Source organism: Brevibacterium sp. LAARM3_SD1, assembly GCF_057364765.1.
Genome location: NZ_JBNFOL010000004.1, coordinates 57,672 through 113,310, shown reverse-complemented (window position 1 = coordinate 113,310; position 55,639 = coordinate 57,672). Strand labels below are relative to the sequence as shown.

The following is a 55,639-nucleotide window of genomic DNA, read 5'->3' as shown; positions in this document are numbered from 1 at the left end:
CCGCGACGGATGACTTCACCGTCGACGGCCAGGGCGATGCCCAGACGTCCGCCGTCGGCCGGTGTCCCGTCAGTCTGCAGCTCCCGTCCGGTGACGTCGGCGATGAGGTCGAGCGCCGAGGTGGCACCGGGGAGCTCATGATGCTCGCCGTTGAGGACGATGCTCGGTGGGTGTTCGCGGTCGGTCATGACATGCTCCTCGTCGAGTAGGCAGTTGCGTGGTTCGGGTCGGCAGTGGTTTCGGTGGTGAAGCGATGTGGGGACACGGACTCGAGTGCTCCCTCAGGGAGCCAATCGGCAACGTCTCCCAGGGCGAGTTCGGCCCCGAGCCTGCCACCGAACGGGGCCAAGAGGATGCCGTGCCGGAAGTACCCGGTGCTCACGATGCAGCCGGGATCGATGCGCCCGATCATCGGCAGGTCATCGGGGGACCCGGGGCGGGCTCGGGTGGTGATATCGGTGATCTCCGCGTCGAGAATGCCTGGGACCAGTCGCTGCCCGTCGGCGAGCAGTCGGTGGATCGCCCCGGCGGGGGTGCCGGAGAGTCCGTCTTCACGGGAACTGGCACCGAGGACGATCTCGCCGTCGGGGCGAGGAACCAGGTAGACGGAGCGGCCGTTGACCAGCCCGCGGATGGTGCGGGTCAGCAGGGGAGTCGCCTCGGCGGGGGCGCGCAGCCGCAGCACATCGCCCCAAACCTCCCGGAGCGGCAGCTGCGGGGCACCATGGATCGTGTTGTTGGTGCTGCCGGCGCAGAGGATCACCTGATCGGCTTCCAATCGACGACCATCGCTCAGTGCGACGCCCACGGTCGCATCACCGTCCCTCAGCAGCTCGACTGCCCGTTGCCGAATGAGGTGCGACACTGAGTCAGCGGTCAGGGCAGACATCAGAGCCGCGGAGACCCGACGCGGGTCGATCGACCGATCGCCGGGAATGTGCACGGCTCCGGCCACTGCGGGCGACAAAGAGGGCTCGACCCGGCGGGCAGCGCTGCCGGTGATGAGCTCGGTGGCGAAACCGGACCGCGACTGAGCTTCGCGCAGCTCTCGCAGTGCCTGCAGATCGGCACTGTCTCCGGCGCACACGAGAGTTCCGGCATCCGTGAAGCCGAGGTCGACCGCGGCAGCGCTCGCCACCTCGGCAGCGAACTCCGGGTACATCTGCGCCGAGGCCTGCATCAACGGGTACAGGGGAGTCTGCCCCCACACCACCTCGGCGGCGGGAGCGATCATCCCCGCGGCGGCATGGCTCGCCCCCAACGCGGGGACAGGATCGATGATGGTGACTTCGGCACCGAGGCGGCGCAGGTACCAGGCCGTGGACAGGCCGATGATTCCGGCGCCGACGACAATGACTCTCACAGCTTCTCCCTCCGGCGGCATGATCCGCATCAGGTCTGACGGTCGGCTCCTACGCCCTCTCAGCCTCGTTGGGAGGCTCCCGCGAACTCCTCTACTCTATGACCATGACCACACAGATGCCACCGCGCACCGCAGCACGGCCGACGAAGAGAGCCTGGAGGCAGGCCCGATTGGCCGAAGCGTCGCTCTACCTGTGCACCGAAGCCAGGACCTCTCAGGGCGACCTCGCCGAGTTCCTCGACGCCGCCTACCGCGGGGGCGTCGACATCATCCAACTGAGGGACAAGAGCCTCGAGGCCCGCGCGGAGATCGCAGCCTTGGAAGTCCTCCGGGATGCCGCCGTCCGTCACGGCAAGCTCTTCTCCGTCAACGACCGCGCCGACGTCGCACTGCTCACCGACGCCGATGTCTTCCACGTCGGTCAAGGCGACCTCACCAGCTCTCAGGCCAGGGCCGTACTCGGCCCCGATGTCATCCTCGGCCGCTCCACCCATTCCCTCGAACAGGCGCTCGCCGCCGAAGCGGACCCGGAGACCGACTATTTCTGTGTCGGACCCGTCTGGGAGACCCCGACGAAGCCCGGTCGCGCAGCCGTGGGAACGGCGCTGCTCACCGCCACCGCCGCCGAGGCGGACAAACCGTGGTTCGCCATCGGCGGGATCGCGGCGGGGGAGAGGCTGGACGCGGTCCGACAGGCGGGTGCGAACCGTGCCGTAGTCGTCCGTGCGATAACCTCGGCTGAGGATCCCGCGGCGGCCGCTCGGGAGCTCAAGGAGGAGTTGGAATGACCCAAGCAGCTGAGAGCGCAGCCCAGGGAACCGGTGCAGGCGCGGATCTGTCGATTCTCATCGCCGGGGCAGGTGCCACCGGCGGAGCCTTCGGCACCTATCTGCAGGAGGCCGGACGCGATGTCACATTCCTGCTCCGGCAGGCTCGAGCGGCGACGGTCCGCGCAGAAGGAATGCGCTTCACCGCTCCCGATGCCGATCGGACGAATCAGGTCGATGTCATCACCGCTGAGGAGCTCGAAGCCGCACCACGGATCTTCAACCTCGTCATCATCGCGGTCAAAGCCGGCGGCCTCGACTCGGTCATCGATGACATCGGACCGGCTGTCGGAGAGCAGACTACGATCATCCCGATCCTCAACGGCATGGCTCAGATCGAGAAGCTGCAGAACAGATACCCCGGACAGGTGCTCGGCGGATTCGTCAAGATCGTCGGCACCATCAGAGACGGAGCCGTCGTTCAGCTCACCGACCTGGCCGTGATGACCATCGGCGACCTCCACGGTGCCCAGGTGCCCGCGCGGATCTCCGACGCTCTCGACGTGCCGGGGTTCAAGCTCCAGACCGTCGCTGGAATCATCGACGGGCTGTGGGAGAAGTGGACCTTCATCGCCGCGGCCGGTGTCGTCACCTGCCTGTTCCGTGCTCCGGTCGGGGCGATCATGGAAGCCGGCGGCCGGTCGCATGTGCATGCCATCGTCGACGAGCTCGAAGCCGTGGCGGCAACGGCCGGACACCCGGTCTCGGAGGCCTCACACGCCATGACGCTGACGATGCTCACCGAGGACGGTTCGGCCTTCACCTCATCCCTCTACCGGGATGTGACGGCTGGGCTGCCGAGCGAAACGGAGCACATCCTCGGCGACATGGCGCTCAAGGCTGCGGAGCTGGGAGTGCCGACTCCTCTGCTCGACCTCACACTTGTGCAGCTGCGGGCAGGGGAAGCCCAGAAGCGGTCCTGACTTCAGCCGTGCCCGTGCGCAGCATCGTCAGATATGACTCCTGCGGCTGAGTGTGTTCGGTGTCGGTCGAACCGTGGGCTGCGGTGAATGTGACCATGGGGACTCCGTCGACATCATCGAGGACGAGCAGCGTCTCGTAACCGCCGGGGCCCACAGAATGTGAGCTGCCTGAGGGCAGGTCGAAGACGAGCCGCTCCAGCGGACTGTCGGGTTCGGGCGGCCGATTCATCTCCTGCGCCGCGACATCGGCGAACTGCTCGGCAGTGATGAGGTAGGCCTTGGCCGGTGTCGGTCCGGGGACGGAATGGTCGTAGAAGGCCATGCCACCGCCCCAGACTTTCGACTCTCCGGCAAAGTAGATCGTCCCGGGCAGCTCGATCCCGGCCTCTGCCTGGGGGAGGGTGCTGTCTCTGGCGCCCGGATAGGTCACCTTCGCACCGGGCGGTCGCCCGCCCTGCAGATAGCAGGCGAGCCGATCGCGGGCCATGTTCGATCCGTAGCTGACGTACCACACATGTGTTTGAGACATCCTCTCCATCATGACATCTCGGCCTCGGAGATTGTCGAATCGACTCCTGCTGCGGGTGCGGCGCCTGCTGCGTGTGCGGCGGCGCCGGCGCATGCTCTGCAGGCGTCGGGCGAGTTCGACGCTGCTGGTGATGGCCAGGGCGATTCCGATGCCGACGGCGACCCCGAGCAGCGGCCGGTCCTCGAAGAGCGTGCCCCCGATGAGTCCGATTCCCGTCGAATAGAGCGCCCAGGCCAGACTTCCGACTCCGTCCCAGAGCAGGAAGCTTCGGATCGGGAACCCGAGCAGGCCGGAGCCGATGGTCGCCAGACTGCGGCCTCCGGGAACGAACCGACCGGCGATGAGCACAGTCCCGCCTCGGCGAGAGAATGCCGTGTGGGCGGAGCCGAGGAGCTTCTCAATTCGGGACCACCGTCGCCACCGTCCGACCCCGGTCGCAGCGAAACGGCCGACAAGATGAGCCGCCAGATCGCCGAGGAGAGCTCCGGACGCAGCGGCGAGGACGAGCCCTGCTGGGTGCGGCTGCCCCGTCGCGGCGAAGGTCGCAGCGGTGATGAGCAGAGTCTCCGAGGGCACAATCGGCACGAGCGAGTCCAGAGCCGCGGCCAGGGCGATGAGCAGGTACACCCACGGAGAGGTGAGAGAGGCAGTGAGCAGCTCGAGTGCGAGATCCATACTTATCCACGCTAGGTACCGGGCGGGAAGGTCGGTACGCGGTCGGGCACACAGTCGGTGCGGTCGACCGGCAGGTGCCGTTGCGGAAAACCGGAATCCGAGACTGCGGTCGAACCCCCTGTGAGTCGGCGATCGGCGTTGCTACGATCGATTCATGCCCTGGCCGAGCGCGCTGTCCACCCGCCTTCCTCCCGAAGTACGGATGTTCGCCGCGCGGTGGACGCGGTCCGTCCTCGCTGTCGTGTGGGGTGGTCTGCTGTGCCTGCCGCTTGTCATCACCTCCGTTCTCCCGCCCACCTCACGTGTGGCCACGAGAGTCCGGGGCTGGGAACTCGCCCGGCACTCCCGCGGATTCGGACTCGTCCTCGCATCTGCACCGATGAAACGGCGATTCCTGCTCGGCAACGGCCTCGTCGCAGGTCTCGCCATCATCCCCACGGCGAACCTCCTCGGCGGATTCTTCGTCGTCACTCTCGGTTCGCTCTTCCAGGGATTCTTCATCGGGGGAGCCGTCAACATCGGGTTCGACATGTGGTCGATCTCCCAGCCGACGCTGTTCGTCGGTGTCCTCTACGGGGCGGCGAACCTCATCGGAACCGTCGCTCTGGCCGAGGCGGCCAGCTGGGCGCACAGCCGCATCGACGCGCATTTCGTCGAGGTGGAGCGCCCCTTCGCCGTCTACACCCGCATCAGCGAACTGCTGACGACCCGCCGTGGAGTCGTGCTCGCCATCGACGAGGAACGACGCCGGATCGAACGCGACCTGCACGACGGCGTGCAGCAGAACGTCGTGTCCCTGTCTGTGCTCATCGCGCGTGCCAGGCGGGCCTCCGACCCGGTGAAGACCGAATCCCTGCTCGACGATGCGCTGATCCAGTCCCAGGACCTCATCGACGAGATGCGGGAAGTCGCTTGGCGGGTCTATCCCACAGCGCTGGATGAGCATGGGCTTCGCCCCGTGCTCGAGCGGATCGCCGGGCGCAGCCCCGTACCGCTGACCCTCCAGACCGTGCCGGAGGGCAGATTTCCGGCAGCAGTGGAATCTGCGACCTACTTCTTCGTTCGTGAGGCCGTGACGAACGTCGTCAAACACGCCGAGGCGACCGCGATCACGGTGAGCATCGTCGCCGAGGCGCAGACGGCGCTGACCGTGACCATCTCCGATGACGGCCGCGGCGGAGCCGATCCGCGCGGGGGAGGACTCCAAGGGCTTGCGCGACGGGTCGGTGCCCTCGACGGGAGTCTCAATGTCGACTCCGCAGAGGGCACGGGCACGACGGTGAGCGCTTGGATCCCGCTCGGTGCCGAAGCACAGATGGGCAGCACGAAGAGTGAGAAGAGCTAGAGGTGACCATGACAGAGATACAGACGGAGAATCAGATGCGCGTCGTTCTCGCCGATGATGCGGTGCTGCTGCGTGAAGGCGTCCGCAGTCTGCTCGAAGACGAAGGGATCAGCGTCGTCGCGTCCGTCGGAGACGGAGGCGAGCTGCTGCGGGCGGTCGCCGAGCTGCGACCGACCTTGGCGATCGTCGACGTGCGGATGCCGCCGACCCACACCACCGAAGGGCTGGAGGCGGCATTGGCGATCAAACGGCGCTTTCCGGACATCGGCGTGCTCGTGCTCAGCCAATACGTGCTGCGTGAATATGCGACAGAACTGCTGAGCACCGAGTCGGTGGGCGTCGGCTACCTGCTGAAGAACCGGGTGACCGACATCGACCGGTTCCTCGAATCGGTCCATCGGATTGCCGAGGGCGGAACGGTCATCGACCCCGACGTCGTCCGTCAGCTGCTCACCACCTCGGAGAGGCAGAACACGCTGTCGACCCTGACCCGCGGGAAAGCGAAGTGCTCGAAGCGATGGCCGAGGGACTGTCGAACCGGGGCATCGGCGAGCGACTCTTCGTCTCGGTCAGCTCCGTCGAGAAGGCCATCAGCGCGATCTTCGACAAACTCGGCCTCCAAGCGGGGGAGACGACGAGCCGCCGCGTCGAGGCAGTGCTCGCCTACCTCAACCGGGAGTGAAAGAATCGGACCGAGAAGCGCCACCTGGGCCGAGAATGAGGAGAGAAATGAAACGCCGACTGCCTGATCTCAAAGAGCTCGCTCCATTGCTCCAGTTCGACCTGCCCCGCCTCGACCGAGTCGCCGCGAGGTTGGAGTCGGCCGCAGACATCTGGGACCTCCGCCGCATCGCCAAGCGCGTGACGCCGACGGCTCCGTTCGACTATGTCGACGGTGCCGCTCTGGATGAGCGGACATTGGCGAAGAACCGTGACGCGCTGGGCAACGTCGAGCTGCTTCCCCGAATCCTCCATGGAGTCGACGCCCCGGACACGTCGACGACGATCGCCGGCACCCGAACCGCACTGCCCTTCGGCATCGCCCCGACCGGATACACACGCATGATGCACTCCGAAGGCGAAGTCGCCGGAGTGCGTGCGGCGTCGAAGGCCGGAATCCCGTTCTCACTGTCGACGATGGGCACGACCTCTGTCGAAGACGTCGCGCAGGCGGCACCGGATTCCACCCGGTGGTTCCAGCTCTACCTGTGGAAGGACCGGCAACGCAGCCTTGACCTGATCCAGCGGGCCGCCGCCAGCGGATATGAGACCCTTTTGGTCACCGTCGACACCCCGATCACCGGTCAGCGTCTGCGTGATCACCGCAACGGTCTGACGATCCCACCCCGACTGACGCTGGGGACCATCCTCGACGCCTCCTATCGCCCCGGCTGGTGGTTCAACTTCCTCACCACCGAACCGCCGAAGTACGCATCACTGTCGAACACCTCCCAGTCCCTGGCGGAGATGACAGCGACGATGTTCGATCCGACTCTCGACCTCGATGACCTGCGTTGGATCCGCGAACAGTGGACCGGGCGACTGTTCGTCAAGGGCATTCTCACTGCCGAGGATGCCCAGCGCGCGCAATCCGTCGGAGCCGATGGACTCGTCGTCTCCAACCACGGCGGCCGTCAGCTGGATCGGGCTCCGGACCCGCTGACGTCACTGGCCGAAGTCCGAGCGGAGGTCGGACCGGAGATGGAGCTGATCTTCGACTCCGGGATCATGTCCGGCACCGATGTCGTCGCCGCACTGTGCGCCGGGGCGGACTTCGTGCTCATCGGCCGGGCGTATCTGTACGGCCTCATGGCCGGCGGTCAGCGAGGCGTCGAGAGGGCGATCGCCCTCATCCAGCAGGAGATCCTCACCGCCATGGGTCTCATGGGCGTCCGCAACATCTCCGACCTCGGTCCCGAACTCGTCCGGGGCCTGCCTCATGCACCGGCCTCGGACCGGAAGCTGTCGGCCGACTCCCTGTGAGTCTCCGTCAGGCCTGCAGCAGACGTGTGAGCAGTCGGAACTGATGGACCGAGATCTCCGCCGGATCGACGGCCGCGCTGTCGTCCTCCGTCAGTGACAGAGCCCTTTCATCGAAAGTGCGCAGCAGTGAGAACACCGTCAGTGTCTGGAGTTCGAGCGGACAATCAACATCGATCGCCTCGGCCTTACGCCCGACGATGAGTACGGCGCGCACCCACTCTTCGACATGGCCGGCGAGCTCCCGGACCGCGGGACTGTCCGCATTCGCATAGACGATGTGCCACAGACGCGTGAGCTCGGGGCTCTCCGGCCATGTTCGCGCGATGTTGCCCCAGACCGAGCGTGCTCGGTCCCAGAACCCGTCTGAGAAAGTCTCCGGAGCAGGCGGTGTCCAGAACCGGCGGGCGGATGCAGCGAGATCGGCGACGACGAGGGCGAAGAGGTCGTCCTTCGAATCGACGACATGGTAGAAGGAGCTCTTGCTCATCCCGCAGGTGGAGATGATGCGATTGAGCGACGCCTCCTCGAACGTTCGCGAAGCGAATTCTCGCGCGGCGGCGTCAATGAGCGCGGCGCGCTTCTCGGGGCGCATACGCGCCAACGCAGTCTCGGACACGTCGTCAGTGTAGCAATCGCCATCCAGTTTATGGACCATCCGGTCCAGTCGGTGATATCGTGTGTGGACCACCCGGTCCACATTGAGGGTGGCACATTGAACTGGATCGACGAAGGAGCTCATACATGATCACCAGCGTCACGGTCGACGACCAGCTGAAAGACGTGAGTCCAGAAGAGCCGCGCATCCTCATCGTCGGAGCCGGAATCGCCGGAATCACCCTGGCTCAGCTGCTCAGGGGCCGCGGGATGCACCCGGTCCTCATCGACCGCTCGGCCGATTCCGGCCGCATGATCGGCGACAACCGCGCCGGATACATGCTCGCCCTCATGCCGATGGTCGATCCCATCATCGACGAACTCGACTGCCGGGAGGCTTACCTCGAATCCAGCGTCGGCATCGACCGCTATATCGCCCATGCGCATACCGGCAGAGTCCTCAGGCAGGACCGCCTCGGTGACCTGCTGGCCGACTACGGCGACTACCGCGGAATCTCCCGCGCAGCACTGCTCGACGTGCTCACCGCCAGCGACTGCTCGATCGCGTTCGGCACCACAGTGACAGAACTGTCCGAAGCCGGAGCCACTGTGACTCTGGCCCAAGGAGGCCATGGGGGCCAAGATGCAGAGCACGATTTCGATGTCGTCGTCATCGCTGACGGAATGAACTCCCGCACCCGCGGACTCGTAAACGGCAAGACTGCGTTGACCGACCCCGGAAAGAACGCCAAGCCCGCCGCGACAGGCGCCGACGGGCCGTCGCCCGTGTCGGCAGTGGATACGACCTGGGGCGGATGGGTCTGCTGGGCCGAAGCCGATGATGATCAGAGTGCCGTCGACGAGGTCTGGGGCGACGGATTCTTCCTCGGAATGTATCCGGTCAAGGACGGAATCGGCGTCTTCCTCGGCTGTCCCGACTCTCGGCAGCCGCTCGGCCCGCGACGATTCGCCGCCGAGGTCCGCAACCGTCTCACGGTGCTGACGCCGCGGATCGACGCCTGTCTCACCGCGGTCGAGGAGGCGGAATCACCCTTCTTCTGGCCGTTGCGGGATTCACGGGCACACCGGTGGTGCCACGGACGGACCGTTCTGCTCGGTGATGCGGCGGCCGGGTTCCTCCCCACGGCCGGAATCGGTGCTGGCATGGCGATGGAATCGGCCGGAGTGCTCGCCGGCGAACTCTCCGCCCTGGCCGCTCGGCCCAGCACGGCCTCAAGCGCGGGCAGTTCAGTTGCCGCCGAACCGGTGGCCGCGCTCGAACGTTTCGAAGCCCGCCAGCGACCGCGTGTCGAGGCTGCTCACGATAATTCGCGGTCTCTGGCCCGACTGATGTTCGGCCGTTCCCGCCTCTTCGCATTCGCCCGCGACCAGGCGTTCCGCGTCATCAGCATCCGCTCCGCGCTCAAGCCGATACTGCAGCTGCTCGAATCCCCACCCGAGCGGCTGTGACCCTCCTCCCAGACTGCGTCCCCATCGGCCTCGAACGGGCCCGTGTGTGGTAGGAATGGCCAGGGTCCTCGTGCGCGGACCTGCCGAACCACGAACGAGGATGACCATGGGAATGACAGCCGCCTCGGCGAGCGAAGAACGCCGACTCCGACGGGGACTGAAGTCTCGCCACCTGCAGATGATCGCCATCGGCGGTGCCATCGGCACCGGACTCTTCCTCGGCTCAGGCGGCACGATCTCACAGGCCGGGCCCGGCGGTGCCCTCCTGGCCTACGCCGCGATCGGCATCATGGTCCTCTTCGTCATGCAGTCTCTCGGTGAGATGTCGACCCACCTGCCGGTGGCCGGATCGTTCCACACCTACGGCACTAAATACGTCAGCCCCTCATTCGGCTTCGCCATGGGCTGGAACTACTGGTTCAACTGGGCGATCACCTTGGCCGCCGAGCTCGTCGCAGCCGGTGTCATCATGTCCTTCTGGCTCCCCGATGTGCCGTCATGGATCTGGGCGGCGGTCTTCCTCATCCTCCTCGCCGGGCTGAACTTCCTGTCCGCGAAGGCCTTCGGCGAAGGCGAATTCTGGTTCGCCGCCATCAAGGTCACAGCCGTCCTGGCGTTCCTCGTCCTCGGCGTTCTCATGATCTTCGGCATCCTCGGCGGAACCTCACCCGGAATGAGCAACTGGACGACGGGCGAGGCTCCGTTCGTCGGCGGATGGATGTCTGTCATCAGCGTGTTCATGATCGCCGGGTTCTCGTTCCAGGGCACCGAACTCGTCGGCGTCACCGCAGGGGAGTCGGAGAACCCTCGCAAGGACATGCCGCGAGCCATCCGCACCGTGTTCTGGCGCATCATGCTCTTCTACATCGGCGCCATCGCCGTCATCGGGTTCCTCCTGCCCTACACGGACCCCTCTCTGCTGGCCTCGGCGAACAACGAGGACATCACCGCCTCGCCGTTCACGCTCGTCTTCGAGCGCGCCGGCATCGCCGTGGCCGCCGGGATGATGAACGCCGTCATCCTCACCGCGATCCTCTCGGCCGGCAACTCCGGCCTCTACGCCTCCACCCGCATGCTCTACGCCATGGCCAAAGAGGGAACCGCGCCGAGGCTGTTCGCCCGTCTCAACGAACGCGGAGTCCCCGTCATGGCGCTGCTGGCCACCGCCATGATCGGCCTGTTCGGATTCCTCACCGAGATCATGGGCGACGGTGGGGCCTATACCTGGCTGATGAACGTCTCCGGACTCTCCGGCTTCATCGTCTGGGTCGGCATCGCATGGTGTCACTTCCGGTTCCGCCGCGCCTATGTGCGGCAGGGGCACAATGTTGCGGACCTGCCCTACCGGGCGCCGCTGTTCCCGATCGGGCCGGTCATCGCGCTCATCATGCTCATCGTCGTCATCATCGGCCAGAACGTGCAGGCCATTGTCAACGGCCAGCTGCTCCAGGTCGCCAGCGCCTATGCCGGGCTTCCCGCGTTCCTGCTCCTGTGGGTCATCCACCGCATCGTCACCGGCCGGCGCTCACTAATGGTCGCCCTCGATGACATGGACGTCGAGGGACTTGAGATCAAGGCGTCCTGACCCGAGGGTCGCTTCCTCGCCGAGACGGCCTCGCGGTGGGAATCACGCCACCGGAAAAATGAGTTAAGCTAGGCTCGCCTAACTACTCAAGAAGGATTCCATGCGCCGTATTCTCGCCCCAGTGATTGCCTCTGTCCTCGTCCTCGCCGGCTGCGGCGGAGGAGGGGGCACAGCCGAGGAAGCCTCGGGTCCCACCGTCGAAACGAAATTCGGCGCCGTCGAGGTGCCTGCCGATCCGCAGAGGGTCGTGTCTCTGGGGTGGGGTGATGCCGAGACCGCGCTGGCGCTCGGCGTCCAGCCCGTCGGTGCCTCCGACTGGGTCGAATTCGGCGGCACGGGCGTCGGCCCCTGGGCCGAGGATCTCTACGACGAAGCCCCGGAGATCATCGAGACGATGGAACCCGACTACGAGGCCATCGCCGCCCTGGAGCCCGACGTCATCCTCGATACGAACAGCTCCGGAGAGAAGAAGCGCTACGACCGCCTCTCCGAGATCGCTCCGACGGTCGGAGTTCCCGAAGGCGGCGACAACTACCTGACGACGATGGACCAGCAGGTCGAGCTCGTCTCCCAGGCACTCGGCAAGGCCGACGACGGGAAGAAGCTGCTCGACGACCTCGACAAGACCTACGCCGATGCGCGCGAAGCTCATCCGGAGTTCAAGGACAAGTCCGTGACCGTGGCATCGAAGACCTCCGAGGGCTGGGGTGCCTATGTCGAGGAGTCAGGTCGTGTGCAGGTCATGGAGCAGCTCGGCTTCAAGCAGTCCGAGACGATTGCCGGAATGAAAGCCGAAGGCTTCTCCGTTCCGATCTCCGAGGAGAACCTCGATCAACTCGACGCAGACCTGCTTCTGACGTTCCCGATCTACATCGAGGACAAGGAAGTCACCGAGGATGCTGCCTACAAGCGCATCCCGGCCGTCGAAGACGGACACGACTTCGTTCTGACCAAGGACAACGACGACATCCGCAAGGCGTTCTCACTCAACTCGATCCTCTCGGCCGAGTACACCGCGGAGCAGCTCCCGGGACTCATCGCCGACAAGGTGAAGTAACCGACTGACGAGCGCTGCTGCGCGCCCCTGCGCAGAACTTAAGCAGAACTCACACGGCGGCACGCCACGCATCGAGGCCGAGGTCGATGATGCGGGCGTGCCGCACACTTTGCAGCGAATCGATCGGCAGCCATTCCGCCCGATCCGTCGTCCCATCGACTTCGAGAGTGCCCAGGGTGCCCCCGATGATCCGAGCCTCATAGACGACGCGGGCTCCTTTGAAGGGACGAGCCGTCGAGTCGCCGAAAGCCGGATTGCGACGTGACTCCGTGAATGAATGTGTGGTCAGGGGGCCGACCAGTTCGGCGTCGAAGCCGGTCTCCTCCTTGATCTCCCGGATCGTGCCCGCTTCGATGCTCTCGTCGAACTCGATTCCGCCGCCGGGCAGCGTCCAGATCGCGTGCAGGCGGTCCTTCCCGCCGTTGAACCAGCTGAGGAGGATTTCGTCGTCGTCATTGACGATGACCGCGTAACCGGCAAGTCGAGTGTCATATTCGGAGAAGTGCATGACCTCACCCTACCCGCGTCAGCAGTGACCGCCGGGGGGTGAAACTCAACAGGGCTGCTGATATGCAGAACGGCACGGGATAGGCTGAAGACGTGACCACCATCAACAGCACTCGCATCGGCGAATCCGGGCGCCTGGTCGTCTTCCTCCACGGCCTGTTCGGCCGGGGCAAGAACTTCACCCGCATCGCCAAAGACATCGAGCCCGAATTCTCCAGCCTTCTGATCGACCTGCCCAATCACGGCGAGTCCGATTGGACCGAGAACTTCGACTACGTCGATCTCGCCGATGCCGTGGCCGCCCATATCGCCGAGGCGGTCGACCCCGACGACCAGCCCGTGCACCTGGTCGGGCATTCCCTGGGTGGAAAGGTCGCCATGGTGCTCGCCCTGCGTCACTCGGAACTCATCGACCGTCTCGTCGTCGTCGACATCGGACCTAACGCCGGCGGGTCCACCGGAGTCTTCGACCATCTGCTCTCCAGCCTCGCCGCCCTCGACCTCGACCGGATCGAATCGCGCACTGACGCCGATGCGGCACTTCAGGAGCCGATCCCCGAGGCCGCGATCAGGGGATTCCTGCTGCAGAACCTGCGCCCCACCTCGGCGGGATATTCCTGGCAGCCCAACCTCGACCTCCTGCATTCGAGCCTCGATATCATCGGGGACTTCCCCGTAGTGGGCGATGCCGTATTCGACCACCGCGTCCTCTGGGTCGCCGGCGAGAAGTCGGACTACGTCGACCGTGACGACCTGCCGCACATGCGCAGACTGTTCCCACGCACCACCCTGCTCACCGTCAAAGGCTCGGGACACTGGGTGCATTCGGAGAAGCCGCGGGAGTTCGTCTCAGCACTGACGACATTCCTCAGCCGTCCCTGAAAAGGAATATGCTGAACGCGCTCGACGTTGCCACAGCGACGAGCACAATTGGACTCAAACTCTCAGGAGGAATGCGTGAGCACTTCGATCCCGGCCGATCCCGCAGAGAAGTTCGCCGAATACGCGGACGGAACCCGACTGGTCAGCACCGATTGGGTGGCTGAGCATGCAGGCGATCCCGGACTCGTCATCGTCGAAAGCGACGAAGACGTGCTGCTCTACGAAACCGGGCACATTCCCGGAGCGGTCAAGGTCGATTGGCACACTGAACTCAATGACCCCGTGACCCGTGACTACGTCGACGGCGAAGGCTTCGCCGCACTCATGTCCGCCAAGGGCATCTCGCGTGAGGACACCATCGTCGTCTACGGCGACAAGTCCAACTGGTGGGCCGCCTACGCGCTGTGGGTCTTCACCCTCTTCGGTCACGAAGACGTCCGCCTCATGGACGGCGGTCGCGCGAAATGGCAGGCCGAAGGCCGCGAGATGACCACCGAGAAGCCGAAGCCCGCACCCACCGAATACCCTGTCGTCGAACGCGACGATTCGGTCATCCGCGCCTTCCTGCCCGAGGTCCGCGACAGCCTCGGCGAACTGCCGCTCATCGATGTGCGCAGCCCGGAGGAATACACCGGCGAACGCACCCATATGCCCGCCTATCCGGAGGAGGGAGCGCTGCGCGGCGGCCATATCCCTGGCGCGAAGTCGATGCCTTGGGGCAAGGCAGCCAACGAAGACGGCACCTTCAAGTCCGCAGCCGAACTCAAGGAGCTCTACACCGAGCAGGCGGGACTGGGCGAGAGCGATGAGGTCATCGCCTACTGCCGGATCGGCGAACGCTCCAGCCACACCTGGTTCGTCCTCAAGCACCTCCTCGGTTACAGCAACGTGCGCAACTACGACGGTTCCTGGACCGAATGGGGCAACGTCGTCGGCGTGCCGATCGTCACCGGGGCAGAACCCGGAGAGGTTCGCGGACGCTGATGACTGAGACGACGACGCCCAAGATCGACGACCTGCCGGAGGCTGTGGCAGAGATCGTCACGGATTTCGCCGAACCCCGGCCGATGACCGTCTCCAGGTGCTTCTGGAGTTCGCGACGGACCTTCCCGACCTGCCGGAGAAGTACACGGACCATCCGGAGCTGCTCGAGCCCGTGCCCGAATGCCAGTCGCCGATCTTCCTCGTCACCGAGGTGGCCGACCCCGAGGCGGGGGAGCAGGCGGAAGTGCGGCTGCACTTCTCCGCACCTCCGGAGGCGCCGACCACGCGCGGCTTCGCCGGGATCCTGCACGAAGGGCTCGACGGAGCCAGCGCCGAGGCGATCCTGTCGGTTCCCGCCGACCTGCCCCTGCGGCTGTCGATGTCGGAGATCGTCAGCCCGCTGAGGCTGCGCGGAATGAGCGGAATGCTCTCGCGGATTCAGCGACAGGTGTCCGAGAGGATCGGCAAGATCACAGCCGAGTGAGACCTCTCTCGCTTGGCTGAGGTGGTCCGGTGAGTTACAGTGTGGTTAGCCTGCCCTTAGTCACCTGACCGCCTAATGACTCGAAGGACCACCTCGATGACCGGTTCCGCCACCTCTGCCGAGGCGAAACCGCATACCGACACCAGTCATCCGACCGGTGGCAGCCTGCGGATCAGAAGAGCGCTGGGACTCGTCGCGGCACTCATCACGCTCGTCGTCGTCATCGCGGCGTCACTGGCTATCGGTGCGCGGGACATGCCGATCTCGGAAGTCCTCGGAGCCTTCTTCGCCCCCACCGGCAGCGACGATCAGCTCGTCGTCCTCGAACTGCGGCTGCCGCGGACTGTCCTCGGCATCCTCGTCGGAATGGGTCTGGGCCTGGCCGGCGGGCTCATCCAAGCCCTGACCCGCAACCCTCTGGCTGATCCGGGCATCCTCGGCGTCAACGCCGGAGCGTCCCTGGCGATCACGATCGGTGTCGCGTTCTTCGGGATCTCCTCGATCACCGGATACATCTGGTTCGCCTTCGCCGGAGCCCTCGTCGCCACCGTCGGGGTCTATGTCATCGGTTCCGCAGGCCGCAGCCGCACGGTCGATCCGATTCGCCTGACCCTGGCCGGAGTCGCCGTCGCCGCAGTGCTCACCGGACTGACCAAAGCGATCCTGCTGACCAACGAACGTGCCTTCGACGCATTCCGGTCCTGGGACGTCGGCGCGATCGCCGGCCGTGATTTCGATACGGTCACCGCGATCCTGCCGTTCATCGTCATCGGCACAGTGCTCGCACTGGCACTGTCCCACTCACTCAACGCCGTGGCTCTCGGCGACGACCTGGCCGCCAGCCTCGGCACCTCGGTCAATCGCACGCGGGTGCTCTCCATCCTCGCCGTGACCGTCCTCGCCGGAGCGGCCACGGCCGCAGCCGGGCCGATCGGATTCATCGGTCTGATGATTCCGCATATCGCACGGTGGATCGTCGGTCCCGACCAGCGCTGGATCCTCGGCTACTCGGTCGTCCTGTCACCTATTCTGCTCCTGGCCTCGGACGTCATCGGCAGAGTCGTGATGAAGCCCGGCGAACTCCAGGTCGGAGTCGTCACTGCGTTCGTCGGTGCTCCGGTGCTTATCGCCCTTGTCCGACGGAAGAAGGCGAGCGGTCTGTGAAATCCACCAACGTCGCGGTTCCCGACCGCACCCTCACCGCGGACCCGCACGCCTTGCCGGGGGAGAAGATCGACTTCGGCCGGCCCATGTTGCGCGTCTTCGGATTCCGCATCGATATGCGGGTCGTCATCACCGCCGGAATCATCACTCTCCTTGCCTTGGTCTGCGGTTTCGCCGGTCTCATGCTCGGCAAGTTCTCGCTGACTCCGACCGAAGTCTTCCAAGGCCTGTTCGGTGCCGCGGAGAAGCGCATCGTCAACACAGTCGTGGGCGAATGGCGGGCACCGCGCATCATCGCCGGCATCGTCCTCGGAGCCGGGCTCGGAGTCTCCGGAGCCGTATTCCAATCACTGACGCGCAACCCACTGGGCTCTCCGGACATCATCGGCTTCTCCACCGGTGCCTACACCGGAGGCATCGTCACGATCATCGTCTTCGGCACGAGCTTCGTCTCCACCGCGGCAGGAGCGATCATCGGGGGACTCCTCACCGCACTGGTCGTCTACCTGCTCACGTGGAAAGGCGGAGTGCAGGGGTTCCGGCTCATCATCGTCGGAATCGCTCTGACGGCCATGCTCAATGCCTTCAACACCTGGCTGATCATGCGCGCCGATCTTGAGCTCGCGATGGCCGCCGCCACCTGGGGCGCCGGCACCCTCAACGGAATGGGCTGGTCGACGATCGCTCCGGCCGCTGTGGCCACGATCGTTCTCGGACTGGCCTGCGGACTCTTCTCCCGGGACCTCGGGACCTTGGAACTCGGCGACGATACGGCGAAGGCCCTGGGTGTGCGCAATGAGCCCATCCGCGCCGTGCTCATCGTCATCGCCGTCGCCCTCGTCGCCGTGGTCACGGCCGCAGCCGGCCCGATCGCCTTCGTCGCCTTGGCGGCCCCGCAGATCGGACGCCGGATCGCACGGGCACAAGGCACCAGCCTCCTGACCTCTGCGGCCGTCGGAGCTCTGCTCCTCGTCGCCGCCGACCTCATCGCCCAGCATGCGTTCGGCGACATCCAACTGCCCGTCGGCGTGATCACCGTGAGCATCGGCGGCATCTACCTCATCTGGCTCCTCATCCAAGAAGCTCGGAAGGCATCATGAGCATTCCCAACACCGCGGGCGCATCGTCACCGCTGATCGCCGAGAACCTCGACCTGGCCTATGACCAGCGCCAGATCGTCAGCGATCTCGATGTGAGCATTCCCGATGGAAAGTTCTCGATCATCGTCGGACCCAATGCCTGCGGCAAGTCGACCTTGCTGCGAGCACTGGCGCGGCTGCTGCCGCCGGCGAAGGGCACAGTGCTGCTCGACGGGAACAACATCGAGAAGATGAAGACGAAGAAGATCGCCCAGCGCCTGGGTCTGCTCCCGCAGTCGTCCATCGCTCCCGACGGGATCACGGTCGCCGAACTGGTCTCCCGCGGGCGGCACCCGCACCAGTCATTCCTGCGCCAGTGGACCGACGCGGATGAAGCCGCTGTCCTGTCGGCGCTGCGGGCGACGAACACCGAAGAGCTGTCCTCACGGCTCGTCGACGAACTCTCCGGCGGTCAGCGCCAACGCGTCTGGGTGGCCATGGTGCTTGCCCAGGAGACATCGCTGCTGCTGCTCGACGAACCGACGACCTTCCTCGACGTCGCCTACCAGATCGAGCTGCTCGACCTGTTCTCGCAGCTCAATCACGAATACGGGCACACGCTGGTCGCCGTGCTTCACGACCTCAACCAAGCCTGTCGGTACGCCGATGAGATCATCGCGATGAAGGACGGTTCCATCGTCGCTCAGGGACCGCCGGAGACGATCATCACCTCGGAACTCGTCCACGAGGTCTTCGGCATCGAGTGCACGGTCATCGACGATCCGGTGACAGACGCTCCGATGATCGTGGCAGGAGCGCCGAAGAAGACCTTCGCCCAGCGCTGAGCCGGAGTCGACCGGACGACTACGTTCGTGTCTGATCTGAGTGCGGCCCTGCCTCGGCGGGCGTGTGCGTCCCATCCGAAGTGCTCCTGCCTTTGAAGAGCGCTTTGACGCCGAAGAATACGCCGACGACGATTCCTCCCCAGATCGCGCCGAGGATGAGGGAGAAGAACGTGTTGACCAGCCACCCCAGGAAACCGCCGACAGCCGCGATCGCGGCGACAGGCTCTTCGAGGTGGTGAACGAAGCCGTAGAGGGCGAGGAAGCCGAGTTCATCGGTGCCGACGAGGATGATATGGCCTCCGACCCACAGCATGGCGAAGGTGCCGACGACGGAGAGGAGCGCGAGCAGCTTCGGCATGGCCTCGACGAGGAATCGTCCGAACTTCTGCTGTCCGGGGGAGCCCTTCCTCGCCATATGCAGACCGATGTCATCCATCTTCACGATGAGCGCGACGACACCGTAGACACCGACGGTGATCGCAAGGCCGACGACGGCGAGAATGACTGCACGGCTCGTCAGGGACTCACCGGCCACCTCGTTGAGGGCGATGACCATGATCTCGCAGCTGAGGACGAAGTCAGTGGTGATGGCCGACCGCACGACTTTCTTCTCTGCTGCCGCACCATCGGTCGCCTGCTCGGCGGCCGGGGCCTCCTTCTCATGGTGGGCGATCCACCCGAGCTTCTCGAAGACCTTCTCGGCACCCTCAAAGCACAGGTAGGTGCCGCCCACCATGAGCAGCGGAGTCAGCAGCCAAGGAAGAAACTGGCTGAGCAGCAGAATGACCGGGAGGATGATGATGAGCTTGTTGAACAGCGATCCGAAGGCGATGCGTTTGATGATCGGAAGCTCGCGCTTCGGGTCCACTCCTTCGACGAACTTCGGAGTCACCGCCGCATCGTCGATGACGACGCCCGCAGCTTTGGCACTGGCTCGAGACGCACCCGCAGCGACATCGTCGAGACTGGCAGCCGAGAGCTTGACGAGTGCGGCGACGTCGTCGAGGAGCGCGATCAGACCCCCGGCCATCTAACGACCGCCGAGCTTGTGAGCGGTACCCGGCGGTTGACGATGCAGGTCGCCGAGGTGGTTACCGGCAGCGTCGAAGACCCGCAAGTGGTCGCCAACCGGTTCGACTCGCCGGGCTTTGGGAACCCAGGTGACCATCCCGGGTGCGGCTTTGAGCGTCATCAATGAGGATTTGATCATGAACCCCTCAGGCTCGATCGACCATGATGTCACGAGGTTGTTGGCGCCGTCGCTGCCGCGCAAGGAGCCGTTCTCGGAGAATTCGAGGTAGGCCCGCTCGTTCGTCTCAGCCGTCCAGCGGCCGATGAGTTCCTGTGTCATTTGTCGTCCTTCTCCAGTCCGCCGATGACTTTTCCGTTGCTGTCCTTGACCTTCATGACATCGCCCTCGATGGTGGCCGTTGAGGCTTTGCTCAGCCAGGTATCGACACCGGCGCAGGCCTTCTGAGTCGACATGAAGGAATCGATGGCGATCTCGTCGCCCTTGACCTTCCAAGTGGTGACGATCGCATTGCAGCCGTCAGAACCTTCCAAGGAGCCGTCTTCAGCGAATTCGAGGAACGGATCCCCCTTCTCCGGTGAAGACCATTTTCCGGTGGGGTCCAGCTTGGACGCGGCGTCGCTGGGGGCTGCAGTTTCGCTGGATTCCGTGGGGGAGGGGGAGCTGGGATTGCGCGGGTCGACACCGGTGTCACAAGCCGCCAACGGCAGTGTGAGGGCGAGGGCGGTGAGTCCGAGCGCGAGCCTTGATGCAGGTCTCGCGGCGGCCAAGGTGCGAAGCGTTGTGTGGTTCGGCATGCCCCTGATCATAACGGCACCGGTTTCGAGGCCGCTGGAAGAAGGCAGGACAGCTTGTGTCGTCGGACTTCTGTAAGTTGTGTTCACCTGCGACATTGATGGTTTTTGCATTGCGTCGTGATCAAACCGTAACCTTTCACACGGTTGGAAATCTGACACCGGAGACCCGAGCCGCTCAGATGCGGGGAGGCGTGTTGAAGGGGTCGGGCAATCGAAGCATCGACAACGATCAAGGGAAACGACCTTATGCAGAAGAAACTCGTGCAGAGTTCGCTGGCGATCAGCGCCGCAGCTGCGCTGGGCCTGAGCGGCGCACTCGTCGCCTCGCCGGCGATGGCTGACAAGGCTCCGCAGAAGCTGGACGTTCAGAGTGAAGCTCACGTTCAGAAGGCACTGTCCGGCATCGAAGGCGTCAACGCCTACGGCACCGAGGGCGGCGAGCTGAGCATCGGTGTTGCCAAGAAGACCGACGAGATCAAGAAGCTCGAAAAGAAGTACCAGAACATCAAGGTCACCGAGGGCATCAAGGAACTGAAGCCCTACGCGAAGAACGATCTCGTCGGCGGTGCCGGCTACCTCGTCAAGGCCGGCGAGGGTGGCGGAGTCTGTTCGACCGGATTCTCCGGCTGGGACGGTGACGGCAAGCCCGTCGTCCTCACCGCCGGACACTGCTCGAAGATCATCAACGAAGACACCAACGAGTTCGACGGCGACACCACGGTCGACCAGACCGAGAAGCCTTCGATCTCCCAGGCCAATGGCGGAGAAGGCTTCCAGGCCTCCGGCAACGGCGTCATCGGCAAGTGGGGCTTCGCCAACTTCGGCGGCGACCTGCTCGAAGGCGCAGACCAGAACGAGTGGCCCAAGCCCAGCGAGTCCGACATCGACTTCGCAGTGATCAACGTCGACGAGTCGAAGTACAACGTCAAGAACGGCATCACCGATTGGTCGACCGCCGATTCGGACGACCTGTCCAAGTCGACCACCGAGATCACCGAGGTCGGCGAGCATAAGGGCGGTGCCATCAGCAAGTCCGGTCGTACCACCGGTAAGACCGAGGGCAAGGTTCTGCCGCGCTCGGAATACGACTTCGACTACCAGAACGTCGGCGGACGCTGGGTCCACGGATTCGGCGTGACCGCTCCGATCGACAAGCCCTTCTCGCAGCCGGGCGACTCCGGCGGCGGCGTCTACCAGGGCAACACCGCTGTGGGTGTCATCTCCGGCGGCGGCGACCTCGACGCGAACACGTCGTTCACCTGGGTTGCCGACCTGGACCACTCGCTTGAGGAGTCCGGCACGGACTTCAATCTCGAGAAGCCGGGCGAGGAGACCCCGGAGGCTCCTGCCGCTCCGAAGGCCGAAGACCAGACCATCGAGCCCGAGGGCAAGGTCAAGGGCAAGGCTGAGGCCGGTGCCGAGGTTGAGGTGAAGTGGGAAGCCGCTGAAGGCGAAAAAGGCACCCAGGCAAAGCCACAGGCCGAGAACGGTTCTGAGACCGTCACGGCTGACAAGGACGGAAACTTCTCCGTCGAAGGCCCCAAGGCCGAAGGCGACTACAACTTCACTGCGACGGCGATCGTCGATGGACAGGAATCCAAGACGACCGAATTCGACGTGACCGTTGAGGAGGACGAGTCCGAGACCCCTGCTCCTGCCGAGCGTGAGATCAGCATCGATCCCAAGCAGATCGCCGCTTCCGACTTCGTGAAGGAAGACAACGGCGTGACGATCACGGTCAAGGGCTTCGACGAGGGTGAGAAGGTGACCCTCGAGGTTGCCAACGGTCCCGAGGGCGTCGAAGGCATCAAGCTGGACGAGACCGCAAACGAGAACGGCGCTGCCGCATTCTCGATCTACGGCACCAGCGCCGAGAACCCCGAGGCCTACCTCGGTAAGTACGACGTCGAGGTCACCGGCGCCAACGACACCGAGGATGAGTCGGCACTGACCGGTTCCTTCGAGGTTGTCGCTGACGAAGACGGATCCGGTGGCGGATCCGGCGGAGATGACGACGGCAACAACGACGGCGGCAATGCCGATGGCGGAGCCGGCGACGGAAACGACGATGACGGAAACGGTGACGGCGGTTCTGACCTGCCTCGCACCGGTGCCGAGCTGACCGGCCTCGCTGCCGGAGCCGGACTGCTCCTCGTGGGCGGAACCGCGGTCGTTCTGACGATGCGTCGCAAGAACAACAACTGAGTGCAGTGATGCTGACCGTCTGACGGGCGGCTGAACTCACCGACGGTGCCCCCGGTCTTCTGACCGGGGGCATCGTCTATTCATGGCGGCGGTCTCCCGGAAGATGCCGACAAGCCAGTTTGTACATCTGCTGAAGTTTCGGTCATTAAGTTCACAGTTTTGGACGTACTTTTTTGGTAGTTCCTGAGCATGGCTCGTAACCTTGTCGTGACTTAGGTCATCAACTTGTGACATAGATCCCTCAGAACAGAGAGACAACAACTTATGCAGAAGAAACTCGTGCAGAGTTCGCTGGCGCTGGCAGCAGCGACAGCACTCGGCCTGGGCGGAGCGTTGGTTTCCGCTCCGGCAATGGCGGACTCGGCAGATCTCACTCAGGTGGCTGCTCAGAAGGCTGCAAAGTCCATTTCCGTGGTCAACGCCTTTGGCTTCGATGACGGTACGCTTCACCTCGGCGTCGAAGACGAAGAGGATGTAGATGCCGCAGAGATCGAGAAGCTTCAGAAGAAGTACGGTGCTGATAACGTCGTCGTTTCGGCCGGATTCCCCGAGGTCAAGGCTCACGCCAAGAATGATCTGGTCGGTGGCGCCGGATATCTCGCGAGCGTACCCAGTTCCGGTGGCGCCGGTGCCTGCTCGACCGGTTTCTCCGGTTGGGACGATAGCGGAAAGCCCGTCGTGCTGACTGCGGGTCACTGTGCTGAAGATACGTCCGAAGCCGGTGAGGACCTCGGGTCGACCGAGATCGTCGACACTGAACGTCCCAGCACCGCACCCGCCGGAGGTGGAGAGGGTGGAGAGCCCGCAGGAATCGGATCGATCGGTTCGTGGGGTTTCAACAAGTACGGCAGCCCGGTGGACCCTGGTGAGACCGAGGGCACTGAAGGCGATATCGACTTCGCCGTCATCAATGTCGACGAATCGAAGTACAACGTCAAGACCGGAGTGACCGACTGGTCTTCCGCCGGTGAAGACGATCTTGCTGCAAAGCTCGCCACCGACATTACCAAGGTCGGAGCTCACACTGAAGGATCCGTGCAGAAGTCCGGTCGCACGACCGGTCTGACTGAGGGTCAGGTCATCCCGCATGAGCAGGCGCCATTCGAATACATGTCCGTCAGCGGCCGCTGGGTGCATGGATTCGCCGTCGAGTCGTCCCAGAGCGATCCGTTCTCGCAGCCCGGCGACTCCGGTGGCGCTGTCTTCCAGGGAGACACCGCAGTCGGCGTCATCTCCGGCGGTGGACCTGCTGAGTGGGACGACGGCACCCCGTTCCAGCTTGGTTGGGTTGCTGACCTCGACAACTCCCTCGAACAGTCCGGCGTGAAGTTCAACCTCGAGAAGCCGGGCGAAGAGCCCCCTGGCGATGACGAGGCAGATGCTGACGCTTCGGCTGCTGCTGACGGTGACGACGCAAGCGCTTCCGCTGACGCAGACGGCAAGGAAGCTGACGCGTCGTCCGCCGCTGAAGGCGACGACGCAGAAGCATCGGCCGATGCTGACGGTGCGGAAGCAGACGCTTCCGCTGCCGCCGACGGTGACGACGCCGACTCTTCCGCTGCCGCAGACGGCAAGGATGACGAAGCCGATTCCGACGCCGACGGTGAAGAGAAGCCTGAAGCTCCGAAGGTCGGAGACCAGACGGTCGTTGAAGGTGGCAACATCACCGGCAAGGCCGCTCCGAACGCCGAGGTGAAGCTGACCTGGAAGCCTGCCGACGATGCACAGGCAGGTTCTTCCGCTCAGGCCGCACCGGCTGAGGGCACCACGACCGTCAAGACCGATGCTGACGGAAACTTCTCTGCCGAAGCTCCGGGCGAGGTTGGCGAGTACGCCTACTCCGCCACGGTTACCGCTAACGGGCAGACCTCGGCGGCCACCGAATTCACGGTGACTGTCCAGGCTGCAGAGGCCGAGCGCAAGCTGACCGTCGAGCCGAAGGAAATCGCTGCTTCGGACTTCGTGAAGGAAGACAAGGGCGTGGAGATCACGGCTGAAGGCTTCGACGAGGGCGAGAAGGTCTCCCTCGAGGTTGTTGCCGGTCCCGAAAACGTCGAGGGCATCACCCTCGAAGAGACCGCCAACGCTGACGGAGTCGTCGGATTCTCGATCTACGGCACCAGCGCCTCGAACCCCGAGGCCTACCTCGGTAAGTACGACGTCGAGGTCACCGGCGCCAACGACACCGAAGAGGAAGAAGCCCTTACCGGCTCCTTCCAGGTTGTTGCCGACGAAGACGGCAACGGCGGCGGCGACGATGGTGACGACAACGGCAACGACGATGGAAACGGTGATGGCGGCGGATCTGATCTGCCTCGCACCGGTGCCGAGCTGACCGGCCTGGCGGCCGGAGCCGGACTGCTCCTCGTCGGTGGAGCCGCTGTTGTTCTGACCATGCGTCGTAAGAAGAACAACTGAAACACACTCTGACAGTCACTCGTTGACCGACTGAGAGAAAGTGCCCCTGGTCTCAAGACCGGGGGCACTTTCGTATCCTAGGAAGTAGGCGCGCCCGACGAAGGAGTCCAGCCATGAGCCTTGAAGACGATCCATTTGAATACCAAGTGACCAAGTCCGGGGTCCTCCTCATCCGCCGAGGCGGCCGAACCATCATGGAACTTGGCGGAAAGAAGGCTGCCGCACTCATCCCGAAACTCGGGCGAGATGACAACGCCGATCAGCAGCTGTTGGCCCGGGCGACAGGAAACTATCGCCATGGCAACGAGCGGCAGTCCGGACAGCACTGACGCTGGCTGGACGTTCGATCAGGTGTTGGTAGTGTATGTGACATGAGTCAATCGACCGTCAGTGAATTCTCCCGGGCTACCGCAGTCACCCGTCAAGGCGACCACAACTTCACCGCCGAACTCGACGCCGGCTGGAAAGTCGCCGGAGCCGTCAACGGCGGCTATCTCCTCGGCGTCGCGGGCCAGGCTCTTCGCACCGTCAATCCGAGTACTCCGGACCCCCTCGTCATCTCCACCTTCTACCTCGGACCGAGCACAGAAGGTCCAGTCGAGATCACCACACGCACGCTGCGCGAAGGTCGATCGACGGCGAGCTACGGCATCGAATTGTTCCAGAACGGGGCACCGACGATCTCGGCGATGGCCACGATGGGCAACCTCGGCGAGCTTCCTGACGATGTCGGCACGACAGCCACCCCGCCCCAACTGCCCCCGCCGGAAGAATGCATCAGTGTCGCCGAAGCCAGCGCGGACTTCAAGAAGGCGGCGCCGCTCATCGAACGATTCGATATGCGTCTGGATCCGAACACCGCAGGATTCGCGGTCGGCAAACCCAGCGGGCGCGGAGTGCTCCAAGGATGGATTCGTTTCATCGACGGGACCGACCCGGATCCGCTGTCTCTGCTGACGTTCCTCGACTCATTCCCGCCGGTGATGTTCGACCTTGGTCGCTTCAATTGGGCACCGACGATGGAACTGACCGCGCACGTCCGGGCTCTGCCCGCACCCGGCTGGATCAGTGCACGGCTGTCCACTCGGAACATCGCCGGCGGAATGTTCGAAGAAGACTGCGAGCTGTGGGACTTGGCCGGTCGCCTCGTGGCTCAGTCGCGTCAGTTGGCCCGGCAACCTCGCGGATGAAACGAGGATGACGGCAGGTAACCGACGATGACGCTCACAGCGAGTCATGTCAGTGTCGTGTTCTAGAGTCGGGGCAATATCTATCCGACTGCGAAAGGACAGCGCTCATGGCGTCGCTGACATCTCTGAGCATCACATTCGACTGCCTCGACGTGGAAGCGCAATCGATCTTCTGGGCGGAACTCCTCGGTGCCGAAATCGATCCTGGCGCCAATGAGTTCGTCGCCAGTATCGGGGGAGTCCACAACACCGAGTCACCGACCCCGGGAATGCTCTTCCTCAAGGTCGACGAACGTGCCGAGGGGAAGAACCCGCTGCACATCGACCTTGACGATCCGCAGTATCCAGCCGATGTCGACCGTGCGGTCTCCCTGGGGGCACACAAGCTCGCGTCCTTCGACGAATACGGGATCGAGTGGACGACCCTGAAAGATCCCGAGGGAAATCTCTTCGACATCGGCCGACGAAAACTAGACTGAGCCTCACACACCTGGATTGAACACCAGGCTGTCTGCATGATCAGAGAGGCTCAGCATGACCCTGCCATTGACCGATCCGAGCAACGCCCCGAACGAACGACGTGGGCTCGAAGAGTTCGTCGAGTACTTTCGACAGGTGGTCAGACGCAAGGTCGATGGGCTTTCGCCGGAGCAGCTCAACCGCACCGTGGCCTCATCGTCGCTGACGATCGGCGGCATCCTCCGACATCTCACCCTCGTCGAAGAGAGTTGGTTCGTCGAAGTGCTGCAAGGCAGGGAATTGGGAGAGCCATGGGCGAGCGTCGACTGGGACGCTGACCGCGATTGGGATTTCGAGTCCGCTTCAGGAATGACCGCAGACGAGCTCCTGGCCGCCCATGAGCAGGCATGTGAGAAATCCCGTGAGATCCTCGCCGAGGTGACCGACCTGGACACCCTTACCGAGCGTGGAGACAGCAGCGGAGAGAAATTCAATGTTCGGTGGATCCTCATCCATCTCATCGAGGAGTATGCCCGGCACGCAGGCCACGCGGACATCCTCCGCGAAGACATCGATGGTGAGATCGGCGACTGAGTCGCACGGTCGCACCTGCAGGTCGATCAAATAGGGTTGATGCTATGACGAACTCCCCGCCGACCGATACCGACACTGCGCCGAAGCGTTCCAAAGCGCTCCTTCCGCTCGACCTGATCCGCGGATTCCTCATCGGCAGCGCCGAACTCGTCCCCGGGGTCTCCGGCGGAACCATCGCCCTGGTCACCGGAGTCTACGACCAGCTCATCGATTCCGCAGCCCACGTCGTTTCGGCGGCGAAGACCTTGGTGACAGGACCGAACCGTGTCGCCGGAGCACTGGCAGAACTACGACGCACCGACTGGTTCCTCGTCATCCCAGTCCTCTTGGGGATGGCCGCAGCCGTCTTCACCATCGCCGGGGTCATGGAATCGTTCGTCACGGGCAACCCCGAACTCTCCCGCGGGCTGTTCTTCGGCCTCGTCGCCGCCAGCATTGCAGTGCCGCTGCGGATGCTGCCGGCACGCTCCGCGCGCCAACCGGTGCTCCTCGGCGTTCTGGCTTTCATAGCCGCTGCCGCCCTCGCATTCTGGATGACGAGTCTGGCCGGTGGGGCCGACGTGGAGAACCCGCCGCTCATCGCCGTCTTCTTCGTCGCCTCGATCGCCATCTGCGCACTCGTGATTCCCGGTGTGTCCGGATCATTCTTCCTGCTGGCAGTCGGCATGTATTCGACCACACTGCGCGCCGTCGACACACACGATTTCGGGTACCTCGGAATCTTCCTGCTCGGTGCGATCCTCGGCCTGGCGGTCTTCGTCAATATCCTCAAATACTTCCTCCACAATCACCGATGGTGGACGCTCATCGTCATGGCGGGACTGATGTTCGGATCCCTGCGCGCGCTCTGGCCCTGGCAGTCATCCGCCGAGGTCGGAGCCGACGGTGAAGAACATGGAGCGGGTGGCCTGCTGGCCCCGGTCGACCCGGTGCTCGGTCCGATCCTGCTCGCCTGCCTCGGCGCGGCCATAGTCATCATCCTCATCATCGTCGAGGCGAAATTTGCGTCGTCGAAGGATCAGGCGAACGGCTCCGAATCTTCCGGGGCGTGAGCGCAACAGACTTCGACGTGTGAGCGCAACCGAGTTTGTTCAAATTTCTCTCAAGGTCCATTCAGAAAACGGTCAGCGCCCACTAGGGTAAGAGAGTTGAATCACTTTCCTACTCGTTGACCAGTTCTCTGGAGACACATGCGCCTGCGCACCCTGACCTCGTCCTCACTCGCTCTCGCTCTCATCATCACCGGACCCACGGCCGCCTCCGCGACCGGCCTCGGCAGTGCCGACGCCCCCGCCGACTCTCAAGCGGCGAAGACCGGGGAACTGACTCTGTTGGCGACGACCGATGTTCACGGCAACGTCCTCAACTGGGACTACTTCGCGAACAAGCCCTACCCGGCAGGGGAGGAGCTGGGTATGACCCGCGCCTCGACGATCATCAAGGGAGTACGCGAAGACAAGGGGGCCGAGTCCGTGCTCCTCGTCGACAATGGCGACACCATCCAAGGCAACCCATTGGCCTACTACTACGCCAAACAGGAGCCGATCACGACGAGCGGCCAAACGCACCCGCTGGCCACGACCTACAACCACCTGCAATACGACGCCCAGGTCGTTGGCAACCACGAATTCAACTACGGCCTCGACCTGCTGTCCGCCTACAGCGACCAAGTCGACTTCCCGCTGCTCGGCGCCAATGTCATCGACGATGCAGACGGCCAGACCCATCTGGACCCGTACGCGCTGGTCGACAAGCAGGTCGACGGTGAGACGATCACCGTCGGCGTCCTCGGCGTGACGACTCCCGGCAGCCGAATCTGGGACAAGAACAACCTGTCCGGAAAGGTGCACTTCGACGATCCCGTCGAGACGGCGCAGAAGTATGTCCCGAAGATGAAGCAGAAGGGCGCCGACGTCATCGTCGTGCTCTCCCATTCGGGCAAAGATCCGAAAGGACAGAGCTGGGATCCTGACCAGCTGCAGGAGAACGTCAGCACTTCGGTGGCGAAGGTGCCTGGAGTCGATGTTCTCGTCGCCGGCCATACCCATCAGAACGAACCCAGCCAAGTCGTCAACCGCGACGACGGCAGCCAAGTGCTCATCACTCAACCGAACTACTGGGCGCGTTCGGTCTCCGAGGTGGGACTGGCGATCAACCTCGACACCCATCACGTCGACTGGGGCGAGACCGAGCCGCACGCGGACGCTCTCGTCACCCAGGGCGACGTCGCTGAGGATCAGGAGATCAAGGATCTCGTCGAGGAGCAGCACCGGACCACAATCGACTACGTGAACACGAAGATCGGCTCGGTGACCGAAACGCTTTCGGCGAAGACTTCGTACTACGAGGACACTGCGATCCTCGACTTCATCTCGCACGTACAGACGGAGACGGTGGAAGAAGGTCTGCAGGGGACGGACTATGAGGACCTCCCCGTGATCTCGCAGGCATCGCCTTTCAGCCGCACGGCGGAGTTCCCCGCCGGCGATATCACGATCCGCGATGTGGCCGGGCTCTATGTCTATGACAACACCCTGGCAGGCGTCGAGATCAACGGCGCCCAACTGCGCGACTACCTCGAGTACTCGGCACGCTACTTCAAACAGACCGAAGAGGGCGCCGAATTCGACCCGGTCGACGGCACCAACGCGATCGACGAAGTCTTGGAATCTCCGATTCCGGACTACAACTATGACGCTCTTGCCGGAATCGACTACGACATCAATGTCTCCAAACCGACCGGTGAGAGGATCGAAAACCTCAAACAGTCCGACGGCAGCGAGGTCGGAGACGACGATCGCTTCATCCTCGCCATCAACAACTACCGCCAGTCCGGGGGAGGCGGCTACCCGGTCGACGGACTCAACGAGGTCTACAACGAACAGGTCGAGGTGCGCCAGGCACTCATCGACTGGGCTGAGGCGAAGCAGATCGTCGACCCAGCCGACTTCTTCGATGAGAATTGGCAGGTCGTCACCAGCAGCCGTGCACCCGGTGGAGACGACGATTCCAACGACAACGCGGATGCTGACACCTCCGGCGAAGCAACTGCAGAGGCAGACTCGAAGGGGTCCGATGGCGATGAGTCCGAGGCTGGTGGAAGTTCCGACGCGGCGGGGTCCGGGAGTGCCGGAAACTCCGACGGAGGGGACGACACCGGAGAAGCAACATCCGAGGACGATGATTCGACGAACGGGGCTTCCGACGGCAGCACATCGGACGGCAACGCTGACGACGGTGCAGCCGACGACTCGGCGGCCGGCGCAGGCGGCGGGGCCGATCTGCCGCGGACAGGGCTCGAGGTCGCCACAAGCGTAGGCATCGGAGCTGCCATCATCGCACTCGGTGCGGCCCTCGTAGTCTTCTCGCGCCGTCGTCGCCGTTGAGTGACCGGCGGAGGCCGGTGGGAAGCGGCGACCCGACGGTTCGTCGGACGACCGTTCCGCGTTCACCGGGTTTCCCTGAGCTCCGACTCACGTAGAGTGAGAGAGACAGCAGTCAGCTCTGAAGAAGGAGAGAGTCAAGCATGGCCAACACAGCATTTCAGGGATCTCCGGTCAAGACCGTCGGCGAACTGCCAGCCAAGGGTGAACAGGCCCCGGCATTCAGCCTCGTCGGCAGCGACCTCGGTGATGTGAACTCACAGGACTACTCGGGCAAGCGCGTCGTGCTCAACATCTTCCCCAGCCTCGATACGGGCGTGTGCGCCGCCTCGGTGCGCAAGTTCAACGAACTCGCCGCCGGCCTGGAGAACACCACCGTTCTCTGCGTGTCCAACGACCTTCCATTCGCTCAGGCCCGCTTCTGCGGTGCCGAGGGCATCGAGAACGTCGTCACGGCATCGGGATTCCGCAGCTCGTTCGGCAAGGATTTCGGTACGACCATGGTCGATGGCCCGCTCGCCGGCCTGCTCGCCCGTTCCGTCGTCGTTCTCGACGAGAAGGGCACAGTGACCTACACGCAGCTCGTCGACGAGATCACGACCGAACCCGACTACGATTCGGCAATCGCAGCTCTGGGAGCCTGATCTCTTCTTCGCGGGTCGACGCTTCGACCTGTGAATAATGAACCGGGTGGGACTCACACGAGTCCCACCCGGTTCCTCTTTGTACGCAATGAGCGCCGGTATGGGCCGGCAGCCCGGCTGCCGATAAGCAGCACATGCCGCCGTGCTCACATATCGACGACGGTGATCGGAAGGGCATAGTCGACACCGGCGAGTTCTCCACCATTCGTGGTGATGCCCGGAATCATGTCCTTCGGCGCCGGATGGTCGCTCAGCGCATCCAAATAGACCTTGTGAGCTTCGAGGGACCGAACACCACGGTCGACATGTGCAGCCGTGAGCGCCACGGCGTGAGTGGGCTGGGCACCGTTGATGAGCAGTCGATCGGCCTTCCAGGCTTCGAGACCCTCGTCCTTGAGGTCGGTGAAGACCCACGGATTGTCGGCATCACGGATCGCATCGACGGTGGCAACGCCGGCATGACGATGGTCGACATGGTTGAGGCCCCACTGCACCTGAAGGTCGAAGGTCGTCACGACGACTGCATTCGGTCGGAACTCGCGGATCTTCCGGGCAATCGCACGGCGGAGTTCGTGCGTGGGTTCCAACAGACCATCCGGGAAGTCGAGGATCTCCAGATCGTCGACGCCGACGATTTGGCAGGCCCGACGCTGCTCCTCGGCGCGCAGCGGTGCCACTTCTTCCGGGCTCATGCCCCGGATCCCCGCCTCTCCACGGGTGAGCAGGAGATAGGCGACCTCCTTGCCTTCATCGGTCCATTTCGACACTGCCGCCGAACCGCCGTATTCCATATCGTCAGGGTGAGCGACCACGCAGAGCACACGGTCGATATCAGAGTCATCGAAAAGCGGGATCTCAGTCATGACTCCAGGCTAGGCGGCGGCGCACAGTTGCGCCAGAGAGCGGCGAGGAGCAGACGATTGGGTACGATATGGAGGATCCACTGATCTAGTGAAGGCAGACAACGATGAATAGATCATTCGTGGCAGTGGCGCTGGTTCTGGGACTGGCCCTCTCCGGATGTTCGGCCTTCCGGGTCAGCAGCTCCGATGAAGCCGGCTCGAAGCCCGCGAACGTCGGTATCGGTGACGGGCAGTCGTCTTCGCCGACAGCAACCGGTCCGACGGTTCCCGACGGCATGAGCGAGACCACTGTTGACCTTGGAGGACAATGTCCCGTCGAAGTCAGCCTGGCTTTGAGTGCTGACTGGGCGGGTGGGACCGGATACGACGGATATCGGCTATATGAGGCCGAATCAGGCGCGATCATCACTGTCAACTGCATCGATGACGACGAGTCGTCACCCCAAGATTTGGTGGACAAGGCGCGGGAGAGGATGTTCAGCACCTCGGGATCGTCCATGACCAGTGAGTCCACCGGATCCCTCAGCGGTGGAGAGTACTGGGTCTTCCACGGCACACTCGCTCCCGATGACATGCGAGCTGTCGACAAAGAGGACTCCGTGATGTTCGGTGCCGTTGCCGGAATATCCGTCGACGGTCGGCTCTTCAAGGTCAGCGTCGACATGCTTGCGCAAGCCGATGACACAGAGGCTCAGGACCAGTTCCGACAGATGCTGCCGACTGTTCGCTTTGGCGATCAGGTGCTCAAAGCTCCAGACCTGCGCTGAGGCTGCCGACTGCCAGACATGCGTTTGAGCAGTTCGCGGGCCGCTATCCTTCCGGCCCTTGTCGCGCCGACCGTGGAACTGGCTGATCCGTAACCGACGAGGAACAGCCGCGGATCGTCTTTGACAGCGACTTCGGTGTCCATGGAGATTCCGCCGTCTGGTGTGCGCAGGCGCAAGGGGGCAAGGTGTTTGAGTGCCGCTCGGAATCCGGTGTTCCAGAAGATCACGTCGACCTCTTCGTCACGGGGTTCGTCGAACGGCGCCCATGATTCGGGCACCGCCAGGCGGTCGCTGGCAGAAGGGCCCAAGCCTTCAGAAGTGATTGGGAGTTCGGTGTCGCCGATTCCTGGGAAGTGGACGCCGTGGGGAAGGATGCGGTCGAACATGCCGCGAGACACGAGAACTCCCGTTTCGATTCCTTCCCGGAACTCCCGGCGGATCGGCAGGCCAGTGGTGCGGACGACGCTGGCTGGGGCCAGACCGGACAGAGTTCGTTCGCGAACGGCTCGCTCGACCTCAAGACCCCACTGGCCGTCGAATTCCCTGGACGTGAAGTTCGGGGGACGCCGTGTGGCCCAGAGAGTGTCGGTCACCTCGGCGAGTTCGAGGAGAAACTGCGTGGCGGAGATTCCGCCGCCGACCACGAGCGTGCGCAGTCCCCGGAAGTCCTCGACGTCACGAAAGTTCACGGTATGCAGCTGGTGGCCCTCGAACTCCGCAATGCCGGGGACGAAGGGGACGTAAGGCTGGGTCCACGTGCCGGTTGCATTGATGAGATAGTCGCTGGAAAGCGTCACGTGTTCTCCGTCGACGGTGGCAGCGATGGTGAATCGTCCCTGTCCGGGTTCTTCGGACCGGACGGTGTCCACTTCAGCCGGGCGGATGACGCAGAGTTCGAGTTCGCGTTCGAAGCGGGAGTAATAGTCGGACACGACCTCGGAGGCGGGGACGTTCGGGTCGGGACGACCGAGTGGGAATCCGGGGAGGTCGGAGATGTGGTTGGTGGTACCCAGGGTCAATGAGTCCCACCGTTCTCGCCAGGCACCACCAGGGCCGTCTCCGGCATCGAGGATGATGAAATCTTTGCCCGGTGCGAGGCCGTCGCGCCACAGGTAATGTGCTGCGGACAGTCCGGCTTGGCCTGCTCCGATGATGACGACAGGCCAATGAGAATCGATGAGGAGCTCGTTGATTCGGCACACCATGGGGCAATTGTTTCAGGTTTCTCTCGTCAAGGGCTCACTGATCATGGCCGGGCGATGGGCCGAGCCTTACCGAACGAGAACGTCACGGCGTCATCGGGCAGATCGGGCACAGTCCGGCCGCGGGGATTGGAATAGCAGTCTTCGTCGACAAGGTAGCGGTGATATCGGTAGACCTCGATGCCGATATCGTTGCTGGCGACGTGAGCGAAACCATCGATAGGAAGCCAAGGGCCGCCGTCGACTGAGAACTCACCGCTGAATGTTGCGGTCATCGACGCCGACACTTTGCCGGATTCTTGGTATTCGTGTCCGATCTGGGGTGTGCCGCCGGGCAGTGGCTTCGCGCCCTTCGCAGTAGTGGTCGTGCCCGAGCCGTCTCCGAAGTCCCAGTTGAAACGCTCTGGGGTGACTTTGACCTTGACGGCATAGGTCAGCAGGGTCATGTCAATGTAGCTGACGTCGATGTCCGTCCAGAAGGCGGCTGGTTTGCCGACGACAGCCCAATCCTTCGGCCAGGCGTAGATTGTGGGAGCCGGTATGTCGAAATTCTGAAACTGCGATTCAGGGATGTGCGTCGGGGGATCGGGCCGAGCCGGAGCGCCGCCACCGCCCCCTCCGCCACCGGGGCCGGGCTCGCTCACACACAGATAACCGACATCTTCAGTGGGGCAGTCGGGCAGGCCACCGCCTCCTCCGTCGGCGCCACCTCCGCCTCCGGAACCGCCACCGCCGTTACCGCCGCCAGAGCCGCTACCTCCGGAACCTCCGTCGCCGCCAGAACCGCCCCCGCCACCACCAGGAGGAGGCTTGGGCGCTGGAGGCTTCACAGCTTCGCAACCGCTTGTGTCGCCTATAGTGCAACCTGGTGCAGCCGCTACTGGGGTCGGAGTCATAAGCAAGCAGATGGCGATGATCGAAAGAGAAAGTAGTGTGTGGGAAGCCGCTTTGGTTAGCACCGTCGTTCCCAGAGAGTTTGCTGGTCGACTTTCCAGTTCCCACTATCACTTTGAATCGTGTGTTGCATCGTCACTTTTCCATCGGGATTCAACGTTGGTGACTGCCCTGTAGGGGTCAATTTCCACTTTGAGGTGTCAACACAAAAATTCACGATGACCGTTGCAGGATTTGATGATTCCTTTAGCTTGGTGACCTCAAATATTTCGACCTTCAATGGTGCGATTTGGCCTTCAAAAGTAGCTTCGTCGGCAGCTATAGTCTTGGCTTCAGTCTGAATTGATTCCAATGCATCTCCAGACGCGAACTTGGGAAAATCATTCGCTGCAGTGGAGTTCCCTGAATATGCTGTATTGATGGCTTGGATGAAATCATCGAACGCCACGAGGGCACCCTCGACGGCCTTCTTCTCCTCTTTATCGAGCTCGAGGTCGGTTTCGTAGTCGGGGATGGCCACCTCGGCGGGGTCATCGGTCGACCCTGCGTCGGGCTGCTCTGCGGGCAGGGTCGACGTCGGCGCGGCTACCGGAGAATTGTCGGCACAACCGACGACCGAGACCAAACTCAGCGCGGAGAAAACGGCAACGAATATTTGGGCAGGTCGACGATGCGGTCGGGACGATCCAGTTCTCATTCCACGCCTCTGTGGTCTGCAACTGCGGCGCGACCCCATCGGCCGACACCCGGATTTCCTACATTATTCGACAGGCATGCTTTTTAGAACAGGCGAAGTCGAATCTGTGGATAACTCACGTCCGAGTGCGTGCAAGCACCTGTCCCTCAGCAGCTATCGCTATTTGTTCGCGGCCTTTGCCGCCTTAGCCGCGGCCTTCTGCTGCTTCTTGAAGGCACGGACCTCTTGCAGAGTGACATCGTCGACGACATCGGCGATTGAGCGGCGGGCCTCCGGGTCACCGTAGTCACCGGCGGCCTCCTGCCAGCCCTCGGCCTGGAGTTCGAACTGCTTGCCGAGAAGCGCCAGGAAGATCTTGGCCTTCTGATCTCCGAACCCGGGCAGCTTCTTCAGCCGCTTGAGGACCTCAGCACCGCTGGGGTTGCCGTCGGACCAGATCGCCTCGACATTGCCGTCGTATTCGTCGACGATGGTCGCCGCCAGCTTCTGCACGCGTCCCGCCATCGACTTCGGGAACCGGTGCACCGCAGGAGTCTGGGCGAAGATGTCGAGGAAGTCATCCGGATTCATCTCCGCGATCTCGTCGACATCGAGCTTTCCCAGCCGTTCGGCCAGCTTGGCCGTCCGGCGAAGGCGCTCTCCATGGTCACCTGCTGATCGAGGAGCATTCCAACGAGCAGAGCGAAGCGGTCTTCGGCCAACAGTGCATCGGCCTTCGGATCTCCAGACAGGAACAGTGAAGTCATGACTCCATCTTCGCACGCTATCTGCCGCTGTCGGTGCACCGATATCATCGGGGGATGATCTGCCCCTGCTCCGGAATGCCACCCGGTACCGACTACGACGACTGCTGCCGTCCGGCCCTCGACGGCGAATCGTGGCCCACCACCGCCGAGGCGCTCATGCGCTCCCGGTATACGGCCTTCGTCCGCGGCCACGAAGACCACCTCTTCCGCACATGGCACGCCAAGACCCGACCCGATGACGTCGGCATCGATGACGCCACCACGTGGCTCGGACTCGAGATCGTGTCCACCACGGACGGGGGACCAGACGACGGCACTGGCACTGTGCACTTCCGTGCGCGATTCCGGGACCACCTCGGCGATCATGTCCTCGAAGAGAATTCCGCATTCGTCCGCAGAGCCGGACGGTGGATGTACCTCGAAGCTCTCGAGAACTGAGAACCAGCAACAACCTCGAGAACCGATGACGGCTGTGCCTATACTGGTGGTCGGCGCATCCAACGCCCAGCCGAGGTCGTGTTCCCAGCACACCGACCGCATGGCGAAGGGGAGAGAATCCTCGGACGAAGCCGGCACGGTGTTTTCCTGACCAGGTTTCGTGCTGGGGGAGACTTGGTCGCCAAAGGGAGCGACACCATGACCAAGGACAAGGATTTCAAGAAGCTCGTTCGCGCGCGGATGACCGAAACCGGTGAGAACTTCACCACGGCCCGCACCGCACTGCTCGCCGAGAACCGGAGTGCACAATCAAGCACCGATTCCAGCATTGATCCGCAGATACTGCGGTTTCGGACGAAGACACTGAGAACGTTCATGCCCGACGGTTACATCGTCTCCGTTCCGACGAAACGACGTGCCCTCGTGCTCGTCCTTATCGAAGTTCTCGCCGCCCTCGACCCCGACCGGGTCTACGACGAGAAGCAGCTCAACGTCATCCTTGGGGAGTTCCATCCTGACTTCGCTCTGCTGCGGCGTGAACTCATCGACTATCGCCTGCTCGAGCGCAATGCCCACACCGGTGAGTATTGGGTCAACCCGAGCCCGCCTACCCACACCGGTTCACAAGCGCAGGAGATGGCGGGGCTCGAGGTATTTCTGCGCTGAACCGGCGACAGCGTATCCTTGAAGCTCGAACCACAACCGGGCAGACACGAGGAGCATCCATGGCCTACCACGCCGATTCGACCGATCTCGACGAAAAAGAGATTCTCAGCTGGGACATGTTCGGCCAATCGGCGCGTGAGATGGCGCAGACCATCGCGGATTCCGACTACGACCCCGAGATCGTCATCGCCGTGGCCCGCGGCGGACTGCTGCCCGCCGGAGCTCTGGCCTACGCCCTCGGGCTCAAGCTCTCCGACGCCATCAACGTCGAGTTCTACACCGACGTCCACGAGACCCTGCCCGACCCCATCCTGCTCGCCCCGATGCTCGACATCGAAGCGATCAAGGGCAAGAAGCTCCTCGTCGTCGACGATGTCGCCGATTCCGGCCGCACCCTGGCCCTCGTGCTCGAACTGCTGCGCAAACACGGCGCGGAAGCCCAGTCGGCCGTCATCTACGCGAAGTCCGCATCGATCATCGACCCGGACTTCGTGTGGAAGCGCACCGATCAGTGGATCGTCTTCCCTTGGTCGGCCGAGCCTCCGGTCGTTCCCAACAAGTAAGCTGACCGTATGGAGGAGACACGGGACATCGGCGCCCCGTGCGGACGTGTGCGTGCCCAAGTCGTCGGCGACGTGATCCGCGCCCGAGGCATCCGCTACGCCCGCGCCCGCCGTTTCCTCCCTCCCGTCGATGAACCCCCTGTGGACTTCATCGACGGCGGTCAGCCCGGCCCGGCGAGCCCGCAGCTGCGCCGCGACCCGAACGCCGGAATGACCTTCGATCAGCTCGGCGGGCTCCCCATCAGCGAAGACTGTCTGCGCGTGAGCGTGACCATGCCGAAGGACACCACCACCGAGGCGGGGCTGCCCGTCCTCGTGTGGATCCACGGTGGAGCCTACGTCGCCGGGGCCGGAGATGCGGAGATCTACAACCCGCACGCCCTGGCCGCCGAGCAGAACATCATCGTCGTCTCCGTGACCTACCGACTCGGCGTCCTCGGCTACCTCGGCACCGGTCGAGACGACCACCTCAACCTCGGAGTGCTCGACCAGATCTCCGCTCTGCGGTGGGTGCAGTCGAATATCTCCGCCTTCGGCGGCAACCCGGACAATGTCACGATCGCCGGCCAGAGCGCCGGGGCAGACGCCTGCGCTCACCTCATGATCGCCGAAGGCACCGAAGGACTCTTCCACCGGGTGCTCATGGCCTCATCGCCCTTGGGACTGGCCGGCGGCACGGACGCGATGAACTGGGCGATGAACAGAGTCGCCCAGAAGATCGACCCGGCAGGCAGCGTCGACGACATCCTCCAGGCGCAGGAGGAAGTGCATAAGGCCGCCCTCGTCGGAGGACTGCATGCCGGAATGTGCTTCGGAGTCCGCTACGACCAGTACCCGCTGCCCACACGATCAGAAGCGGCCGAGGCCTGGGCCGAGGTCGCCCCGAAGTTCGACGTGCTCATGACCCGTACGGAACGCGAGATCGCGTTCTTCGCCGGCTTCGTACCCGCGCTGCGTCGCCTCCATAAACGCTCCCTGACCTCACCGATGCTCGAATCCCTCATCTCAGGAATCACCTCGGCGGTCTATACCCGGGCCGGACGCGAATTTTACGACCGCCACCGAATGTCCGGAGGTCAAGGTGCCCGCCTGCTCATCGTCTCCCGCGGAGACGGCAGCTTCTTCGATGCCGCCCACTCCGGAGACCTGCCGCTGATCTTCCCTGGCGACGTCTGGCACAGCTCCTTCCTCGACTATGGTTCGACCACCGATATCGCCGGTCCCGAACTGCGCCGGATTTGGGGCGAGTTCACAACTTCGGGCACCCTTCCACGCGTGCGGGTGCCCGGACTCGTCGACATTCTGGGCTGACCGGTTCGACTGTTCGATCCCCACACGCGATTCCGCTGCTGTCGTCTTTTCACAATCGTCGTGTCACCGGCGTGGACTACCGTTGGATCATGGACGCATATCAGATCTCGGCGGCCCGTCTGATCTCGCAGGGACTCGTCGGACCTCCGCCTCCGTCACCGACAGGAACCGACCTCTCACCCGCCGGTGCCGTCGTCGAGCATCTCGGCTGTGTCCAAGCCCAAGCTCTCGGCGGAGCCCTGGTCTCCATCGCCCTGCGTCTGGGTCCTGATGTCGCTGCAGGCGTGGGTGCCGTCCGCGCCGCCATCGACGCCGGAGAGATCGTGCGCTCCTGGACCCAACGCGGCACCATCCATCTGACCGCTGCCAAGGACATCGGGTGGATCCTCGGCCTCACCGGGGAACGGACCATGAAATCCACCGCCAAGAGGCGCGAGTATTTCGGCATCACCGACACCATGCTCGGAACTGCGGCGGAACTCGCCACCGCGGCCATCCGAGACCGTGGACCCTTGACCCGTGAAGAGCTGCTCGAAGCATTCGCTCCCATCGGTGCCGGAGACGAATACGGCCACGCCAGATACCTCATCACGTCGCTGGCGCTGCGGAACATCATCGTCCAAGCACCCATGATCGAGGGCAAAGATGACATGAAATACGTGCTCGCCGCCGATTGGGTGCCCACACCCACGAACCTGGACGCCGAGGCGGCCGACCACGAATGGATGAGACGCTTCGTCACCAGCCACGGACCGGTGACACTCGACGACGCGACACGGTGGACAGGACTGCCGAAAACGCGGATGAGAAAGGCGATCCAAGCCGGAATCGACGCCGGAGAGATCGTGAGCACCGACATCGACGGCGTTGACTACGTGCACGCAACCGACCTGGAAGACCGACTGACCGAATGGGAGGCTGCGGCACGGGAGACCATGCTGTTGCCGGGTTTCGACGAGCTCATCCTCGGATACAAGGACCGCAGCGCCACACTCGACCCCGCCCACGAAAAACTCGTTGTGCCAGGAGGCAACGGAATGTTCAAGAACACGGTGGTGACCGGCACCCGTGCACGAGCCACGTGGAAGCGATCACCCCGGAAGACCGGACCGCGAGTCCTCGTCGACACATTCCCCGGGGAAACGGTCGACCTGAAGACCGTCGAAGCGGTCAGCGCTACCCACCCGGCCTTCGCCTGAGAACGCAGACACGACCGACAATGGACGAACTCCTCCGGACGCGCACACCGATGGACGGCCAGGTTGAATCGGATGACCGACCGGCCCTGCCGCTGGGGAGACTCGCCGTTGGGATCATCCTCAACCCCAAACATCCGGCGACGCTGCGAGCGTACGCCGACCTCGTACCGGAACTGCGACTAACCGGCGCGCACTATCGAAGCATGACGACGAGTGTCGAACGTTCCGGCCGTTGGCAAGCCGAACAGCTCATCGAATGGGGAGCCGAGACCGTCATCATCCTCGGCGGAGACGGCACCATCCGTAGCGGCGCCCCAGTGCTCGCTGAGGCAGGAACGCTCACATTCCTCATCCCGACCGGAACCGCAAACGTGCTCAGCCGCCACGTCGGCCTCCGCTCAATCCGGCACGCAATCGACCACTGCGTGCATACGGTGGCATCGATCATTCGAGGAGGTCCGAGGAACTCACGCGGCGTCCCGATCAATACTGCGGAATTCCAACGGGCCGACGGCAGCCGGCATCGCGCCGAGTTCATCAGCCTTGCAGGAATCGGGGGAGACGCCCGGCGATCGCCCACCACCACTCCGCCCCCGGACTTCTCGGCTATGCGTGGGGCGCAGCCAGAGCCCTCTTCGCTGCGAACTTCACCGCGAGCACAGCGGACACTCTGACTTCAGGCGACACATCGAGAACAGGGGACACCTCGGGCGAAGAGTCGAGCGCCTCGGCGCCGGTGTGGTCGGTGATGGCGTCGAAGGTCGCTCGTCCTGCAGGACCCATCGCCGTGTTTCCTCAGGCACGAATCGATGCGGAGACCTTCTCCATGCTTACGGTTGGCCCACTCCCTGAACGACTCAGCACCCGCTGCCGAGCATGGGCAGGAATCGCCGCAGCATGCCTGCAGGGCAGACCACAGGCGCACCCGCTCATGAACTATCGCAACACGACAGAAACCACGGTCTCGGTCGAATCACCGACGCCGGCACACCTCGACGGAGACTTCATCGGCGACTGCTTGGACCTGCGGGTGAACGCCGGAGACAAGAGTCTGCTGGTGTCAGCGCCGACGACGTGAAGTGCCGAAGATGCCGCGCGCGATCTCGCGTGCGGCGGTCCGCGTGAACTGCTTGAACGCCGAGGACTTCACCACCTGGGTGAACAGGTTCTCATCATCCTTCTTCGCCGACTTCTTCCGGGAGCCACCGGACTCATCCGGGAAGTCGATCTTGTCCGCAGACGCCTCGCCGCCCTGGCTGCCGGCGGGGGCATCGGCAGGTGCCGACCGCTGCTCCTCGGCGTGAGCTTCTGACCCGCCTTCGAGGCGCTTGGCGAGGATCTCGCGAGCAGATTCGTTGTCGATCGCGGTGCCGTACTTCTCATGCTGGGGCGACTCCGCCACCGCCGCTTTGATCTCGTCCTCGCTCATCGGCCCCATCTTCGATTCCGGAGCCCGCATCCGCGTCGGCGCCACCGGAGTCGGAGCACCATCGGGATCCATGACGGTGACCACGGCTTCGCCGATGCCCAGCGATGTGAGCAGCTCTTCGAGGTCGTAGTCGGACTTCGGGAAGGTCTGCACAGTCGCCTTGAGTGCCTTGGCATCGTTGGGTGTATGTGCTCGCAGCTGGTGCTGAATGCGCGAACCCAACTGTGCGAGCACATCCTCAGGCACATCCTTCGGAGTCTGCGTGACGAAGAAGATGCCGACACCCTTCGACCGGATGAGTCGGACCGTCTGCGTCACCGATTGGAGGAAGGCCTTCGACGCACCGGCGAAGAGCAGATGAGCCTCATCGAAGAAGAACACGAGCGATGGCTTGTCGGGATCGCCGACCTCCGGCAGATCCTGGAACAGATCGGCCAGCAGCCACATGAGGAATGTGGAGAACAGCGCCGGCGACTGGCTGAGCTTCTGCAGCTCGAGCACGGAGACGATTCCCGCACCGCTGTCGTCGGTGCGCAGCAGATCAGCGGTGTCGAACTCCGGCTCGCCGAAGAACACGTCACCGCCCTGGGCAGCGAGCTCGGAGATCTTGCGCAGGATGACTCCGACGGTGGCCTTCGACGCCCCGCCGATGCCTTCGAGGTCGGCCTTGCCCTCGTCGGAGGTGAGGAAGGTGAGAACAGCTTTGAGATCCGAGAGGTCGAGCAGCGCCAGTCCCGCCTGATCGGCATAGTGGAAGACCAGCGAGAGGACGGACTCCTGGGTGTCGTTGAGTTCGAGGACCTTCGACAGCAGGATCGGTCCGAACGACGTCACGGTCGCCCGCAGAGGTGTGCCCAGTCCCGAATCGCCGAGGGTGTAGAACTCCGTCGGATTGTCCTTGGGCTGCCAGTCCTGACCGGCCGCATCGAGGCGCTTGCGCAGCTTGTCGGATTCGACGCCGGCGGCGCCGATGCCGGAGAGATCGCCCTTGATATCAGAGGCGAAGACCGGCACTCCGGCCCGGGACAGCTGCTCGGCGAGTACCTGCAGGGTCACGGTCTTGCCGGTTCCCGTGGCACCGGCGACGAGACCGTGCCGGTTGAGCATGGACAACGGGATGGAGATCGGCGTCTCCTTCGAAGGTTCCTCCCCGTCGAGGGCGACCCCCAGGTCGAGAGTCTCCCCATCGAAGGTGTATCCGTCTTTGAGTGTCTGCAATGCCTGCTCAGTCATGAGTCAATTTTTACACAGCGGCACCGAGGTGGTGGAGGAATTCTGCATGGATTCGTCCATCGGTGCCCAACTCCGGGTGGAAGCTGGCACCCCAGACCGCACCCTGCCGGACGAGGACGGGAGTGTCATCGTGTGAAGCGAGCACCTCGGTGTCGGGCCCGAGATCGAGGATCTGCGGAGCCCGAATGAACGTGCCCGCAACCGGTTCGTCCAGTCCCCGCACCGTCAACGGTGCAGTGAAGGACTCCCGCTGTCGACCGTAGGCGTTGCGGGCCACGGTGATAGCGAGCCCGCCGAGGCGATCGTATCCACCCAGCGAATCGTCACTGAGCCGGTCCGCCAAGAGAATGAGTCCCGCACAGGTGCCGAAGACCGGCAGACCACCGGCCATGCGTTCGCGGAGAGTCGGGAAGAGATCCGTGCCGGCGGCGATGCGCACCATGGCCGTCGACTCTCCGCCGGGCAGGATGAGTGCATCGATGCCGGCGAGGTGGTCGGACCGGGTGACCTTGAGAGTGTCGACCCCCAGGGAACCGAGCATGAGCAGATGCTCACGGAAGGCTCCCTGGAGAGCGAGGACGCCGACTCTCACCAGCCGCGCTCGGCCAGGCGATGCGGGGCGGGGACATCGGCGACGTTGATGCCGACCATCGCATCGCCGAGTCCGCGGGATGCTCTGGCCACGGCCTCCGGATCATCGAAGTGCGTGGTGGCTTCGACGATGGCCTTCGCGCGGGCCTCCGGGTTGCCGGACTTGAAGATTCCGGAGCCGACGAACACTCCGTCGGCTCCGAGCTGCATCATCATCGCTGCATCGGCCGGGGTGGCGATGCCGCCGGCGACGAAGGTCACGACGGGCAGTCGGCCGAGGCTGGCGACCTGCTTGACCAGGTGGTACGGGGCAGCGATCTCCTTGGCTGCGACGTAGAGCTCGTCTTCGCTCTTCGCGCCTAGTGCGCGGATCTCGGAGTTGATGGTGCGCAGATGGCGCATCGCCTCGGAGACGTCGCCGGTGCCTGCTTCGCCCTTCGAACGGATCATCGAGGCGCCTTCGGTGATGCGGCGAAGAGCCTCGCCGAGGTTGGTCGCACCACAGACGAACGGCACCTTGAAGACGGACTTGTCGATGTGGTTGACGTAGTCGGCGGGGGAGAGGACCTCGGATTCGTCGATGTAGTCGACGCCGAGGGTCTCAAGAATCTGTGCTTCGACGAAGTGTCCGATGCGGGCCTTGGCCATAACGGGGATGGATACGGCGCTGATGATCGAGTCGATGAGATCGGGATCGCTCATCCGGGCGACTCCGCCCTGGGCACGGATGTCGGCGGGGACGCGTTCGAGGGCCATCACGGCGGAGGCACCGGCCGCCTCGGCGATGCGTGCCTGCTCTTCGTTGACGACGTCCATGATGACGCCGCCCTTGAGCATCTGAGCCAGTCCGGTGTTGAGGAGGGTCTGTGTTTCGGTCATTGTGGTGCAAGTCCATTCACTGTCGCGGAGTCGATCCGGGCGACACCGAGTGCAGCACAGAGCGATTCGGCTCTGCTGCCGGGTGTCGGAGGGATCATGGTTCTTCGGGGTGAACGGCCGTTCCAGACCAGCCTAACCCGAGAGGTGGCTCAACGGGAGGGCCAGATACCGAGGAGAATTTTAGGCCAGATGGACGGGGTCGCACTATGATCGACTGATGGTTTCGAAGTCACGAGGCGGTACCCAGGCTGAGGGAATCGCTCTGCCGGTGAACGTGGACAAGGGTCTGCCGACCCCGCTGCCGGATCAGCTCACTCAGGACCTGCGCCGTCTTATCTCGGAAGGGACCCTGCGCCCGGGGGATGCAGTGCCCTCGAGCCGTCGACTGGCCAAACATCTCGGAATCTCACGCGGCAGCGTGGAGACAGCCTACGCGCAGCTCGTCGTAGAGGGATTCCTCATCACCGCCGAGCGCTCGGCGACGAGGATCAACCCCGACCTGCCCGCCGCTTCGACATCTGCGCGCCCGAAGAATCGAGTTCCGGATTCACCGAGGCGGCGCCTGCGCAACTATGTCGATCTGCGTCCGGGATTCGGCGGTGACGATCCGCTGCGCGAACCGGCCTTTCGCCGGGCGTGGAGGGAATCACTCGACCTCGACACGGGCCCGATCGACCCTTTGGGTCAACCTCGTGCTCGCTGGGCGATCGCGGACTACCTGCGACTGACTCGTGGGATGGCCGTCGACCCCGACGAGATCATCCTCACCAGCGGGTCTCGCGATGGCCTGCGGCTGCTGCTGAGCATCGGCGTCAGCGGCTCCATCGCCGTGGAGAACCCGGGATTCCCGGGCCTGCGGCAGGCCATGAGCAGCTACCAACTCGTACCCCTCGACCTAGTCGATTCTTCATCGGCGCCGGCCGACGTCGGCGCGGCCGTTGTGACACCGAATCACCAGTTCCCACACGGAACACCGATGCCGGTCGACCAGCGCGCCCGACTGCTGGACTGGGCGGCCCGCGGCGATGCGATTCTCATCGAGGACGACTATGACAGCGAGGCCCGCTTCACCCGCACCGTGCTGCCGACCCTCTTCGACCTCGCATCGACGACCGGCAGCTCTGCTCAGGTCGTTCATATCGGCACCTTCTCCGCTCTGCTGACCTCGGCCGTATCGACCGGATACGTCATCGCTCGCGGACCGATCTCGGAGAGGCTGATGAGCATGCGCACGGCCCTCGGGCCCGCGTTCTCGCCGATTCTGCAGATGGCCATCGCCTCTTACCTGGGCTCCGGTGGGCTGCGCCGTCGCATCTCCCGGGGGCGGCGGCGACTCCGGGCCGCCGAGGAGGTCGTGGCTGAGATCGGCCCGATCCCCGGTCTCGTCCACGACGGCCGGACGCTCGTCATCGAGACGTCTCAGGCACAGGCCGCGAGTCTGCTGCGTGATCTGGCCGACCGGGGCATCCTCGTTGCCTCATTGGCTCGCGGCTGGACCGGAGGTGATGAAGTCCGGCACGGACTCGTCATCGCCCATTCGAACGTCGAGGCCCCCGTGCTGCGGGAGGCCCTCGGCGAGGTGAAGACCCTGTTGAGTAGGATTCAGTCATGAGGAATTCCGGATTTGCAGTCGACGGCATCATCAAGCTGCTGCTGGCCGTGGCCGGCTTCATCTTCCTCGGCGGGCTCGAGGACTTCTTCCTCGCCCCGCGCTGGCTGGTCATCACCGCTCTGGTGCTGCTCTTCCTCAGTGCCGCCACCCAGATCTCCTATGCCGTGGGCAAGGGGGAGAAGCGCTATCTGAAGTTCCCGATGGTCTTCGACGCACTCCTCATCGTCGCTGTCGTCGTCGGCCTCATCCTCGCCGCTGCGGGCAACCCCGCAGGCGCCTGGATTCTCTTCGGACTGGTGGGCGTGGGATCTTTGGGCATCGCCGTGGTCTTCACAACCGGCGAGAACGGCCCGTCCTTCAGCGAAGACGAGTCGCAGAATCCCTGATCACTGCCGCACAACTTCCGTCGATCAAGCGTCGGCGCACATTTGCGGTCGTCTACGGCCACATATCCGCTGTAGGGCTTGATGACGCGAACTTTGCTCACCTAGGGCGTGCGGCGGGGAGACGAACGCGACAATGCTTGATCGGCGGGACCGCTGGGGTCAGCGGTTGAACGCGATGGCGGCGATATGACCGTCGGGAATGCCGGCCTCAAGATCGTGGATGTCGACATCCGGATGCGGTGAGTTCGGCTGCGGCCCAGCGCCGATAAAGTCGAGACCGGGGTCGCGAGCCAACCCCGTGCTCAATGCCTTGAGGAAGGCCTCCGTGCGTGCCCACACGCGGACGAAGCCGGCGGCGAATTCGTCATCGGGAAGCGCTTCGAGCTCGACCCGTTCTCTTTCGTGGAGCAGCTGCATCGCCTCAAGGGCGACATCGCGCTCGGGAACCGCTTCGATGTCGAGTCCGACCGGATCGTCGGAGACAGCGACGAGGACGAGGCGACGCGACCGGGACACGGAGAACTCACACTCGTCATGGCGGGGCTTGCCCGCCGAATCGAGACGGATCTCGATCGCAGCAGGATCCTGCTCCAGATGTGCACCGAGGACATGGCGGAGGACGACACGGCCGGCCGACCAGGTGGCGGCCGCCTCGGCGTCGAATTCCTTCGCATAGTTGCGTTCCTGCTCGGTGAGCACGGAATCGGCTTCGCGCGCCCACGCCGCCTCAGCCGAGGTGTCGGCGAGGACGAGCGTCACGGGAAGGTCGGTGGGCAGTACGGTGAAACTGGGGTGGTGAGCCATCGATCAGCGGCCCAGGGCCTTGTTGATCTTCTTGAGCTTCCGGTTGAGCACGAAGATCCGCACCGAACCGATGATTCCGGCGATGAGGATGCCGCCGATCGCGGCGAAGAGCATCGCCACGCCCAGGGGCAGTTCGAACTGCCAGCCGAAGTACTTGAACTCGGCCGGGACGTTGTTCTGCAGAATGAAGATGAGCAGCAGGACGACGATGACGGCACCGAGGATGAGGGAGACCCACATTCCCGCAGACATTCCGGATCCGGCCTTCGTCGACGGGAGCTCACCGGTGTGTCCTGCCGGAGGCTGTGTCTGCTCACGCTGCTCGTGCTGCGACATCTCTCGGGTCTTGTCCACAGCTGCGGTCTCGCCCGTCGCGGGAGTATCGCTGCCGAGGACTGAATCGGTTTCGGACAGGAGCTCTTCGGGCGTCTGCGAATCGCCACGCGGGTCTTGAGTACTCATGGGCCCATCATATCTGCTGATGGGGCCATGGGACGGGAACAGGGAAAGAGTGATTGCAGAGAGCAGACGAGCCCCGGCAGCTGCCGGGGCTCGTCCTCAGATGATGTCGATCAGACAGTCGATCAGACAGTCGATCAGACATCTGTCTGACGGTTGATCAGACGGTCTTGCTCAGCGAGGAGATGATCTCATTGAGCGTGGCCGAAGGACGCATGGCGGCTTCGGTCTTCTCGTCGTTCGGGTAGTAGTAGCCACCCAGGTCGACCGGGCTGCCCTGAACCTCGAGGAGTTCGGCCACAATGGCGTCCTCCTTCTCGGTCAGCGCCTTCGCTACAGGCGCGATGGCCTCGGCCAGAGCTTCGTCCGAGGTCTGCGCGGCCAGTTCCTGCGCCCAGTAGAGGGTGAGGTAGAAGTGGCTGCCGCGGTTGTCGATCTCGCCGACCTTGCGCGACGGCGACTTGTTCTCTTCGAGGAACTTGCCGGTCGCGGCATCGAGGGTGTCGGCCAGCACGCCGGCCCGCTCGTTTCCGTGGACGTTGAACTCGTGGCGGAAGGATTCGGCCAAGGCGAGGAACTCACCGAGGGAGTCCCAACGCAGGTGGTTCTCCTCGACGAGCTGCTGCACGTGCTTCGGAGCGGAGCCGCCGGCGCCGGTCTCGAACAGTCCGCCGCCTGCGATGAGCGGAACCACGGAGAGCATCTTCGCCGAGGTGCCGAGCTCGAGGATCGGGAACAGGTCCGTGTTGTAGTCACGCAGCACGTTGCCGGTCACCGAGATGGTGTCCTTGCCCTCACGGATGCGGTCGATGGAGAACTGAGTGGCCTCCACCGGGTTCATGATGCGGATGTCCAGCCCCTCGGTGTCGTGGTCCTTGAGGTACTCCTCGACCTTCGACTTGATGTTGCGGTCGTGGGCGCGGGTCTCATCGAGCCAGAACACGGCGGGGGTCTCGGACAGGCGGGCACGGGTGACGGCGAGCTTGACCCAGTCGCGGACGGGGATGTCCTTCGTCTGGCAGGCGCGCCAGATGTCGCCGGCGGCGACCTCGTGGCTCATGAGCACCTCGCCGGCAGCGTTGACGACCTCGACGGTTCCGGTCTCCGGGATCTCGAAGGTCTTGTCGTGGCTGCCGTACTCTTCGGCCTTCTGCGCCATGAGACCGACGTGGGGACGGTGCCCATGGTCCGCGGGTCGAAGGCGCCCTTGGCCTGGCAGTCCTCGATGACGGTCTGGTAGACGCCGGCGTAGGAGGAGTCGGGGATGACGGCCAGAGTGTCCTGGGTCTGGTCATCCTTGTTCCACATCTTGCCGCCGACGCGGATCATCGCGGGCATCGAGGCGTCGACGATGACGTCGGAGGGCACGTGGAGGTTCGTGATGCCCTTGTGCGAGTTGACCATGGCCAGGTCCGGTCCGTCGGCCAGTCCCTTCTCGATACCGGCCTTGATCCCGGCAGCCGCATCGGCGGGCAGGGTGTCGAGTCCGGCGAGGATGGCGGCCAGTCCGTTGTCGGAGGTCAGTCCCGCCTCGGCGAGGACGTCACCGTATTCGGCGAAGACCTCGGGGAAGAACGCCTCGATGACCTTGCCGAAGAGGATGGGGTCGGAGACCTTCATCATCGTGGCCTTGAGGTGGACGGAGAAGAGGACACCGTCGGCCTTGGCGGCGGCGATCTGGTCCTTGACGAATTCGTCGAGCGCAGCGGCGTTCATCTTCGTCGAATCGACGATCTCGCCGGCGAGGACGGGCAGGGACCCCTTGAGAACCGTGGTGTCACCGGCTGCGGTGCGCAGACGGATCGTCAGGGTGTCATCGGCCTCGATGATCACGGACTTCTCGTTGGCGCGGAAGTCGTCCGAGCCCATGGTGGCGACGCGGGTCTTCGAGTCCTTCGACCATTCGCCCATCGAATGCGGGTGAGCCTTGGCGAAGTTCTTCACGGCCTGCGGAGCGCGACGGTCGGAGTTGCCCTCACGCAGCACCGGGTTGACGGCCGAACCCTTGACCTTGTCGTAGCGTGCCCGAACGTCCTTCTCCTCATCGGTCGAAGGCTCTTCCGGGTAGGCAGGCAAGTCGTAGCCCTGCGACTGCAGTTCGGCGATCGTCGCCTTCAGCTGCGGGACGGAAGCGGAGATGTTTGGCAGCTTGATGATGTTGGCATCAGGGGTCTTGGCAAGATCACCCAGCTCGGCCAGTGCGTCGCCGACCTGCTGGTCTTCGGGCAGACGGTCGTTGAACTGGGCCAGCACGCGTGCGGCGAGAGAGATGTCTCGAGTCTCAACCTCCACACCGGCCGACGTGGCGAAGGCTTCGATGATGGGTTTGAGCGAATACGTCGCCAGAAGCGGCGCTTCATCCGTGCGCGTGTAAATGATTTTAGCCATAGTTAAGGACCACTCCGCATCTTCTTGGGGTTTATCGCCCTCCATCCTACCTTCTGGGCCATTTCGGTAGGTGGCCCAGGCCGATGATGGTGCTCACATCGATGAGTGGCACCCGGTAGTCTTCTGTGTCGGCACGGACAACAGAAAGAGGACGACAGTGGCCAAACTCTACTTCCGGTACGGGGCGATGAATTCCGGTAAGTCGACCGCTCTTCTGCAGGCGGCCTTCAACTATGAGGAACGCGGTCAGCGTGTTCTGCTGGCCAAACCCCTGATCGACACCAAGGGGGCATCGCAGATCGTGTCCCGTTTGGGCGTCACCCGCGAGGTCGACTTCGTCATTCCCGCCGACGGCGACGTCGAGCGGATCTATGCCGAACATGCGGACTATGTCGATCACGATGCGCTCATCGAGTCCATCGATGCCCCGAAGATCCCCGTCGCGTGCCTGCTCATCGACGAAGCGCAGTTCCTCAGCCCCGTCCAAGTGGATTCGCTCATGCGGATCGCGACCGCCTCCTCAGTGCCGGTGATGTGCTACGGAATCCGCACGGACTTCCAGACGAAGGCGTTCCCCGGTTCGGCTCGACTGCTCGAGATCGCCCACACTCTCGAAGAGCTCAAGACGATCTGCCGCTGCGGTCGCAAGGCCATGTTCAACGGCCGCCTCGTCGACGGACAGTTCATCTTCGACGGTGATCAGGTCGCCATCGACGGCAATTCCGTGACCTATGAGTCACTGTGCCCGAGCTGTTATCTCGAGTATTCCGGCGGTAGGCTTTCAACGACAGACTCCTGACCGATACCGACTCAGCTTCCCCGTCGAATCCAGTTCGTCACCTCACGTCGTCACCAGTCGAAATTCTCTCGCACCTTCAGTTCTCAAGGAGCCTCCATGCGCATCGCCGTCCGTGCCTTCAACGACAATCCCGGTTCTCCCGTCCTCGTCTTCGGCAACGCTCTGGGCACCCGGATGCCCCTGTGGACGTCCGTCGCCGCACGCCTGACCGACGATTTCCAGATCTACCTCACCGACCTTCCCGGACACACCGTCCCCGCCGGTGATTCCCTCGCCGAGGCGGCCGCACCGGTGACGATCGAACAGCTGGCTTCCGGTGTCGTCGAGTCCCTCGCCGAGCTCGGTGTGGAGTCCTTCGTCTACTGCGGAGTCTCGATCTCCGGCGCCGTCGGTCTGACCCTTGCGCTCAACCATCCCGAAAAACTCACCGGACTCGTCGCCTGTGCGACGGCCGAGAAGTTCGGCACCCCGGACGCCTGGGACGAACGCATCGGCGAAGTCCGCTCCGACGGCACAGGGAGCCTCGTCGATGACACCGCCGATCGCTGGTTCGCCGCCGGATTCCTCGGCGAGGACATCGCCACCGGTCATCTCGTCCTGTCCGACCTCGCACTGGTCGATGACGAGGCCTATATCGCGGCAGCCTCGGCGCTGAAGACCTACGACGTGAGCGGCAAGCTCGGTTCGATCAGCACCCCGACTCTGGTCATGGCCGGTGCCCAGGATCCCGGTTGCACCCCGGAGGCGATGTCGGAGATGGCCGAACAGATCGAGGGCGCACACTTCGTCACGGTCCCGGATTCCGCGCACCTGCTGATGGTCGAACACCCCGAGATCGTCGTCGACCACATCCAGGAGTTCTGCGGCCAGCTCTAGGAACGCTGGCGGCCATCGGACAATGGCGACTCTCTCGATGGGGCGACCGCATCTGGAGTAGGCTGTGCGAAAGCACAGGCACACCTGCTCGATGAGGAGTGAGAATGTCCCCGCGCCCGAATTCCGCCGAGTTCACATCCACCGAGGTCGATCTGCGCTCTCCCGGGGAACGAGAACCCGGCATCAGCCACACCACTCTGCGAATCCGGTGGACCGGATTCCTGCTCGGGCTCATCTTCTCCACCCTGATCTATGCGATCATGCCGGCCGATGTCGGGCACGATGCCAAACTGACCGCAGCGGTCGCGGTGCTCATGGCGGCCTGGTGGATGACGGAAGCGCTGCCGATCGCAGCGACGTCGCTCGTCCCGCTGGTGGCGTTCCCCGTGCTCGGCACGGACGTCGAGATGGAGACGGTCGGCGCTACCTATGGAAACCCGATCATCTTCCTCTTCCTCGGCGGCTTCCTCATCGCCCTGGCCATGCAGCGGTGGAATCTGCACCGTCGCATCGCACTCGTGACGCTGAGCATCATGGGCGATCGGCCGGGACCGATGATCGCCGGCTTCATGATCGCCACCGGCTTCATCTCGATGTGGGTCTCGAACACGGCGACCGCGGTGATGATGCTGCCGATCGGAATGTCGGTGCTCATGATCGTGTCGAAGGTCATGGGCTCGGCCCTGGCCGACGCCACTGACCAGGACGAGGGAGCAGCGGACCGCGCCGAAGGTGCAGCCGGGAGCCCGAACGACGGCGGCGATGACACCGGCATCGGTGCCGTCGTGAAATCGAACTTCGGCACCGCTCTCATGCTCGGCATCGCCTACTCGGCATCGATCGGGTCGCTGGGCACCATCATCGGCACTCCTCCCAACCTCTTTCTCGTCGGCTATCTCAAGGACAACCACGACATCTCCATCGGCTTCGGCCAATGGATGATCGTCGGCGTGCCTCTGGCAGTGGTGATGATGGCCATCGCTTGGTTCCTGCTGGTCAAGGTGCTGTTCAAACCGGAGATCGACAGGATTCCCGGCGGACGTGAACTCATCCGTGAGGAACTGGCCAAACTCGGCCCCATGTCCACCGGTGAGAAGCTCGTGCTCGCGATGTTCGTCCTCGCGGCCGTCAGCTGGATCTCACTGCCGCTGATCTTCGAGGAACCGCCGATCAGCGACGAAGGCATCGCCATGGCCGTGGGCCTCCTGCTCTTCCTCATCCCCGGTGGGGCGAACCGCGGCGTGCGCCTCCTCGACTGGGACACCGCAGAGAAGCTGCCGTGGGGAGTCCTCCTGCTCTTCGGCGGCGGGCTCGCACTTTCGGCTCAGTTCTCCGAATCGGGACTGACCGAATGGATCGGTACGACAACGAGCGGCCTCGGCGTTCTGCCGACGGTCCTCGTCGTCGCCATCTTCGCCGCTATCATCCTCTTCCTCACCGAGCTGACCTCGAACACCGCGACGGCCGCAACTTTCGTCCCCGTCGTCGGGGGAGTTGCCATGGGACTGAACCTGGACCCGCTGCTGCTGACGATTCCCGTCGCCCTGGCCGCGACATGCGCGTTCATGTTGCCGGTGGCGACCCCGCCCAATGCGGTGGCCTTCGGCTCCGGCTATGTCACCGTGGCACAGATGGTCAAGGGCGGACTGTGGCTCAACGTCATCGGCATCGTCCTCATCACCGCCACCGTGTACCTCCTCGCCGTTCCGGTATTCGGGATCGCTGCCTGAGGGCGGAGGGAACTGGCAGACTGATGGCATGACTGAGCTGTTCGAACCGCTGACCCTGCGTGGCACCGAGATTCCCAATCGCATCTGGCTGGCACCGATGTGCCAGTACTCCTGCGAAGCCGAAGACGGAATGCCCGGCCCTTGGCATCTCGTCCACCTCGGTGCCCGAGCGCAGGGCGGATTCGGGCTCATCCTCACGGAAGCCTCCGCAGTCGTACCCGAAGGACGCATCTCACCGCAGGACGCTGGGATCTGGAACGACGATCAGGCCGAATCATGGTCGGCGGTCGTCGACTTCGTCCATTCCCAGGGCAGCGTCATCGGCATCCAGCTCGCCCACGCCGGCCGCAAGGCCAGCACCTATCGCCCCTTCACAGGTGAGCCGAAGGGCAGCGTCCCCGAATCCGATGGAGGATGGCCGACACTCGGCGCCAGCCCCATCGCCTATCCGAAGCTCGCCGAACCAGCTGAGATGACGAAGGACGATATCGCCGAGGTGATCGCCGCCTTCGCCGCGGCAGCCCGCCGTGCGATCGACGCCGGGTTCGACCTCGTCGAACTCCATGCCGCCCACGGCTACCTGCTCCATTCCTTCCTCTCGCCGCTGTCGAACCAGCGCAGCGACGAATACGGCGGAGACCTCGCCGGTCGATCCCGACTGCTCCACGAGGTCTATGCGGCCGTGCGCGCCGAAGTCGGTGACGAGGTGCCGGTGTTCGTGCGGATCTCGGCAAGCGAATGGACCGACGGCGGTTTCGACGTCGCCGAAGCAGCCGAGGTCAGCCGTGCGCTCTCAGAGGCCGGAGTCGACCTCATCGACGTCTCCTCGGGCGGCAACTACCCGGTGCGGATTCCCATCGGTCCCGGCTACCAGGTGTCCCTGGCCGCGGCGATCCGCGCAGAAGGCGTCCCGACCGGCGCCGTCGGACTCATCACCGACCCCAAGCAGGCCGAGACGATCCTCAGCTCGGGACAGGCCGACGCGATCTTCATGGCTCGAGCCGCTCTGCGCGAACCCTCGTGGCCGCAGCGCGCCGCCCACGTCCTCGGAGTCGAACCCGGACCCTATCCGCCGCAGTACACCCGCGGCGCCTGGTGACCCGTCACTGAACCGTCGGCAATATCAGCACAGATTGAGGAGTATGGACATGAACACGATCGAAACCGAACACGTCATCATCCGCTCTATCGCGGTCTCCGATATGGCGAACAACGTCTACCTGCTGACAGCTAAGGAGACAGGCTCCCAGGTGCTCATCGATGCCGCAGACGATGCCGAGGCGATCACGGAGCTCGTCGCCTCCGGAGCCGAGGACACGGAGGCCGAACCGACGCTGCGGGCGATCATCACCACCCACCGGCATTGGGATCATATTCGAGCGCTGCCGGCCACCTCGGCGAACTATCCGGAGGCGATGACCATCGCCGGTGCCGCGGACGCGGCCGCCATCACCGAGGCGGAAGGAGTCGAGATCGCGCACTCCGTCGATCACCTCGACGTCGGAGATTTCGGCGGATTCGTCCTCCAGGCCATCGCACTGCGCGGCCATACTGCCGGCTCGATCGCGCTGCTACTGCGCGACGGGGGCAGGACGATCCTGTTCTCCGGGGATTCGCTGTTCCCGGGCGGACCGGGCAAGACCTGGTCGACCGAGGACTTCACCTCTCTCATGGACGACCTCGAGGACCGTGTCTTCGGCGAGCTTCCGGACGACACGCTCGTGCTGCCCGGGCACGGGGCCTCGACGACCCTGGGTGAGGAACGCCCGAAACTGGGGGAGTGGCGCGAACGCGGCTGGTGACCGACGCCCCGCCGTCACCTCACAGGCTGGTGGCCGCGATTCCGTCCTCAGCTCAGCAGAGGGCAAGGGCTCAGCGGAGGGCGAAAACGCTCGGCGCGTTGCTCAGCTCGGCAGCGCAGCGAAGCCGATGAGCGCCCAGACGATGGAGAGCAGACCCACGGCGATGATGCCGATGTTCCACCTCGTCTCGATGACACGCTGTCCGCTGGGGTTGGCCAGCTCTGCGTCGCTGAGCGCCGCATAGCGATCGAGCACGGCATCGACGGCCGGGCTCGGATCCTCGACGAGC

Annotated in this window: 55 protein-coding genes, 3 pseudogenes and 1 riboswitch (2 of these 59 only partly in view); of the genes and pseudogenes, 38 read left to right on the top strand and 20 right to left on the bottom strand. The window is 63.9% G+C overall.

Translation table 11 applies throughout. From position 1 onward, the window contains the following. Together thiS and thiO are read right to left on the bottom strand one after the other, a co-directional pair. On the bottom strand, positions 1-188 hold the 5' portion of the coding sequence (gene thiS, locus AC2W7L_RS03435) for a sulfur carrier protein ThiS (protein WP_486003280.1). 70 nt of this gene lie to the left of the window's left edge; only the first 188 of its 258 coding nucleotides appear in the window; its start codon is at positions 186-188; its stop codon lies beyond the left edge, outside the window. After that, on the bottom strand, positions 185-1,363 hold the full coding sequence (gene thiO / locus AC2W7L_RS03430) for a glycine oxidase ThiO (RefSeq protein WP_486003279.1): 1,179 nt from the start codon (positions 1,361-1,363) through the stop codon (positions 185-187). Before thiO ends, thiS begins: the two co-directional genes overlap by 4 nt. Then, a riboswitch (TPP riboswitch) is annotated at positions 1,353-1,456 on the bottom strand. (Overlaps the previous gene by 11 nt.) An 11-nt stretch (positions 1,457-1,467) precedes the next feature. Here thiO and thiE point away from each other — a divergent pair. Both thiE and AC2W7L_RS03420 read left to right on the top strand, forming a co-directional pair. After that, complete coding sequence (thiE, locus tag AC2W7L_RS03425) at positions 1,468-2,151, top strand: thiamine phosphate synthase (RefSeq protein WP_486003278.1); 684 nt, start codon at positions 1,468-1,470, stop codon at positions 2,149-2,151. Next, positions 2,148-3,113, top strand: a complete 966-nt coding sequence (locus AC2W7L_RS03420) for a ketopantoate reductase family protein (RefSeq protein WP_486003277.1) — start codon at positions 2,148-2,150, stop codon at positions 3,111-3,113. The genes thiE and AC2W7L_RS03420 overlap by 4 nt, the downstream gene beginning before the upstream one ends. Here the strand turns inward: AC2W7L_RS03420 and AC2W7L_RS03415 are convergent. Then, the gene (locus AC2W7L_RS03415) at positions 3,067-4,317 is read right to left on the bottom strand and encodes a DedA family protein (protein WP_486003276.1); all 1,251 of its coding nucleotides are present in this window, start codon (positions 4,315-4,317) and stop codon (positions 3,067-3,069) included. The genes AC2W7L_RS03420 and AC2W7L_RS03415 overlap by 47 nt on opposite strands. Before the next feature lie 154 nt (positions 4,318-4,471). On the opposite strand from AC2W7L_RS03415, the gene AC2W7L_RS03410 reads away from it, so the two are divergent. The 3 genes from AC2W7L_RS03410 to AC2W7L_RS03400 are packed head-to-tail and all read left to right on the top strand — an operon-like array spanning position 4,472 to position 7,645. Further along, positions 4,472-5,662, top strand: coding sequence for a sensor histidine kinase (locus tag AC2W7L_RS03410; RefSeq protein WP_486003275.1), 1,191 nt, complete (start codon positions 4,472-4,474; stop codon positions 5,660-5,662). A gap of 8 nt (positions 5,663-5,670) precedes the next feature. Next, entirely contained in the window at positions 5,671-6,411 is a 741-nt protein-coding gene (locus AC2W7L_RS03405) for a response regulator (protein WP_486003274.1), read from the top strand. Continuing rightward, a complete protein-coding gene (locus tag AC2W7L_RS03400; protein WP_486003273.1) occupies positions 6,392-7,645 on the top strand; it encodes an alpha-hydroxy acid oxidase in 1,254 nt (417 codons plus the stop codon). The genes AC2W7L_RS03405 and AC2W7L_RS03400 overlap by 20 nt, the downstream gene beginning before the upstream one ends. A gap of 7 nt (positions 7,646-7,652) precedes the next feature. Here AC2W7L_RS03400 and AC2W7L_RS03395 read toward each other — a convergent pair whose 3' ends face one another. Beyond that, complete coding sequence (locus tag AC2W7L_RS03395; RefSeq protein WP_486003272.1) at positions 7,653-8,261, bottom strand: TetR/AcrR family transcriptional regulator; 609 nt, start codon at positions 8,259-8,261, stop codon at positions 7,653-7,655. Positions 8,262-8,386: 125 nt separating this feature from the next. Between AC2W7L_RS03395 and AC2W7L_RS03390 the strand changes: the two genes are divergently transcribed. The 3 genes from AC2W7L_RS03390 to AC2W7L_RS03380 all read left to right on the top strand — a co-directional run bounded on the left by AC2W7L_RS03390 (position 8,387) and on the right by AC2W7L_RS03380 (position 12,351). Further along, positions 8,387-9,709 carry an FAD-dependent oxidoreductase gene (locus AC2W7L_RS03390; protein WP_486003271.1) on the top strand — a complete coding sequence of 441 codons (1,323 nt, stop codon included), beginning with the start codon at positions 8,387-8,389 and terminating at the stop codon, positions 9,707-9,709. A gap of 106 nt (positions 9,710-9,815) precedes the next feature. Further along, positions 9,816-11,294, top strand: coding sequence for an amino acid permease (locus AC2W7L_RS03385; RefSeq protein WP_486003270.1), 1,479 nt, complete (start codon positions 9,816-9,818; stop codon positions 11,292-11,294). 100 nt (positions 11,295-11,394) lie between these two features. After that, entirely contained in the window at positions 11,395-12,351 is a 957-nt protein-coding gene (locus AC2W7L_RS03380; RefSeq protein ID WP_486003269.1) for an iron-siderophore ABC transporter substrate-binding protein, read from the top strand. A 49-nt stretch (positions 12,352-12,400) separates the two neighbouring features. Here the strand turns inward: AC2W7L_RS03380 and AC2W7L_RS03375 are convergent, their stop codons facing one another. Next, positions 12,401-12,859: an NUDIX hydrolase gene (locus tag AC2W7L_RS03375; protein WP_486003268.1), complete on the bottom strand. Its 459-nt coding sequence runs from the start codon at positions 12,857-12,859 to the stop codon at positions 12,401-12,403. Between the two features lie 92 nt (positions 12,860-12,951). Here AC2W7L_RS03375 and AC2W7L_RS03370 point away from each other — a divergent pair, with 92 nt between their 5' ends. The 6 genes and pseudogenes from AC2W7L_RS03370 (at position 12,952) to AC2W7L_RS03345 (ending at position 18,296) form a co-directional block, all read left to right on the top strand. Then, positions 12,952-13,740: an alpha/beta fold hydrolase gene (locus AC2W7L_RS03370; RefSeq protein WP_486003267.1), complete on the top strand. Its 789-nt coding sequence runs from the start codon at positions 12,952-12,954 to the stop codon at positions 13,738-13,740. A 75-nt stretch (positions 13,741-13,815) separates the two neighbouring features. Next, complete coding sequence (locus tag AC2W7L_RS03365) at positions 13,816-14,724, top strand: sulfurtransferase (RefSeq protein WP_486003266.1); 909 nt, start codon at positions 13,816-13,818, stop codon at positions 14,722-14,724. Continuing rightward, positions 14,724-15,208, top strand: a pseudogene (locus AC2W7L_RS03360) (SufE family protein). Before AC2W7L_RS03365 ends, AC2W7L_RS03360 begins: the two are co-directional and overlap by 1 nt. 96 nt (positions 15,209-15,304) lie before the next feature. After that, complete coding sequence (locus AC2W7L_RS03355) at positions 15,305-16,372, top strand: iron chelate uptake ABC transporter family permease subunit (protein WP_486003265.1); 1,068 nt, start codon at positions 15,305-15,307, stop codon at positions 16,370-16,372. 86 nt (positions 16,373-16,458) lie between these two features. After that, positions 16,459-17,472, top strand: a complete 1,014-nt coding sequence (locus tag AC2W7L_RS03350; RefSeq protein WP_486003355.1) for a FecCD family ABC transporter permease — start codon at positions 16,459-16,461, stop codon at positions 17,470-17,472. Further along, on the top strand, positions 17,469-18,296 hold the full coding sequence (locus tag AC2W7L_RS03345) for an ABC transporter ATP-binding protein (protein ID WP_486003264.1): 828 nt from the start codon (positions 17,469-17,471) through the stop codon (positions 18,294-18,296). The genes AC2W7L_RS03350 and AC2W7L_RS03345 overlap by 4 nt, the downstream gene beginning before the upstream one ends. A 19-nt stretch (positions 18,297-18,315) precedes the next feature. Here AC2W7L_RS03345 and AC2W7L_RS03340 read toward each other — a convergent pair whose 3' ends face one another. From AC2W7L_RS03340 to AC2W7L_RS03330, 3 genes are read right to left on the bottom strand one after another with little or no spacing between them, the layout of a single operon-like run. Continuing rightward, positions 18,316-19,326 (bottom strand): DUF808 domain-containing protein, encoded by a 1,011-nt coding sequence (locus AC2W7L_RS03340; RefSeq protein ID WP_486003263.1) that lies wholly within the window; start codon positions 19,324-19,326, stop codon positions 18,316-18,318. Continuing rightward, positions 19,327-19,647, bottom strand: coding sequence for an META domain-containing protein (locus tag AC2W7L_RS03335; protein WP_486003262.1), 321 nt, complete (start codon positions 19,645-19,647; stop codon positions 19,327-19,329). It abuts the gene before it with no gap. Further along, on the bottom strand, positions 19,644-20,123 hold the full coding sequence (locus AC2W7L_RS03330; protein ID WP_486003261.1) for an META domain-containing protein: 480 nt from the start codon (positions 20,121-20,123) through the stop codon (positions 19,644-19,646). The genes AC2W7L_RS03335 and AC2W7L_RS03330 overlap by 4 nt, the downstream gene beginning before the upstream one ends. A 246-nt stretch (positions 20,124-20,369) precedes the next feature. Here AC2W7L_RS03330 and AC2W7L_RS03325 point away from each other — a divergent pair, with 246 nt between their 5' ends. The 9 genes from AC2W7L_RS03325 to tpx all read left to right on the top strand — a co-directional run bounded on the left by AC2W7L_RS03325 (position 20,370) and on the right by tpx (position 31,016). Then, complete coding sequence (locus AC2W7L_RS03325) at positions 20,370-22,328, top strand: S1 family peptidase (protein ID WP_486003260.1); 1,959 nt, start codon at positions 20,370-20,372, stop codon at positions 22,326-22,328. Positions 22,329-22,592: 264 nt separating this feature from the next. Next, positions 22,593-24,746, top strand: coding sequence for a S1 family peptidase (locus AC2W7L_RS03320; RefSeq protein ID WP_486003259.1), 2,154 nt, complete (start codon positions 22,593-22,595; stop codon positions 24,744-24,746). 113 nt (positions 24,747-24,859) lie between these two features. Continuing rightward, entirely contained in the window at positions 24,860-25,075 is a 216-nt protein-coding gene (locus AC2W7L_RS03315; RefSeq protein ID WP_369864172.1) for a hypothetical protein, read from the top strand. Between the two features lie 42 nt (positions 25,076-25,117). Beyond that, entirely contained in the window at positions 25,118-25,936 is an 819-nt protein-coding gene (locus AC2W7L_RS03310) for a thioesterase family protein (RefSeq protein WP_486003258.1), read from the top strand. 107 nt (positions 25,937-26,043) lie between these two features. Further along, a complete protein-coding gene (locus AC2W7L_RS03305) occupies positions 26,044-26,415 on the top strand; it encodes a VOC family protein (protein ID WP_486003257.1) in 372 nt (123 codons plus the stop codon). Positions 26,416-26,470: 55 nt separating this feature from the next. Beyond that, a complete protein-coding gene (locus AC2W7L_RS03300; RefSeq protein WP_486003256.1) occupies positions 26,471-26,989 on the top strand; it encodes a DinB family protein in 519 nt (172 codons plus the stop codon). A gap of 44 nt (positions 26,990-27,033) precedes the next feature. Further along, positions 27,034-28,041, top strand: a complete 1,008-nt coding sequence (locus tag AC2W7L_RS03295) for a DUF368 domain-containing protein (RefSeq protein ID WP_486003255.1) — start codon at positions 27,034-27,036, stop codon at positions 28,039-28,041. Between the two features lie 138 nt (positions 28,042-28,179). Continuing rightward, positions 28,180-30,375, top strand: a complete 2,196-nt coding sequence (locus AC2W7L_RS03290) for a bifunctional metallophosphatase/5'-nucleotidase (RefSeq protein WP_486003254.1) — start codon at positions 28,180-28,182, stop codon at positions 30,373-30,375. Between the two features lie 140 nt (positions 30,376-30,515). After that, entirely contained in the window at positions 30,516-31,016 is a 501-nt protein-coding gene (gene tpx, locus AC2W7L_RS03285) for a thiol peroxidase (RefSeq protein WP_486003253.1), read from the top strand. A 146-nt stretch (positions 31,017-31,162) separates the two neighbouring features. Here the strand turns inward: tpx and AC2W7L_RS03280 are convergent, their stop codons facing one another. Next, positions 31,163-31,879, bottom strand: a complete 717-nt coding sequence (locus AC2W7L_RS03280; RefSeq protein WP_486003252.1) for a PIG-L deacetylase family protein — start codon at positions 31,877-31,879, stop codon at positions 31,163-31,165. Positions 31,880-31,983: 104 nt separating this feature from the next. Between AC2W7L_RS03280 and AC2W7L_RS03275 the strand changes: the two genes are divergently transcribed. Continuing rightward, positions 31,984-32,646: a hypothetical protein gene (locus AC2W7L_RS03275; protein WP_486003251.1), complete on the top strand. Its 663-nt coding sequence runs from the start codon at positions 31,984-31,986 to the stop codon at positions 32,644-32,646. On the opposite strand, the gene AC2W7L_RS03270 is transcribed toward AC2W7L_RS03275, so the two are convergent. The 4 genes and pseudogenes from AC2W7L_RS03270 to AC2W7L_RS03255 form a co-directional block, all read right to left on the bottom strand. Next, positions 32,616-33,851 (bottom strand): FAD-dependent oxidoreductase, encoded by a 1,236-nt coding sequence (locus AC2W7L_RS03270; RefSeq protein WP_486003250.1) that lies wholly within the window; start codon positions 33,849-33,851, stop codon positions 32,616-32,618. The genes AC2W7L_RS03275 and AC2W7L_RS03270 overlap by 31 nt on opposite strands. 41 nt (positions 33,852-33,892) lie before the next feature. Beyond that, positions 33,893-34,492 (bottom strand): hypothetical protein, encoded by a 600-nt coding sequence (locus AC2W7L_RS03265; RefSeq protein ID WP_486003249.1) that lies wholly within the window; start codon positions 34,490-34,492, stop codon positions 33,893-33,895. 308 nt (positions 34,493-34,800) lie between these two features. Beyond that, on the bottom strand, positions 34,801-35,439 hold the full coding sequence (locus AC2W7L_RS03260; RefSeq protein ID WP_486003248.1) for a hypothetical protein: 639 nt from the start codon (positions 35,437-35,439) through the stop codon (positions 34,801-34,803). 159 nt (positions 35,440-35,598) lie between these two features. Further along, a pseudogene (locus tag AC2W7L_RS03255) lies at positions 35,599-36,185 on the bottom strand (HhH-GPD-type base excision DNA repair protein). A 54-nt stretch (positions 36,186-36,239) separates the two neighbouring features. On the opposite strand from AC2W7L_RS03255, the gene AC2W7L_RS03250 reads away from it, so the two are divergent. The 7 genes from AC2W7L_RS03250 (at position 36,240) to AC2W7L_RS03220 (ending at position 41,440) form a co-directional block, all read left to right on the top strand. Next, positions 36,240-36,623, top strand: coding sequence for a YchJ family protein (locus AC2W7L_RS03250; RefSeq protein WP_486003247.1), 384 nt, complete (start codon positions 36,240-36,242; stop codon positions 36,621-36,623). 198 nt (positions 36,624-36,821) lie between these two features. Further along, a complete protein-coding gene (locus AC2W7L_RS03245; RefSeq protein WP_486003246.1) occupies positions 36,822-37,289 on the top strand; it encodes a DUF2087 domain-containing protein in 468 nt (155 codons plus the stop codon). A gap of 59 nt (positions 37,290-37,348) precedes the next feature. After that, positions 37,349-37,852, top strand: a complete 504-nt coding sequence (locus tag AC2W7L_RS03240) for a phosphoribosyltransferase (RefSeq protein WP_167195536.1) — start codon at positions 37,349-37,351, stop codon at positions 37,850-37,852. A gap of 9 nt (positions 37,853-37,861) precedes the next feature. Then, positions 37,862-39,163: a carboxylesterase family protein gene (locus AC2W7L_RS03235; RefSeq protein WP_486003245.1), complete on the top strand. Its 1,302-nt coding sequence runs from the start codon at positions 37,862-37,864 to the stop codon at positions 39,161-39,163. An 89-nt stretch (positions 39,164-39,252) separates the two neighbouring features. Further along, complete coding sequence (locus AC2W7L_RS03230) at positions 39,253-40,362, top strand: winged helix DNA-binding domain-containing protein (RefSeq protein ID WP_486003244.1); 1,110 nt, start codon at positions 39,253-39,255, stop codon at positions 40,360-40,362. Between the two features lie 20 nt (positions 40,363-40,382). Further along, positions 40,383-41,036: a diacylglycerol/lipid kinase family protein gene (locus tag AC2W7L_RS03225; RefSeq protein WP_486003243.1), complete on the top strand. Its 654-nt coding sequence runs from the start codon at positions 40,383-40,385 to the stop codon at positions 41,034-41,036. Positions 41,037-41,293: 257 nt separating this feature from the next. Then, a complete protein-coding gene (locus AC2W7L_RS03220; protein ID WP_486003242.1) occupies positions 41,294-41,440 on the top strand; it encodes a hypothetical protein in 147 nt (48 codons plus the stop codon). Here AC2W7L_RS03220 and AC2W7L_RS03215 read toward each other — a convergent pair. The 3 genes from AC2W7L_RS03215 to pdxS are packed head-to-tail and all read right to left on the bottom strand — an operon-like array spanning position 41,423 to position 44,494. Next, complete coding sequence (locus AC2W7L_RS03215) at positions 41,423-43,024, bottom strand: helicase HerA-like domain-containing protein (RefSeq protein WP_486003241.1); 1,602 nt, start codon at positions 43,022-43,024, stop codon at positions 41,423-41,425. The two genes, AC2W7L_RS03220 and AC2W7L_RS03215, sit on opposite strands and share 18 nt — an antisense overlap. Positions 43,025-43,034: 10 nt before the next feature. Beyond that, a complete protein-coding gene (gene pdxT, locus AC2W7L_RS03210) occupies positions 43,035-43,616 on the bottom strand; it encodes a pyridoxal 5'-phosphate synthase glutaminase subunit PdxT (RefSeq protein WP_486003240.1) in 582 nt (193 codons plus the stop codon). Continuing rightward, a complete protein-coding gene (gene pdxS, locus AC2W7L_RS03205) occupies positions 43,613-44,494 on the bottom strand; it encodes a pyridoxal 5'-phosphate synthase lyase subunit PdxS (RefSeq protein WP_486003239.1) in 882 nt (293 codons plus the stop codon). The genes pdxT and pdxS overlap by 4 nt, the downstream gene beginning before the upstream one ends. Positions 44,495-44,711: 217 nt before the next feature. On the opposite strand from pdxS, the gene pdxR reads away from it, so the two are divergent. Together pdxR and AC2W7L_RS03195 are read left to right on the top strand one after the other, a co-directional pair. After that, positions 44,712-46,106 carry a MocR-like pyridoxine biosynthesis transcription factor PdxR gene (gene pdxR / locus AC2W7L_RS03200; protein ID WP_486003238.1) on the top strand — a complete coding sequence of 465 codons (1,395 nt, stop codon included), beginning with the start codon at positions 44,712-44,714 and terminating at the stop codon, positions 46,104-46,106. Then, entirely contained in the window at positions 46,103-46,492 is a 390-nt protein-coding gene (locus tag AC2W7L_RS03195) for a hypothetical protein (RefSeq protein WP_486003237.1), read from the top strand. Before pdxR ends, AC2W7L_RS03195 begins: the two co-directional genes overlap by 4 nt. A gap of 159 nt (positions 46,493-46,651) precedes the next feature. On the opposite strand, the gene AC2W7L_RS03190 is transcribed toward AC2W7L_RS03195, so the two are convergent. The 3 genes and pseudogenes from AC2W7L_RS03190 to AC2W7L_RS03180 form a co-directional block, all read right to left on the bottom strand. Then, positions 46,652-47,296: a 4'-phosphopantetheinyl transferase family protein gene (locus tag AC2W7L_RS03190; RefSeq protein WP_486003236.1), complete on the bottom strand. Its 645-nt coding sequence runs from the start codon at positions 47,294-47,296 to the stop codon at positions 46,652-46,654. Positions 47,297-47,299: 3 nt separating this feature from the next. Next, a complete protein-coding gene (locus AC2W7L_RS03185) occupies positions 47,300-47,758 on the bottom strand; it encodes a LapA family protein (RefSeq protein ID WP_486003235.1) in 459 nt (152 codons plus the stop codon). Between the two features lie 157 nt (positions 47,759-47,915). After that, positions 47,916-50,143, bottom strand: a pseudogene (locus AC2W7L_RS03180) (NADP-dependent isocitrate dehydrogenase). A 157-nt stretch (positions 50,144-50,300) separates the two neighbouring features. On the opposite strand from AC2W7L_RS03180, the gene AC2W7L_RS03175 reads away from it, so the two are divergent. The 5 genes from AC2W7L_RS03175 (at position 50,301) to AC2W7L_RS03155 (ending at position 55,350) form a co-directional block, all read left to right on the top strand. Continuing rightward, complete coding sequence (locus AC2W7L_RS03175) at positions 50,301-50,942, top strand: thymidine kinase (protein WP_167195568.1); 642 nt, start codon at positions 50,301-50,303, stop codon at positions 50,940-50,942. Positions 50,943-51,038: 96 nt separating this feature from the next. Continuing rightward, entirely contained in the window at positions 51,039-51,818 is a 780-nt protein-coding gene (locus AC2W7L_RS03170) for an alpha/beta fold hydrolase (protein ID WP_486003234.1), read from the top strand. A 104-nt stretch (positions 51,819-51,922) separates the two neighbouring features. Next, a complete protein-coding gene (locus AC2W7L_RS03165) occupies positions 51,923-53,548 on the top strand; it encodes an SLC13 family permease (RefSeq protein WP_486003233.1) in 1,626 nt (541 codons plus the stop codon). Between the two features lie 28 nt (positions 53,549-53,576). Further along, positions 53,577-54,647, top strand: coding sequence for an NADH:flavin oxidoreductase/NADH oxidase (locus tag AC2W7L_RS03160; RefSeq protein ID WP_486003232.1), 1,071 nt, complete (start codon positions 53,577-53,579; stop codon positions 54,645-54,647). Between the two features lie 49 nt (positions 54,648-54,696). Next, complete coding sequence (locus AC2W7L_RS03155; protein ID WP_486003231.1) at positions 54,697-55,350, top strand: MBL fold metallo-hydrolase; 654 nt, start codon at positions 54,697-54,699, stop codon at positions 55,348-55,350. Positions 55,351-55,452: 102 nt separating this feature from the next. Here the strand turns inward: AC2W7L_RS03155 and AC2W7L_RS03150 are convergent, their stop codons facing one another. Next, on the bottom strand, positions 55,453-55,639 hold the end of the coding sequence (locus AC2W7L_RS03150) for a hypothetical protein (RefSeq protein WP_167195582.1). It continues 398 nt past the right edge of the window; 187 of the gene's 585 nt are visible here — the last part of the coding sequence; its start codon lies beyond the right edge, outside the window; the stop codon is at positions 55,453-55,455.

What these genes read in the sequence shown, in the direction of transcription:
- AC2W7L_RS03240 (WP_167195536.1), top strand. Translation starts at nt 37,349, where the DNA reads ATGGCCTACCACGCCGATTCGACCGATCTCGACGAAAAAGAGATTCTC.
- AC2W7L_RS03280 (WP_486003252.1), bottom strand. Translation starts at nt 31,879, where the DNA reads ATGACTGAGATCCCGCTTTTCGATGACTCTGATATCGACCGTGTGCTC.
- AC2W7L_RS03220 (WP_486003242.1), top strand. Translation starts at nt 41,294, where the DNA reads ATGAACTATCGCAACACGACAGAAACCACGGTCTCGGTCGAATCACCG.
- AC2W7L_RS03345 (WP_486003264.1), top strand. Translation starts at nt 17,469, where the DNA reads ATGAGCATTCCCAACACCGCGGGCGCATCGTCACCGCTGATCGCCGAG.
- thiE (WP_486003278.1), top strand. Translation starts at nt 1,468, where the DNA reads ATGACCACACAGATGCCACCGCGCACCGCAGCACGGCCGACGAAGAGA.
- AC2W7L_RS03235 (WP_486003245.1), top strand. Translation starts at nt 37,862, where the DNA reads ATGGAGGAGACACGGGACATCGGCGCCCCGTGCGGACGTGTGCGTGCC.
- AC2W7L_RS03215 (WP_486003241.1), bottom strand. Translation starts at nt 43,024, where the DNA reads ATGACTGAGCAGGCATTGCAGACACTCAAAGACGGATACACCTTCGAT.
- pdxS (WP_486003239.1), bottom strand. Translation starts at nt 44,494, where the DNA reads ATGACCGAAACACAGACCCTCCTCAACACCGGACTGGCTCAGATGCTC.
- AC2W7L_RS03300 (WP_486003256.1), top strand. Translation starts at nt 26,471, where the DNA reads ATGACCCTGCCATTGACCGATCCGAGCAACGCCCCGAACGAACGACGT.
- AC2W7L_RS03310 (WP_486003258.1), top strand. Translation starts at nt 25,118, where the DNA reads ATGAGTCAATCGACCGTCAGTGAATTCTCCCGGGCTACCGCAGTCACC.
- AC2W7L_RS03390 (WP_486003271.1), top strand. Translation starts at nt 8,387, where the DNA reads ATGATCACCAGCGTCACGGTCGACGACCAGCTGAAAGACGTGAGTCCA.
- AC2W7L_RS03260 (WP_486003248.1), bottom strand. Translation starts at nt 35,439, where the DNA reads ATGAGAACTGGATCGTCCCGACCGCATCGTCGACCTGCCCAAATATTC.
- AC2W7L_RS03385 (WP_486003270.1), top strand. Translation starts at nt 9,816, where the DNA reads ATGGGAATGACAGCCGCCTCGGCGAGCGAAGAACGCCGACTCCGACGG.
- AC2W7L_RS03185 (WP_486003235.1), bottom strand. Translation starts at nt 47,758, where the DNA reads ATGAGTACTCAAGACCCGCGTGGCGATTCGCAGACGCCCGAAGAGCTC.
- AC2W7L_RS03190 (WP_486003236.1), bottom strand. Translation starts at nt 47,296, where the DNA reads ATGGCTCACCACCCCAGTTTCACCGTACTGCCCACCGACCTTCCCGTG.
- AC2W7L_RS03320 (WP_486003259.1), top strand. Translation starts at nt 22,593, where the DNA reads ATGCAGAAGAAACTCGTGCAGAGTTCGCTGGCGCTGGCAGCAGCGACA.
- AC2W7L_RS03245 (WP_486003246.1), top strand. Translation starts at nt 36,822, where the DNA reads ATGACCAAGGACAAGGATTTCAAGAAGCTCGTTCGCGCGCGGATGACC.
- AC2W7L_RS03340 (WP_486003263.1), bottom strand. Translation starts at nt 19,326, where the DNA reads ATGGCCGGGGGTCTGATCGCGCTCCTCGACGACGTCGCCGCACTCGTC.
- AC2W7L_RS03290 (WP_486003254.1), top strand. Translation starts at nt 28,180, where the DNA reads ATGCGCCTGCGCACCCTGACCTCGTCCTCACTCGCTCTCGCTCTCATC.
- AC2W7L_RS03305 (WP_486003257.1), top strand. Translation starts at nt 26,044, where the DNA reads ATGGCGTCGCTGACATCTCTGAGCATCACATTCGACTGCCTCGACGTG.
- AC2W7L_RS03380 (WP_486003269.1), top strand. Translation starts at nt 11,395, where the DNA reads ATGCGCCGTATTCTCGCCCCAGTGATTGCCTCTGTCCTCGTCCTCGCC.
- pdxR (WP_486003238.1), top strand. Translation starts at nt 44,712, where the DNA reads ATGGTTTCGAAGTCACGAGGCGGTACCCAGGCTGAGGGAATCGCTCTG.
- AC2W7L_RS03410 (WP_486003275.1), top strand. Translation starts at nt 4,472, where the DNA reads ATGCCCTGGCCGAGCGCGCTGTCCACCCGCCTTCCTCCCGAAGTACGG.
- AC2W7L_RS03400 (WP_486003273.1), top strand. Translation starts at nt 6,392, where the DNA reads ATGAAACGCCGACTGCCTGATCTCAAAGAGCTCGCTCCATTGCTCCAG.
- AC2W7L_RS03420 (WP_486003277.1), top strand. Translation starts at nt 2,148, where the DNA reads ATGACCCAAGCAGCTGAGAGCGCAGCCCAGGGAACCGGTGCAGGCGCG.
- AC2W7L_RS03230 (WP_486003244.1), top strand. Translation starts at nt 39,253, where the DNA reads ATGGACGCATATCAGATCTCGGCGGCCCGTCTGATCTCGCAGGGACTC.
- AC2W7L_RS03330 (WP_486003261.1), bottom strand. Translation starts at nt 20,123, where the DNA reads ATGCCGAACCACACAACGCTTCGCACCTTGGCCGCCGCGAGACCTGCA.
- AC2W7L_RS03250 (WP_486003247.1), top strand. Translation starts at nt 36,240, where the DNA reads ATGATCTGCCCCTGCTCCGGAATGCCACCCGGTACCGACTACGACGAC.
- AC2W7L_RS03275 (WP_486003251.1), top strand. Translation starts at nt 31,984, where the DNA reads ATGAATAGATCATTCGTGGCAGTGGCGCTGGTTCTGGGACTGGCCCTC.
- AC2W7L_RS03295 (WP_486003255.1), top strand. Translation starts at nt 27,034, where the DNA reads ATGACGAACTCCCCGCCGACCGATACCGACACTGCGCCGAAGCGTTCC.
- AC2W7L_RS03335 (WP_486003262.1), bottom strand. Translation starts at nt 19,647, where the DNA reads ATGACACAGGAACTCATCGGCCGCTGGACGGCTGAGACGAACGAGCGG.
- AC2W7L_RS03160 (WP_486003232.1), top strand. Translation starts at nt 53,577, where the DNA reads ATGACTGAGCTGTTCGAACCGCTGACCCTGCGTGGCACCGAGATTCCC.
- AC2W7L_RS03225 (WP_486003243.1), top strand. Translation starts at nt 40,383, where the DNA reads ATGGACGAACTCCTCCGGACGCGCACACCGATGGACGGCCAGGTTGAA.
- AC2W7L_RS03350 (WP_486003355.1), top strand. Translation starts at nt 16,459, where the DNA reads ATGTTGCGCGTCTTCGGATTCCGCATCGATATGCGGGTCGTCATCACC.
- AC2W7L_RS03405 (WP_486003274.1), top strand. Translation starts at nt 5,671, where the DNA reads ATGACAGAGATACAGACGGAGAATCAGATGCGCGTCGTTCTCGCCGAT.
- AC2W7L_RS03270 (WP_486003250.1), bottom strand. Translation starts at nt 33,851, where the DNA reads ATGGTGTGCCGAATCAACGAGCTCCTCATCGATTCTCATTGGCCTGTC.
- AC2W7L_RS03195 (WP_486003237.1), top strand. Translation starts at nt 46,103, where the DNA reads ATGAGGAATTCCGGATTTGCAGTCGACGGCATCATCAAGCTGCTGCTG.
- AC2W7L_RS03315 (WP_369864172.1), top strand. Translation starts at nt 24,860, where the DNA reads ATGAGCCTTGAAGACGATCCATTTGAATACCAAGTGACCAAGTCCGGG.
- tpx (WP_486003253.1), top strand. Translation starts at nt 30,516, where the DNA reads ATGGCCAACACAGCATTTCAGGGATCTCCGGTCAAGACCGTCGGCGAA.
- AC2W7L_RS03155 (WP_486003231.1), top strand. Translation starts at nt 54,697, where the DNA reads ATGAACACGATCGAAACCGAACACGTCATCATCCGCTCTATCGCGGTC.
- AC2W7L_RS03415 (WP_486003276.1), bottom strand. Translation starts at nt 4,317, where the DNA reads ATGGATCTCGCACTCGAGCTGCTCACTGCCTCTCTCACCTCTCCGTGG.
- AC2W7L_RS03170 (WP_486003234.1), top strand. Translation starts at nt 51,039, where the DNA reads ATGCGCATCGCCGTCCGTGCCTTCAACGACAATCCCGGTTCTCCCGTC.
- AC2W7L_RS03325 (WP_486003260.1), top strand. Translation starts at nt 20,370, where the DNA reads ATGCAGAAGAAACTCGTGCAGAGTTCGCTGGCGATCAGCGCCGCAGCT.
- AC2W7L_RS03375 (WP_486003268.1), bottom strand. Translation starts at nt 12,859, where the DNA reads ATGCACTTCTCCGAATATGACACTCGACTTGCCGGTTACGCGGTCATC.
- AC2W7L_RS03355 (WP_486003265.1), top strand. Translation starts at nt 15,305, where the DNA reads ATGACCGGTTCCGCCACCTCTGCCGAGGCGAAACCGCATACCGACACC.
- AC2W7L_RS03165 (WP_486003233.1), top strand. Translation starts at nt 51,923, where the DNA reads ATGTCCCCGCGCCCGAATTCCGCCGAGTTCACATCCACCGAGGTCGAT.